This is a genomic window from Streptosporangium sp. NPDC004379 (assembly GCF_042873875.1).
GTDB lineage: Bacteria > Actinomycetota > Actinomycetes > Streptosporangiales > Streptosporangiaceae > Streptosporangium.
In genome coordinates this window covers 397,786-455,456 of record NZ_JBIAMC010000002.1, presented here as the reverse complement: position 1 = coordinate 455,456, position 57,671 = coordinate 397,786, and the positions used below count along the sequence as shown (strand labels likewise).

Below are 57,671 nucleotides of genomic sequence, written 5' to 3'. Positions count from 1 at the left end.
GACGGTCCTGCCCGGCGCTGACGAGTCCACCGGCGGCGTCGGCGGTGACGGCCGTGGACAGCGCGATGTCGTTCAGGGTCCGCTCGCCGATGTGCGCGACGGTCAGCCGGGCGAGCCGCAGCCGGGCGGAGGCGAGCGCCAGGGTCGAGGTGTCGCCGGTCATGGTGGCGGCCAGCAGATGGCCCAGCTGCGCGATCGTGAGCCGTACGGTGGCCTCGATCGTGTGCTTGGTGTTCCGGACGCGCACCCCGGCGTCGTTGATCGCTATGGCGGTGCCGACCAGCCGGGTGACCAGCTCGGCCTCACGCCCGCCCACCACCCTGGCGACGTGTTCGGCGAAGGCGGCGTGGGCCGCGCCGTCCCACGTCCGTTCGCTCTTCCCGCCGCTCCGGAGGGGGCCGGACCCGCTCCCGGCGGCGGTTCCAGGACCGGCTCCGGCCTCCGCGTCGATCTGACGGCCGGGCCCGGTGCCGAGGGTCATCCGGCGGTCGGGTCCGTCGCCCGAGACGATCTGGCGGTCGGGTCCGTCGTCCGGGGTGATCCGGCGGTCGGCTCCCGGTCCCGCGACGATCCGGTGGGCGGCGTCGATGCAGGCGTCGGCGAGGCGGAAGCACCGTTCCTCGTCGCCTTCGGGCCAGTACCGTCCGACCATCCAGCCGACGTAGGGTCCGGCCCAGCCGGGGATCGGTGTTCCGTCGAGCCCCACCGCCGATCACACCCCGGCGCCGGCGCCGCGGCCGGTCCGCGCGGCCCGCCCGGCGCCCCCGGACCACGAGCCCTGCCCGGTACGGCCGGCGCGCTCGGCGCGCTCGGCCCATGCGGCCCATGCGCCGCGCTCGGTCCGCGCGGCCCGCCCGGTGCGCTCGGACCACGCGCCCTGTCCGGCGCGACCGGTCCGTGTGATCCGTACGGCATGATCGGTTCGCGCGGCCCGTCGGGTCCGCTCGTATCCTCCGGCGTCCATGACATCCGCCTCCGGCACATGCTCGTGCGGTCACTCCCCGGCTCCTCAGGTCCCCTGGGACCTTTCAGGGCATCCCAGCTCGGACCGGTACGGAACCGCTCGGGTGATCATGCCATCGGTGAGGGCCCCTGTGTTGACGATTCGCGCATACGTCTCGCCCGATTCCGTCCGGCGCGGTGCGGCCGGCCGCTCGTGGGACCGGTCACAGGAGAGGGCCGACGGTCATGCGCGGCGGAGACCGGCGGGAGGAGATCCCCGAGGGAGCCTCGCATCCGGCACGAGGAGATCGGCACGAGGAGATCGCCACGGGAACCTGTCATCGGGAGATCGTCATGGTGAGACGGTGGGAGGCGGATCCCTCCCGTGGGGGAGGCGGGCGGCCGTACGGGGGCGGATCATGGCGGCAGGAGGTCCCATGATGCGTGATTTCTCGTTGGACTGGCCGTCCCCCCTCGACCCGCCCGCGCTGCTCTCCGAACTGGACGCGGAGAAGCCGGTGTTCCGGGTCCGCATGCCGTCGGGGGACACGGGCTATCTCGTGACCCGCTACGACGACGTCGTCAGGGTGCTGTCGGACCCGGTGTTCAGCCGGGCCTGGATGTTCCGCCCGGGGGCGCCGCGATACTCCGACCGGCCGATCGGCCTGCCGGACAGCCTGCTCAACCTCGACCCCCCCGAGCACGGACGGCTGCGCCGGGCCGTGTCGCGGGCGTTCACGCCGCGGCGGGTCGAGGCGATGCGGGCCGGGGTCGAGGAGGTCGCCGAGGACCTGCTCGACCGGATGGAGGCGGCGGGCGGGCCCACCGACCTGGTCGAGGCGTTCTGCGCGCCGTTGCCGGTCTCGGTGATCTGCCGGCTGTTCGGCGTGCCCGAGGCGGACCGGCCGGGGCTGCGGAAGTGGATCGAGACCGCGCTGTCGCTGACGGCGCACTCCGCGGAGGAGAGTTTCGACGCGCTCATGCGGTTGCACGGCTACTTCACCGACCTGGGCGCCGCCAGGCGCGCGGAGCCGGGGGACGACCTGCTCAGCACGCTCATCACCGCCCCCGACCGGCGGGACGAGCTGACGGACGCCGAACTGGTGGGCGTGGCGGGCACGATCATCGGCGCGGGGTTCGAGACCACCGTCCACCAGCTCGCGATCAGCGCGTACGTGCTGCTGCGTGACCCGGAGCGGTACGCCGGGCTGCGCCGCGAGCCCGGCGGGGTGCCCGCCGCGGTCGAGGAGCTGCTGCGCATGACTCCGGCGGTCCACGGCACCGCGCGGATCGCCACCGAGGACGTGGAGGTCGGCGGGGAACGCGTCCCGGCGGGCTCCATGGTCCTGGCCTGGACCGCCGCCGCCAACCGGGACCCGGGCGCCTTCTCCGGCGCGACCGCCCTGGACCTCGGGCGGTCCCGCAACGACCACCTCACCTTCGGCCACGGGCCGCACTTCTGCCTGGGCGCCGGGCTCGCCCGGGTGGAGTTGCGGGCCGGCCTTGCGGCGCTCCTGCGCCGGTTCCCGGACCTGCGCCTGGCCGCGGACCCGGCGGAGCTGCGCTGGCGCAGCGGCATGGTCGCCTTCGGCCCGCACGAGCTGCCGGTGCGCTGGTGACCTGACCGGACCGAAGAAGTCGTTGTCCGCCCGCGCCGGACCGGCCGATCGCGGAAGCCGTTCTTCCGCGATCGGTCGTACCGTTCCCGATATGAACGACGACCGCGAGATCCGTCCCTTCCGCATCGACATCCCCCAAGCCGACCTGGACGACCTGCGCGACCGGCTCGGCCGTACCCGCTGGCCCGACGAGCTGCCCGGCGTGGGCTGGTCGTACGGCGTGCCGCCCGGCCGGCTGCGAGAGCTGACCGAGTACTGGAGGACGGGCTACGACTGGCGACGGCACGAGGCGAGGCTGAACGCGTTCCCGCAGTACACCACGACCGTCGACGGGCAGAACGTGCACTTCCTGCACGTGCGCTCGCCGGAGCCGGACGCGTTCCCGCTGATCCTCACGCACGGCTGGCCGGGCTCGGGCGCCGATTTCCTGAAGGTGGCCGGGCCGCTCGCCGACCCCCGCGCGCACGGCGGCGACCCGGCGGACGCCTTCCACCTCGTCATCCCGTCTCTCCCCGGATACGGGTTCTCCGGGCCGACGACGGAGACCGGGTGGGACGTGCCGCGGATCGCGCGGGCCTGGGCGGAGCTGATGAGCCGCCTCGGTTACGAACGCTACGGCGCCCAGGGCGGCGACTGGGGCGCGCGGATCTCCCCCGAACTGGCCAGGATCGACGCCGGCCACGTCGCCGGGCTGCACATGAACTCCTTCACGGCCTTCCCGCGCGACCCCGCCGAGGCCGAGAAGCTGGACGAGGCGGAGAAGAAGCGGCTGGCGGGGATCAGCCGGTGGAGAGAGGAGCGGTCCGGATACGCGGAGATCCACTCCACCCGGCCGCAGACGATCGCCTACGCCCTCGTCGACTCGCCGGTCGGCCTGCTCGCCTGGAACACCGAGTGGTTCGACGACTACGGGCACGGCGCCGGCGCGATGGACACCGACGACATCCTCACCAACGTGACATTGACCTGGCTGACCGGCACCGCCGGGTCCGCGGGCCGCCTCTACCGGGAGGCCGCCGCGTCGTGGGGACGGGAGGTGGAGTTCTGCCCGGTGCCGACCGGCCTGGCGGTGTTCCCGGGCGACTCGACCGTCCGGTCGTTCGCCGAGCGGGAGCACCGGGTCGTGCACTGGTCGGAGTTCGACCGCGGCGGCCACTTCGCCGCGCTGCAGGCGCCGGACCTGCTGACGGGTGACGTCCGGGAGTTCTTCCGCCAGGTCCGCTGAGCCGTACCGGGCAGGCGGTGGGCCACCGTAGTGAGGACGGCAAGCATGACCCGCTCTTCGTGATCGAACGGGGAACCTGGCGGGCCAGAGTGGTACAACGGCAGGCTCGCAGACGGGGTGGACCGTCCGGTGCCGTCACCGCCTACCGGGAGGGCGGCTGGATCGATGAGTGGTCGCCAGTCCTGTCCGGGTCCTTGTGAGTCCGGGCCCAGCGCCCGATGGAGAGGTCCTTACGGCCGACGCTTCCAAAAGCGCCGAACAGTGTTTGGAGTGCACCCTTTCATCTACAAAGCAACTTTTATCGGTTAGTGTCTCTGGTGTCACCTTTGGGGTAGATGCAGAAAAATTCTGCGCTGTTTCCATGGGTGGCCATGGGTGTCGTTATGAAAGATATATTTTTTTCCGACCAGCGCTGTGTGACCTTTTCGTACCCTCGTACAGAAGGATTTCAGGGGTGTCCAGGGAATCGGGGTGTCGGTGGTCGCCGGGCGAGGGCGGGAGCAGAACAACCTGCAGGGTGATTTCGGGGAGGCGTGGCTTGAAGTCGTCGCCGCGGGCTGCGGTTTCCTCCATGGGCGACCCGCGACCCTGGATCTCCAGAAAGCCGACGTCCAGCTTTTCCATCGCGGTGCCGAGCGGGGATCGTACAATCCGGCCGTGCTGGTGCAGGTCAAGACCACGGTCGATCTCCGCAGGCTGGACAACGGTGACTACAGTTACGACCTGGACATCGATACCTATGACGTGCTAAGACGAAATGATCATGTGATCCGGCGGATACTTGCCGTCATCGGCGTATCGAAGGACGGTGAGAACGTGCGGTTGCACACGGATGGAACGCTTCTCCTGGGGCATGGAGCATGGATCTCACTTGAGGGGTTTCCCCCCTCCGAAAACGCTAAGACTCAGGCGATCCGCCTCCCTGCTGCCCATACCCTGGACCGCGGTGGTCTGCGTCTGATGCTGAGCACCTACGGAGTCCGTAGGTCCACTCCCGTACCGAGCGTGGACGCATGGGAAGCGTCGTGACCTACGCGGGTGGTCCCCCTGAGGGCGGGAGTCCTGCCGCTCCCTCACTGTCCTCATTCGTCGGCTACCTGCGAGGCGCCGGGTGGACCCTTGCCGACGACGACGGCCGAACCACGCTGTGGCGTCCAGGATCACCCGATTCGGAGGCGGGCATGCAGGTCATCCTCCCGGTGAGCCAGGAGGTCCGCGATTACGCGGATCGCATCCACGAGGCTCTGCGGACATTGGCCTACGTGGAGCGACGTCTCCCGCAGGAGATCTCGGCGGATATGAGCTTCGGTGGCGCCGACAACGTCTCCGTACGGTTGAGTCCCAATGCTCCGCCTGGGGAGGCGCCCCTCTCCGTTGCACATTCTGCGATCTCCGCATTGCGAAATTATGTGCTCGCCTCGGCGACGGCTCTGGACGTCGATTCCCTGGTTCTGCCGTCTCGGCGTCCGCAGCGGGTCGAGTCCTATGCGGCTCAGGCCAGGATCTCCACGCAGCCGGGAAGCTTCATCCTGTCCTTGGCCCTTCCGTTGGAAGACGCCTATATGGAAGCCCCGGTGGCATCGACGGCCGGTCAGGATCCCCTGCTGAACATCCGTCCTCTGCCCTTCGGTCGCCGGGTGACGAGCAGAATGCTCGCCGCTGCGAGAAGAGCTCAGCGCCTCGCAAAAGAAGTGGGCGATGGAGAAAGGCCGCTTGCCTCATTCGGAGAGCCGGTGCAGAGCGCCCCCAACGCGACCGAACTGGAGGCGTTGAGCTCCTTGGGAGGTCCGGATCACGAGGTGTATCAGATCCGTTTCTCGCAGTCTCCGCTGGCACCGGGATCCCATGAGCCCACACGACTGAGAATCACTCCCGGCGAGCAGAGAATCCTGGGAGAGGCCGCGGAGTTCCTGCGAACGAGACAGCCGAGAGTAGGTGTCACGGTTTCCGGACTGGTGGTGCGCCTTTTCCGGGAGAGAAAGGCCGGAAAGGGCGAGGTGGTCGTACAGGGTGTCGGCGACGACACAGCCAACGCACGAAGATTCCGCGTCGAGCTGGACGAGTCCGACTACAGACTGGCGGTGCGGGCACACGAGACCGGTCTTCAGGTCACCGTGACCGGTGACCTCGACGTTCGTGGCACGCGCCGCTCACTGCGTCGCCTGACCTCCTTCTCTGTGCTGCCGGGAATCGAAGACGACTAGAAACGGCCGGCCGCATGCTTCCGGCTGTGATCGGGCCGACCGTCGTGTGGTGGCGCACTGCGGAAGGCCGCGGTGGAGAGCCGCGGCCCGGTGAAGGCGCTTCACGATCGGCAGAGCCATTTCGGGAACGGAACGGAAGACGGCCCGCCCACCGAGGCGCGAGTGCCGATGCCCCGCCGGGAGTCCCTCGTGGCAGGGCATCGGCGTCTGTGACCGGAGCGAGCAGCCGAGTCCTCCCGGAGGTCATCCCGGGAGGACTCGGTCGGTCACAGGCCGCTCAGCCGACGGCGGCCTCCTCCTCGTCCGGGATCGCCGCGCCGGTGAACTGGGCGGAGTACAGCCGGTGGTAGGCGCCCCGCGCGGCGAGCAGCTCGGCGTGCGGGCCGTGCTCGACGATGCGGCCCTCCTCCATCACCAGGATGAGGTCCGCGTCGCGGATGGTGGACAGCCGGTGGGCGATGACGAAGCTGGTCCGGTCGGCGCGCAGCGCGGCCATCGCCTGCTGCACCAGCAGCTCGGTGCGGGTGTCGACCGAGCTGGTCGCCTCGTCGAGGATCAGCAGGGACGGTTCGGAGAGGAAGGCGCGGGCGATGGTGATCAGCTGCTTCTCACCGGCGCTGATGTTGCCGCCCTCCTCGTCGATGACGGTGTCGTAGCCGTCCGGCAGGGTGCGCACGAACCGGTCGACGAATGCGGCCCGCGCGGCGGCGAGGATCCGCTCCTCGGTGGCCGAGGGGTCGCCGTAGGCGATGTTGTCCCGGATGGTGCCGCCGAACAGCCACGTGTCCTGCAGGACCATGCCGATCCGCGAACGCAGGTCCTCACGGCGCATCGCGGTGACGTCGACGCCGTCGAGGGTGATGCGCCCGCCGTCCAGCTCGTAGAAGCGCATGATGAGGTTGACCAGGGTGGTCTTGCCCGCGCCGGTCGGGCCGACGATCGCGACGGTCTGCCCGGGTTCGGCGACCAGCGACAGGTCCTCGATGAGGGGCCGGTCGGGGTCGTAGCGGAAGGACACGTGCTCGAACTCGACCCGGCCGCGCCGGTCCCCGGGCAGGGCGGGCTCGGCCGGGTCGGGGGTCTGCTCGTCGGCGTCGAGCAGCTCGAAGACCCGCTCGGCCGACGCCACCCCCGACTGCAGGAGGTTGGCCATCGAGGCGACCTGGGTCAGCGGCTGGGTGAACTGCCGGGAGTACTGGATGAACGCCTGCACGTCGCCCAGGCTCATCGAGCCGGTGGCCACCCGCACGCCGCCGACGACGGCGATCGCGACGTAGTTGAGGTTCCCGATGAACATCATCGCCGGCATGATGATCCCGGAGACGAACTGGGCGCCGAAGCTCGCCTTGAACAGCTCCTCGTTGCGCTCCCGGAAGACCTCCTCGACCTCCGGCTGCCGCCCGAAGACCTTCACCAGCTCGTGACCGGTGAACGCCTCCTCGATGTGGGCGTTCAGCGAGCCGGTATGGGCCCACTGGGCGACGAACAGCTTCTGCGAACGCTTGGCGACCTGCCCGGTGACGACCGTCGACAGCGGGATGGTCACCAGCGCGATCAGCGCGAGCAGCGGTGAGATCACGAACATCATCGCCAGCACGCCGACCACGGTCAGCAGGGACGTCAGCAGCTGGCTCAGCGTCTGCTGCAGGGTCTGCGAGACGTTGTCGATGTCGTTGGTGACGCGGCTGAGCAGCTCGCCGCGCGGCTGAGCGTCGAAGAACCGCAGGGGGAGCCGGTTCAGCTTGTCCTCGACGTCGGACCGCAGCCGGAACACGGTGCGCTGCACCACGTCGTTGAGGAGGTGGCCCTGCAGCCAGGCGAACGCCGACGCCGCGAGGTAGAGGGCCAGCGCCCAGGCCAGGACCGTGCCGAGCGCGGAGAAGTCGATGCCGCGGCCGGGGACGACGTCCATCTTCGCGAGCAGCGCGGCGAAGTCGCCGTGACCGGACGCGCGGGCCGCCTCGGCGGCCTGCTGGACGGTCGTCCCGGCGGGCAGCCGGCCGCCGATGACGCCGCTGAAGATGAGGTCGGTGGCGCGGCCGAGGATCTTCGGGCCGATGACGGAGAACACCACGCTGGCCACGGCGAGCAGGATCACCGCGATGATCCGGGGCCGCTCGGGGGCCAGGCGCCGGACCAGCCGCCGCGCGGACGGCCCGAAGTCCATCGACTTCTCGGCGGGCATCCCGCCGAACGGGCCGCGCCCGAAGGGCCCGCCGCCCATCGGGGGGCGGGGACGGGCGGCCGCGGGAGAGGCTGCCGCGGCGGGGGCCGCCGGGGCGGCGGTGGGGGCGGCTCCCAGCGGGGCCGGCGCGGCCGGGGAGGCGGGGGATGCGGGGGATGCGGACCGGTCGCTCATGCGGGGCTCTCCACGGCTCGCTGGGACTCGACGATCTCGACGTATGTCGGGCAGGAGGCCAGCAGTTCCTCGTGGGTGCCGATGCCGGCGATCACGCCGTCGTCGAGGACGACGATCTGGTCGGCGTCGGCGACGGTGGAGATGCGCTGGGCGACGATGACGACGGCCGCGTCCGCGGTGCGCGGACGCAGGGCCGCGCGCAGCCGGGCGTCGGTGGCCAGATCGAGGGCCGAGAACGAGTCGTCGAACAGGTAGATCTCCGGCTGCCGGACAAGCGCCCTGGCGATGGCGAGGCGCTGCCGCTGCCCGCCGGAGACGTTCGTGCCGCCCTGGGCGACGGGGGCGTCGAGGCCCTCGGGCATCGCCTCGACGAAGTCGCGCGCCTGGGCGACCTCCAGGGCGTCCCACAGCTCCTCGTCGGTGGCGTCGGGGTTGCCGTACCGGAGGTTGCTCGCGATGGTGCCGGTGAACAGGTACGGCTTCTGCGGCACCAGGCCGATACGCCGCCAGAGGACCTGTGGGTCGAGGTCGCGCACGTCGACGCCGTCGACCGACACCGTGCCGGAGGTGGCGTCGAAGAGCCGGGGGACCAGCGACAGCAGGGTCGTCTTGCCCGAGCCGGTGCTGCCGATGACGGCGAGGGTGCGGCCCGCCTCGACGCGGAAGGAGATGCCGGACAGCACCGGGGACGCGGCGCCCGGGTAGCGGAACCCGACGTCGCGCATCTCCAGCTCGCCATGGCCGCGCACCTGCCGTACCGGGTCGGCGGGCGGGACGACCGAGGACTCGGTGTCCAGCACCTCGGTGATGCGCTCGGCGCAGACCGAGGCCCGCGGGATCATCATCGAGATGAAGGTGGCCATCATCATCGAGGTCAGGATCTGCATCAGGTACATCAGGAACGCGGTCAGCTCGCCGACCTGCATCTCGCCGGTGTCCACCCGCGCGGCGCCGAACCACAGCACGGCGACGCTGGAGGCGTTGAGGATCAGCATCACGGTCGGGAAGATGAGCGCGGTCAGCCGCCCGACGCGCAGCGCGGTGGCGGTCAGCGCCTCGTTGGCCCCGGCGAACCGCCGGGTCTCCTCCCGCTCGCGCACGAAGGCGCGCACGACGCGGATGCCGGTGAGCTGCTCGCGCAGCACCTGGTTGACCGTGTCGATGCGGTCCTGCATGGCGCGGAACTGGGGGACCATCCGGGAGATGATCAGCCCGATCGACACCAGCAGGGCCGGGACGCACACCAGCATGAGCCACGACAGGCCGATGTCCTGGCGCAGCGCCATGACGATGCCGCCGACGCCCATGATCGGCGCGGCGACCAGCATCGTGCAGGACATCACCACGAGCATCTGGACCTGCTGCACGTCGTTGGTGCTGCGGGTGATCAACGACGGCGCGCCGAACTGGGAGACCTCCCGGGCGGAGAACGAACCCACCCGGTGGAAGACGGCCGCGCGGACGTCGCGGCCGAAGCCCATCGCCGAGCGGGAGCCGTAGTAGACCGCCGCGATGGAGCAGGCGATCTGCACGAGGGAGACGGCCAGCATCCAGCCGCCGGTGGTGAGGATGTAGCCGGTGTCGCCGGTGGCGACGCCCCGGTCGATGATGTCGGCGTTCAGGCTCGGCAGGTAGAGCGAGGCGATGGTGCCGAGGAGCTGCAGCGCCACGACGGCGGCCAGGGAGCCGGTGTAGGGGCGGAGACGGGTGCGGAGCAGCCGGATCAGCACGGGCCCTCCCCGGTGGAGGCGCCGTCCGGTGCCGCACTCGGCATGGCGCCGACGGCGTGGCGCGCGGTCTCGCCGGCGTCGCCCGCCCCCGCCGGGCGGGCGGCGCGCTCCGTGACGAGGGCGGCGTGCTCCGAGACGAGGACGCCGTGCAGGAGCAGGTGGGCGATCTCCTCGGGCGGCAGCGGGTCGCCCTCGGTGAGCAGGGGATGGCTGCACGCGACGGTCAGCAGTTGCAGCCGCCGCGCCGTCTCGTACGGCTCGTGGCGCAGCAGGACGCGGTCGGGGGAGATCAGGTCGGCGAGCGCCCGCTGGACGGTGACGCCCTCCTCGGTGCAGGCCTGGCGGTGGTGGTGGGCGGCGGCCGGGCCCGCCGCTCCCAGCGCGTCGGCCAGCCGGAAGATGCGTGCCGCACGGCGCTGCAGGATCCGGACCGCCGCGGCGAGCCGGGCCTCCAGCGGGGAGGACCGGTCGATGGCGTCGAGATCGCGCACCAGCGGGGCGGGGTCGAAGGCGCTGGCCACGGCGGCGTCGACGAGTTCGTCCTTGGTGGCGAAGACCCGGAAGATCGTGCCCTCGGCCACGCCGGCCGCCTGGGCGATCTGCCGGGTGTTCACCCCGGGGCCGTGGTCGAGGATCAGGGAGAGGGTGGACTCGATGAGGGAGGCCCGCCGTTCCCCTGGGGGGAGGGGTGCGGCGCGCTGTGAGGAGGAGATCACGCGGCCACCATAGCGAATGAGTGAGTGACTCACTCACTTGTTTTCCGAACTCCTGTCGGTGATCTCTTACGGCGAACGGTGAACGGCGGGGGTCGTGAGTCGGATGCGGCGGCTTGACCCGGACGGTCGTTAGGCGGGGGAGAAGCCCGGGTACGGCCAGGTCACCGGCGAGGGGAGGTGGCTCATGGCGCTCGTCGACCGCGAGTGCGTCCGGCAGCTGCTGGAGGCCGAGGACCCCGACACGGCCCTGGTGTTCGTCCGCGGCGAGTGCCTGGTCCTCGTGAGCGGGCAGATCGACGACGACCACCGGCCGCTGGTCGTCGCGCGCCGCCGGGACCTGCCGGAGTCGCTCTCCGGCGACACCGTCACCGGAGAGCAGCTCGACGCCCTGGCGAACTGCCTGGACAACGCCGCCCGCGACCTGGGCGAGTGAGGGGTCAGGAACGCGAACGCCACCTGGCCAGCAGCTCCGCCTCCCGCTCGGGGGTGATCTCGTTGCCCGTGGCGTACCCCGCCTCGGACTCGCGGATCTCGCGCACCGACCTGGCCAGGGGGCGGGGCGCCAGCCCGGCGGCGTTGGCGGCGGCCGGGTCGGCCGTGTTGAGCGCGCCCCGGTCACCGCCGCCCGACCACAGCGGCAGCGACCGGCCGTTCTCGCCCTCGGCCAGCAGGAAATCCTCCCCGACCCAGGTCAGCGTGGTACCGGGCGGGGCGACCTCGTCCGCGATCGCCTGGAGCATGTCGCCGAAGGTGAACGGCGGAGCCGGGCTGACCGCGTGGAAGACGCCCGTGCCGTCCAGCGGGTCCGTTCCGGCGGCCTGCCCCTCCTCCCCGGCGGCGGTCCTGGGAGCGGTCCCGGTGGCGGCTCCGGCGGCGGCCCGGGCGGCGGCGGCCCGCTCGGTCATCGAGATGATCCAGGCGGCCATGTCGCGCCCGTCGATCACCTGGATCGGGTCGGAGGGGTCGCCCGGGGCCAGGACCTCGCCGCCGCGGGCGATCCGGTTCACCCAGTAGGTGAACCGGCCGGTGTGGTCGTGGGGGCCGATGACGTACGTCGGGCGGACGATCAGCGTGGCCGGACCGAACAGCTCGATCGCTGCCCGCTCGCACAGCACCTTCAGCGGGCCGTACGACGCGGGGGTCACCTCCTCCGAGGTCAGGCCGTCGGTCTCGGCCAGCGGCGCGTCCTCGGCGTATCCGGGCGCCTTCGGCACGGCGTAGACCGCGCAGGTCGAGACGAAGACGTACTGGCCGGTGGTCAGGACCGACGCGAGGGATTCGACCTGCGACGGCGCGTACGCGGTGACGTCGATCGTGACGTCCCACCCGCGGTCCCGCAGGAGCGACAGGTCACCGTCGCGGTCGGCGACGAGGTGCTCGGCCTCGGGGAAGAGGTCCGCTCCGGTCCTGCCGCGGTGCAGAAGGGAGACCTCGTGCCCGGCCGAGATCGCGGCCTCGGTGATGTGCCGGCCGACGAACCGGGTTCCGCCGATGATCAGAATTCGCATGCGTCCCATCTTTTCGCATAGGGGAAATCATTCGCATAGCGGGCAGCGGGCTGGGTAATCATCGGTATGGCCTGCAGCTCCTCCCCGATACCGCTGAAAAGGATCATTTGTTCGCCCATGCTGGAGGGGCCGCCGGTGGCGAAGAGGGACGAAGCGGGATCGATCCATTTCGGTGACACTCCGCGTTCCAGCCCTTCGACCTCATACCGGATAGCGGGTACGTTGGAGGTGCCCATCATCAACCTCAGGGTGGTCATCATGTCGATCTGGCCGGGTGCGAGACCGCGTGGACAACCCCCATCCGGTGGAGCCGTCCTTCCTCCGCACGACGCACGTGAGCAGTCCTTCCACGGGCTGCGGATCAGCGTGCTCACCGCGCCGATCCGCCTGAAGGTGAGCGGTGAGATCGACCGGACGACCAGGGAACCCTGGGCGGACGCCCTGGGCGGCCTGACCCTCGGCGGCGACGACATGCACCTCGACCTCTCCGAGCTGACGTTCATCGACGTCCGGGGAGTCTGGCTGCTGACGGAGGCCGCCCGCAGCCTTCCTTCGGGGAAGAAGGTGTACCTGCATCACTCCCCCTACTGCCTGCGATCCGTACTCACCCTGATCGGGCCGGACCCCTCCCCGATCCAAGTGGAGACCCCATGAGCACCACCACCGCGACGACCGAGGCGGACCCGTTCGTCCACCCGGCGTTGTTCTACCGGGGCAGCGGGCAGTATCTCCAGGGGACCGTGCCGTTCGTGCTCGGGGGCCTGGAGGCGGGCGAGCCCGTCGCGGTGGCCGTGCCGGAGCGGAACCTCCGGCTGATCCGCGACGAGCTGGGCGAGTCGGCCTCCCAGGTGCGTCTCATCGACATGAACGAGGCCGGCCGCAACCCCGGGCGCATCATCCCCGCCATCCTGACCGCCTTCGCCGACCTTCACCCCGGCCGCCGCGTGCGCATCATCGGCGAGCCGATCTGGGCGGGGCGGTCCGCCGCGGAGTATCCCGCGTGCGTCCAGCACGAGGCGCTGATCAACCTCGCCTTCGTGGGCCGGGACGTGACCATCCTGTGCCCGTACGACCTCGACGGGCTCGATCCCGAGGTCATCCGCGACGCCGGGATGACCCATCCCGCCATCATGGACGCCTCCGGGCTGCGCATCAGCGAGGAGTACGCGCCCGAGTACGCCGTCCAGGCGTACAACCGGCCGCTGCCCGCTCCCGGGAACGCCGCCGAACTCGCCTTCGACGAGACCGGCCTGTCCGGGGTGCGGGCCTTCGCCGTCGAGCACGCCTCCCGCATGGGGCTCTCCGGGACGCGCCTCCAGGACCTCAGACTGATCGCCAGCGAGCTCGCCTCCAACAGCCTCGACCACGGCGGAGGATCGGGGACCCTGCGCCTCTGGTCCGAGGACGGCCGGGCGGTCGTCGAGGTCAGCGACGCCGGTCACATCGTCGACCTCCTCGCGGGCCGCAGACCCGCCGCCGCCAGGCAGCAGGGCTCCCGCGGCCTGCTCATGACCAACCTGCTCAGCGACCTCGTTCGCATCCGCACCGGCGCGGACGGCACCACCGTCCGCGCGTACTTCACCGTCTGACATCCCTGTGCGGGCCTCGCCGCCGCCCGGATCGTTCCGGGCCGACGCCTGACCGTATGGAAGGACGCCACCCTGAAATCCGTCAACGAACGCCGCCTGCTGCTCCCCGGCGGGCCGGACGTCATCGAAACGGCCCCCGGGGCCGGACCGGCCACGACGGCCGATCCGGTCTCCAGGGCCGCAACGGCCGATCCGGTTCCCAAGGCCGCAACGGCCGATCCGGTCTCCAGGGCCGCAACGGCCGTCGGGAGCGAGCCGGGCTCCAGGGCCCGGCCGGCCGTCGGGAGCGAGCCGGGCTCCAAGGCCCGGCCGGTCGCCGACGCCGCGCCGGCCCCTGAGCCCGCCGGAGCCGCCGGAGCCGCCCAGGCGGGAGGACCCGCCGCCGGGCCGTCCGGAGGCGGGGACGGCGGCGCCTGGCGGGCGAAGGAGAACCAGCTCACCGCCAGTCTCCACGAACTCATCATGCCCGCCTCCGACGAGCCCCGGGTCCTGCCCGGAATGCGGGTGGCCGCCCGCTACCAGCCCGCCGTCGCCGAGGCGTACCTGGGCGGCGACTGGTACCAGGCGATCCCCCTGGACGACGGCGAGGTGCTGCTCGCCGTGGGAGACGTGGCCGGTCACGGGCTGCCCGCGGCCTCGGCCATGGCGAAACTGCGCCACGCGATCACCGGCCTGGCCTTCGCCGGCCACGACCCGGCGGAGATCCTCGGCGTGCTGAACCGCATGCTGTGCAGGCTGCGCCCCGACGTGCTCGCGACCGCGCTCGTGGCCCGCTACCGCCCGGCCGACCGGACCCTGCGCTGGACCCACGCCGGCCACCCCCCGATGCTCCTCGCCCGGGGCACCCGGGTGGAGCGCCTGCTGCACCCGGGCGTCCTGCTCGGCGTCTCGGAGGACGCCGCCTACACCTGCGGATCCGTACGGCTGCACCCCGACGACCTGCTGGTGATGTTCACCGACGGGCTCATCGAGAAGCGCGGCGGCGACCTGTACGAGGGCCTGGACATGCTGAGCCGCGCGGTGGCCGGCGTGATCGGCCCGGCTCCGGCGGCCTCGTCACCGCTCCCGCCGGCGCTTCCGTCCGCGGTCGCCGCGCTCCTCCCGCCCGTGGTCCCGGCCCTCGGCGCGACGCCGCCCCCGGCCACGCCGCGGGTTTTCCGCGACCGGCTCACGGCCGTCATGGACGCCATGGTGCCCAGCAACGAGGCCGACGACACGTGCGTCCTGATCGCCCAGGTGACCGGCGACCCGGCGTAGCCCCGGAGAGGACGGCGGGCGTCGTGTCAGCGGAGGCTCGCGAACCACCGTCCCGCCTCCTTCCACGCCTCCACGCGGGTGAAGCCGGTGCGCCCGGCCAGGGAGCCCAGGTCGGACACGGAGACGGTGGCCCACGCGAACCACGTGCCGGTGAGCTCGCGTCCGCGCAGCCGTACCCGCTCGACCCGGCCCGCCGTACCGGGTGGCCGGACCTCGGCGATCACCTCGCCGCCCGGCCTGATCAGTTCGCGGACCCTGCGGAGCAGGGCGTCCGGGTCGCCGCCGATGCCGATGTTGCCGTCGGCCAGCAACGCGGTCGCCCAGCGGCCCGCCCCGGGCAGCGGCTCGAAGACGTTCCGGCAGATCGCCCGGCCGCCCGCCCGCCGGGTGAGGTGGACGGCGTAGGGAGTGACATCGACGCCCAGGGCCGCGATCCCGCGTCGGGCGAGCGCGACGGTGAGCCGCCCGGGCCCGGAACCGACGTCCAGGGTCGGGCCGTGGCAGCGGGACAGCATCGCCTCGTCGCCGTCGATGGGGGCGAGCCAGCGGGTGGCGTCGAGCGGCGCGGTACGGCCGTCGGCGTACTCCACCTCCACCTCGGCCCCGGCCAGTGACCGTTCGTAGAGCCCTCCGATCACCGTGACCCTCCGATCGCCGGGCCGCTCCCGTGCGGAACCGGGCCGGGGCCGCGGGTCATCAGGTCGTTGCCGTGCGGAACCGGGCCGGGGCCGCGGGTCATCAGGTCGTTGCCGTGCGGAACACGGCCGGGGCGACGGGTCATCGGGTCGCTCCCATACGGATTCCGGCCAAGGCGGCGGCGAAGCGGGACGACGGGGCCTCCGCCGCCACGGCCGCCGCGTCCTCCGCGGTGTCCACGTCCCGCAACGAGGGCAGCAGACCCACCGAAAGCCCCGCCGCCCGCAGCCGCCGCAACTGCTCGGCTCCGGTGACGGGCAGGGACATCGGGACGCCGAGCAGCAACGCGGGGTCGGGCCTGCGCAGGCCGAGCAGCCAGAACCCGCCGTCGGCCGCCGGGCCGAACACCGCGTCACACCTGACCAGCTCGTCCATCGCCGACATCAGGAGCGACGAGGTGACCTGCGGGGTGTCCATGCCGATGAGGACGACGGGCTCCGGGTGAGCGCGGTGGGCGTCGTCGAAGGCGGCCGCCAGCCGTTCGTCCAGCCCGTCGCCCCGCTGCGGCAGCACGGTGAACCCCGGCGGCAGCCACGGCCCGGTACGGCCCCGCAGCGCGAGCACCCGGTGACGCACCGGGACGCGTGCCACCGCGTCCAGAGTGTCCGCGAGGGCGGCGGAGGCCAGGGCGGCGGCCTCCGCCGGGGTGAACGGCGGGGTGAGCCTGGTCTTCACCCGGCCGGGCAGCGGTTCCTTGGCGATGACGACGATCTGACCTCCGCCCCCGCTGGGGATCGCATCGTCCGGCACGCCGTTCCACCGAGGGCTCGCGTCCCGCCGCACGCCGTTCCGCCCGGGGTCCGCCTCCTGCCGCGCGTCGTTCCGCCCGGGGTCCGCGTCGTTCCGCCCGGGGTTCACGCCCCTTCCCCCGCCCCGCTCGCCACCTTCCGCGCGGCCTCCTCCGAAGCCGGGGACGCGCCCTGCTTCCGTACCAGGGCCACGACCCTGACCGGCCCGTCGTCCCGGGCGTCGTGCGCGTCGCCGCGCAGGACCTTCCGCATGTCGGCGACCGCACGCGCCGTACCGCGCACCGTGCCGGTCACCTTGGACCGCCCGGTGCGGGGCAGGTAGTCCACCCCCGTCTCGCTGATCCGCCAGCCCTGGTCCGCCGCCCGCAGGACCATCTCCAGCGGGTAACCGAAACGGCGGTCGGTCAGCCCGAGCCCCAGCAGGTCGGCACGCCGGCAGGCCCGCATCGGGCCGATGTCGCGCAGCCGGACGCCGGTACGGCGTGCCAGCCGCCACCCCAGAAAGGCGTTGCCCAGCCGCGCGTGCAGCGGCCAGGCGGCCCCCGGACCCGGAACCCGCCTGCCGAGCACCAGTTCGGCGTCGCCCGAGACGACGGGCCCGGCCACCCTCGGCAGCTGGCGGGGATCCAGCGAGGCGTCGGCGTCCATGAAGCACACCACCTTGGCCGTGGCGGCCAGCAACCCGGCGTGACACGCCGCCCCGAAACCACGCCGAGGCTCGGTGACCACGAGCGCGCCCAGCTCGGCGGCGACCCGCGCTGACCCGTCGGTGGAGCCGTTGTCCACCACGATCGGGCGGTAGCCGTACGGCATGCGCTCCAGCACCCAGGGCAGGGCCGCCGCCTCGTTCAGGCAGGGGAGCACCACATCGATCTTCATGCCTGCGACGTTAGGTCCGCCGGAGGCCGCCAACTCTTACGGTGTGATGACGTGTCCCGGGCGGAGGACCGGTCCGCGCCTACGCTGAAAAAATGATCATCGACTTTCCGGGGCGACGCGGGAACGCGCGTGGCGAACGCGACCCCTCACGCGCGGGGACCGCCTCGGGACGTGGCCCGTCCCAGCCGGGAACCGCCTCGGGACGTGGTTCGGGAGGCAGCTCGGGATCCGGCCTCGAAGACCGTCCGGGCGGAGGTTCTCCCGGTGCGCCGGTTCCCGATCCGGGCGTCCGTCCGGGGAGCGGCTCGGCGGGCGGGCCGGGCTCGGGTTCCGGTTCCGGTTCCGGTTCCGCCGGTAAGGCTCTCGCCGTATGGGCGGTGCTCATCGTCGCGGCGTTCGCGGCGGGGGCCGTGCTGCACGCCGCCGGAGTGCTGCGCATCGACCACCTGCCGCCGCTGCACGGGCACTTCCGCGTACCGTCTGCCGCGCTGCTGCCGCCGCTGGCCTTCGCCGTCCTCGCGGTCGCCGTGCTCCCGGTCCTCGTCACGCGGCTGCGTTTCGGCGCGGCCCTCCTCGTCGCGTACGGCGCGGCCCTCGCCTGGGCGGTGCTGCTGGCGTCCTCCGGGGAGGGGATCGCCTGGCCGTTCACCCACCGGCAGGAGTATCTCGCCGTGCTGCCCGTCGTGGGCGACGACCCGCTCGGCTGGCTGGCGTCCTTCACCGAGCGGCTGCCCGCCTATCCCACCCATGTACGGGGGCACCCGCCGCTGCCCGTGCTGGTGCTGTGGGCGCTGGCCCGGGCAGGACTGCCGGGCCCGCTCCCGGCGGCGCTGCTGGCCGTCGCGACCGGCTGTTCGGCGACCGTGGCCGTCGCGCTGGCCGTCCGGCGGCTCGCCGGGGAGGAGACGGCCCGCCGTGCCCTGCCGTACCTCGCGCTGACCCCGGGCGCCGTCTGGATCGCCACGACCATGGACGCCTTCTTCGCCGGGGTGGGCGCCTGGGGCGTGGCGCTGCTGGTGTACGGCGGGGCCCGGGGAACCGCGGGGACGCGGCGCGGCGAGACCGTGACCGCGGGGACCGAGGCCGCGGGGACGCGGCGCGACGGGAACCGGGAGACCGCGGGGACGTCCCCCGATGAGGTCCGGAGGGCGTCGGGGGCGGCGGGGGCGTCGCGCGGCGGGACGCGGGCCGTCACCGGAGCGTTGTGCGGCGGGGCGGCGGGCGTGCTGCTCGGGGCCCTGCCGTACCTCAGTTACGGGCTCGTGCCGTACCTGCTGGTCCCGGTGGCCGCCGCCGTCGCCGTACGGATCACCCGCGGGGTCGCGGTCGCCTGCCTGGCGGGAGCGGCGGCGGTGACGGCCGCCTTCGCCGCCGGGGGTTTCCTGTGGCCCGCCGGTGTGGCGGCCACCCACGCGGAGTGGGCCGCCGATCCCGGGGCCGCCCGCCCCTACCTGTACTTCCTCGTCGCGAACCTCGCGGTGCTCGCCCTGCTGACCGGACCTGCGACCGCCGCCGGGCTGGCCGTCCTGGCGGGCCGGGCGGCCACCGGGCCGGCCACCGTCACGACTCCGGTGGCCGGCGCGACTCCGGTGACCGGCGAGGGGCGGTTCCCGCGCGGTCTCATCTCCATGACGGGTCCCGCACGGCGGTCGCGTGACCGGATCGGCGTGCCGGTCGCGGCGGCGGCGGTGGCCGTGCTCGCCCTCGACGTCAGCGGGGTGACCAGGGGAGAGGTCGAGCGCATCTGGGTCCCCTACGCGATCTGGATCTCCCTGGCCGCCGCCGTCGTCCCCGGACGCCGTTGGCTCGCCGCCCAGGCCGCCGCCGGGCTCCTGCTGCAGGGACTCGTCCTGTCACCGTGGTGAGAGCGGCGAGTCCGGGGCGCCCTTCGCCTGCGGAGAGCGGTGGCCGCCGGGTCACCCTTCATCGCGCGGGGGCGGATACCGCCGAGGCGCCTCACTCCGCGGGGAGAGGCGACGCCGGGTCACCCGTCATCGTGCGGAGAGCGGTGGCGGCCGGGGCCCCTCACCGTGCGGAGATGAGCGACGCCGGGTCGCCCAGTGGGGCGGTGCGGAACTCGCGCATGCCGTCCGCGAACCGGATCGAGGCGCGGAAGCCCAGCTCCGCCTCGGCCCGCAGCGGACTGGCGACGATGTGCCGCACGTCGCCCAGGCGGTACTCACCGGTGACCACGGGCGCGGGCCCGTCCCCCTCCCCGGCGAGGGCCAGGGCCATCTCGCCCACCGTGTGCGGCTCCCCGCTGGCGATGTTGTAGGCGGCCGGCGTGCCCGGGACGCCCCCGCCGAGCGCCGCGAGCGCTGCGAGCGCTGCGAGGTTGGCCGCGGCCACGTCCCGCACGTGGACGAAGTCCCGGCGCTGACCGCCGTCCTCGAACACGCGCGGAGCACGGCCCGCCTCCAGCGCCGAACGGAAGATCGCCGCGACCCCGGAGTAGGGGGTGTCCTTCGGCATCCCGGGGCCGTAGACGTTGTGGTAGCGCAGCGCGACGGCGGTGCCGCCCGTCTCGCGGGCCCAGTTCGCGGCCAGGTGCTCCTGGGCGAGCTTGGTGGTGGCGTAGGCGTTGCGCGGGTCCACCGGGCCGTCCTCCCCGATCTCGGCCGGGTCCAGCGGCAGGTCGCAGCGCGGGCACCGCGGTTCGAAGCGTCCTTGGGCGAGGTCCTCCTCCCTGCGGGGGCCGGGCCGTACCCGCCCGTGTGACGCGCAGTCGTAGGCGCCCTCGCCGTACACCACCATCGACGAGGCGAGCACCAGCCGCCGCACGCCGTGCCGCGCCATGGCGGCCAGCAGTACGGCGGTGCCGAGGGCGTTGACCGAGGTGTAGTCCGGGAGGTCGGACACGTCCACGCCGAGGCCCACCTTCGCGGCCTGGTGCACCACGGCGTCGATCCCGTCCAGCGCCTCCCCGACCGCGTCGGCGTCCCTGACGTCGCGCCCGCCGTCCCGCAGGTCGAAGCCCCGGACCTCGTGCCCGGCCGCCCGCAGCGCCTCGACGACGTGGCTTCCGATGAACCCGGCGGAGCCGGTGACCAGTGTTCTCATGCGGGGACGGTAACCGCGTCACGGCGGGTCGGAGGAGGGGCTCCGCGATGACGTTCGCACCTCGTAAGGAAACGGCCCGGCGGAGGACACGGGCCGCTCTCCGCACACGGGCCGCTCTCCGCACACGGGCCGGTCTCCGCACACGGGCCGGTCACCGTACGGGGGCCGGTCGCCGGTGTCAGGACGGCCCCGGCTCCCGCAGTCCCCGCAGGAGCGGTTCGACCAGCCGGCGGGGGTCGTAGCGCGGGTCGCCGTCGTGTCCGGCGCAGAGGTTGCCGATGCCGCGCATCAGCTCGTAGGCCCGGGTGCCGGGGCCGATCTCGCCGGCGTCGGCCGCGGCGTCGAGCAGCTGCGCGCAGACGGGCACCAGGCGGTCCAGGAAGTACGCGTGCAGCGCCTCGAAGCCGCCGCTGTCCGACCGCATCGCGTTGGCCAGCCCGTGTTTCGTGACCAGGAAGTCGACGAAGAGGTCCACCCACCGGCGGAGCGCCTCGAAGGGAGAGCCGGTGCCGGCCAGCAGGGCCGGACCGGCCTCGGCGCACGCCTCGACCTGGTGGCGGTAGACGGCGACGACGAGGTCCGCCCGCGTCGGGAAGTGGCGGTAGATCGTCCCGATCCCGACCCCGGCCCTGGCCGCGATCTCACGTATCGGCGCGTCGACGCCGGAGGTGACGAACACCTCGGCGGCGGCGGCGAGCAGCGCCCGCTGGTTGCGCAGCGCGTCGGACCGCTTGCTCCGGGCCGGCGCCCGGTCTGGCGCCTGACCTCCATCGGACACCGGGTTCTCCTTCCGGTCATGAGTTGACTAAACGGAACCGTGTTCCGTATCGTTCTGGAACGACGTTCCGCTTCGGGTTCGAGCGTAGCCGAAGCGCGGCGTCGTCCGTCCGGCTCATCCGCCGCCGGCCGTACGGCCCCGGCGGCGAAGCCGCTGAGACTCCGAAAACCGAAATCCCGGAAAGGGAGACCACCCCATGAACGAATCGACCCGCGCGGCCACCGCCACCGGCGCGCCCACCCCTGTCCTCTCGGTCGGCCCGGTGACGCTGCCGGCTCCGGACCGCGCCGTGGACCTGCGGCTGCGCGTCTCCGCGCCCCTGACCGGAGACGAGCTGCCGATCATCCTCCTCTCGCACGGCCAGGGCCCCTCGAACAACCTCTCCTCGCTGAACGGCTACGCCCCCCTCGTCGATCACTGGGCGGCGAACGGCTTCGTGGTGATCCAGCCCACCCACCTGAGTTCCAGGACGCTGAGCCTGGATCCCGGCCACCCCGAGGCGCCGCTGTACTGGCGGTCGCGGGCCGAGGACATGAAGCGGATCCTCGACCGGCTCGACGAGATCGAGGCGGCCGTCCCGCACCTCTCCGGGCGCCTGGACCGCGGCAGGGTCGCCGTGGCCGGGCACTCGATGGGCGCGCACACCGCGAGCCTGCTGCTGGGCATGCGGCTCACCGACCCGCTGGACGGGACGGAGGCGGACCTCGCCGAGCCCAGGATCGGAGCGGGTGTGCTGCTCGCCGGGCCCGGCAGGGGCGGCGACGCCCTCAGCGACGTCGCGGCCGCGAACTACCCGGTCTTCCTGAACCCGGACTTCTCCACGATGACGACGCCCACGCTCGTCGTGGCCGGCGACAGGGACGCCTCCCCCCACCTGACGGTCCTGGGCCCGGAATGGCACACCGATCCCTACCACCTGTCCCCGGGCCCGAAGTCGCTGCTCACCGTGTTCGGCGCGGAGCACGGGCTCGGCGGGATCTCCGGATACGACGTCGCCGAGACCACGGACGAGAATCCCGGGCGGGTGGCGGCGGTCGCCGGGCTCACCGCGGCCTACCTCCGCAGCCGGCTCCACCCCGGGGACCCCGCCTGGCAGGCGGCGTGCGACGCGCTGGCGGCCGGGCCCGAGCCGGTCGGGCGCGTCGAGTCCAAATGAGCCGGGGGAGAGGGCCGGACAGGTGAGCCGGGGGAAGCGGGCCGAGCGGGTGAGCCGGGAGAGGGGGCCGGACAGGTGGGCCGGGGGAAGCGGGCCGGGCGGGTGAGCCGGGGAGGCGCCGTCTCCGTGACGGCCCGGCGGGTCATCCGCCGCGGATGCCGGTGATGATCCGGATCAGCTCGGCCCGCAGGGCCTCGGGGTCCTCCACCCGGTCGGTGATGATCCGCTCGGCCAGGTCCCCCGTCACGACCGCCGCGTGGGCCCGCCCTCCCCGCTCGGTACGGGACACCATCACGCGGCGGCGGTCGGCCGGGTCGCGCCTCCGGGTGACGTGCCCGTCGCGTTCGAGCCGGTCGAGCACCGGCCGGATCGTCTGCTCCTCGACGTAGGTGCCGGCGGCCAGCTCCCGCTGGGTACGGGGACCGTCGTCGAGGACGTGCAGGACGAGGAAGCCCGCGTGGGTCAGGCCGCGCTCGGCGAGCAGGGCGTTCCACTCGCGCTCCACCAGGCGCGCGGCGACCAGGAGCAGGCGGCCGAGCGCCCAGGACTCGTGGCCGTCCACCGCATCTTCCCCCTCGACCTGGAATCCGGAGCCCGGAGCCACGTTATCCGATCGACACCGGGGGCACCTGTCGTGAAAACTAAGGGTGCTTAGTGATTCGACCGGAAGGGGTGACCCGGGTGGACGCGTCGGCGGCGCCGGAGACCGAGGGCGGAAGAAGAGGCGCCACGGAACGGGGACGATGGGCGGGCCTCTCGTTCATCGCCCTGGCCGTGGCGATGATCATTTCCAGTGCGACGATCACGAACGTGGCCGTCCCGCAGATCATCGGCGATCTCGGGCTCAGCTCGACGGGGGCGCAGTGGGTCCAGGAGTCCTACGCGCTGGTGTTCGCCGCGCTCCTGCTCACCTTCGGCCGCCTGGCCGACCGGCTGGGGCGGCGACGCCTGCTCCTGATCGGCGCCGTCCTGTTCGGCGCGACGTCACTGCTGGCCTCGGCGGCCACCAGCGGGCCGATGCTCGTCGGGGCCCGGATCATCCAGGGCGTCGGCGGCGCGATGATCTTCCCCACGACCCTGTCGCTGCTGAACGCGGGCTTCCGGGGCAAGGACCGCGCCACCGCGTTCGCCGTCTGGGGCGCCACGATCGGCGGGATGGCCGCGGTGGGCCCGCTGGTCGGCGGCTGGCTCACCACCGACCTGTCCTGGCGCTGGGCGTTCGGCATCAACATCCCCATCGCCGCCGCCGTGGTGGCCGGCGTGCTGGCGTTCGTCCCGGAGTCGCGCGAGCCGGCCGACCGGCGCGGAGCCGACGTGACCGGAGCCGTGCTCTCCGCGCTGGGCTTCGGGCTGCTGGTGTTCGGGCTGGTCGAGGGCAGGGTCTACGGCTGGTGGCGGTCCACCGAGCCCTTCGTCGCCGGGAGCTGGACCTGGCCGTTCCCGATCTCACCGGTGCCGGTCGCCTTCGCCGCCTCCGCCCTCGCCCTGACCGTCTTCGTGCTGGTGGAGCGGGCCCGCAACCGGCGCGGCCGGGTGGCGCTGCTGGACCTGTCGCTGTTCGCCATCCCCTCCTTCCGCAACGGCAACGTCGCCGCCCTGATCGTCAGCCTCGGCGAGTTCGGCGTGCTGTTCGCGCTCCCGCTGTGGATGCAGTTCGTCCTCGGCTACTCCCCGCTGCAGACCGGCTTCGCCCTGCTCCCGCTCGCCGCCGGCTCCTTCGCGGCCAGCGCCTTCGCCTCCCGCCTGGCTTCATCGCGCGGCCCGGCGTTCGTCGTGCGGACCGGCCTCGCCCTGGAGATCGCCGGCATCGCCGGGCTCGGCCTCGTGGTGTCCGCAGCCACCCCGTGGGCGCTGCCGGTGCCGTTCCTGTTCTGCTACGGCATGGGCATCGGCCTGGCCACCGCCCAGCTCACCGGCGTGATCCTCGCCGAGGTGCCGGTCGGGCGCAGCGGCCAGGGCTCCGGCACCCAGAGCACGGTCCGTCAGATCGGCTCCGCCCTCGGCATCGCCGTACTCGGCACGCTGCTGTTCGCCGGGCTCGGCGCGGACCTCGCCGGGCGGCTCGACCGGATGGGCGGCGTCGCGCCGGCCCAGCGCGACGGGATCGTCTCGGCGGTGCAGCGCAGCGCCGGAGGGGCCATCGCCGGCCTGTCCCGGACCCCCGGGATCGCCGCCGCCGCGCGGGAGTCCTTCGCGGCAGGAACCCGCTACGCGGCGTTCGGCGCGGCGGGGTTCCTCGCCCTCGGCCTGCTGGCCAGCGCCTCGCTGGGCGCCCGGCACATCAGGGAGCAGTGGTCCGGAGAGGAGCCCGGCGGGGAGGCGGAGCGGGCCGTACCGGCCGGCCCCGGAGACCCGGGAAGCCCGGGGGACGGTCCCGGAGGCGCCGGGACCGGTCCGGAGGTCACCGGGAACGGCCGCGGTCGCTGATCCACGTGTCGGTCCGCCGGCCCGTTCCCGGATCGGCGGCCGGCAACGGCGCCACCCTGATCTCGGTCGCGGTGAACCCGTCCACCGTGTACCGCTCGTGCAGCAGGAAGCCGAGGACGCTCGCGACCGCCTGGACGCTGTCGCGGGCGGAGGTGCGGCCGGTCAGCAGGTAGACCAGCGGAGTGGACGGCTGGTCGATGGAGAACTGGCGGCCGTGGTGGTGGACGTCCTGCAGCGTTCTGATGGGCAGGGGCTGCTCGGTGGTGAACCAGGCCACGACCTCCCACACCGGCGGTCCGGCGCCGGGGGTCGCCGACTCCGCGTAGCAGGCCGCGCAGCCCTGGCGCGCGTCCTGCCCGTGGGGGCACGACCAGGAGGCGAAGTCGTGCGGCATGCTGTGTTCGGCCATGTTCCGACCGTACCCGTCCGCACGTCCGCCCGTCCTCGACCGGCGCCCCGCGGCGGCCACGGCGAGGCGGCCGGCTCGCCGCCGATCCCCGCCGATAACCGCCGATCACCGGACCGCCGTGCCCCGGTCCCGGTCCCGGTCCGCGCCGGCACGCCGTGATCGCCGCACGTTCGGAGACGACAGGGAAGCCTGAGGCCCGTGACCATGAAGGTGCTCCCGACACCCGAGGATCCGCCATGACGCTCACCGGCCCCGCCGAAGGCCGCCGCCGGGTCACCGGCCAGGTCCCCACTCCCGACCCCGCCGCCCCCGCACCGCGTCGCCGGGCGCGGCTGGTCCTGCTCAGCGTGCTGGCCGGGGCGGTGATCGCCTCCCTGTGGTCCTTCCACTTCGTGGACAGCGTGATCGGCGACAACGTCGCCAACACGCTGCTCGGCCACGACGCCAAGGGCACCGCGATCACCGGCGCCGCGGCCGGGGCGGTCTTCGCGTTCGTGTCCGGGCTGGCCGGCACGTTCACCGCCTGCAACGTGGCCGCGTTCGGCGCGGTCGTCCCCCTCGTCCGGCAGGGCGACTCCTGGCGCGTCAGGCTCCGGGAGACGCTGCGCCCGCTCGGCCGGCTCGCCATCGGCATGATCACGGTCAGCGGCGTGTACGGAGCGGTCGGCGCCCTGCTCGGCGACCGGCTGCCCCAGCTCTCGACCGCGACCGTGGGCGACGGGATGCCCGTGCGGCTGCTCCAGGCGTCGGTGGTGTTCGGGATCATCGGGGTGGCGTTCATCTGGCTCGGCCTGGCCGCCCTGCGTCTCGTGCCCGACCCGCTGGCGCGCCTGGAGCGCCGCTTCCCGAACGTCCGTCTCGTCGTCCTGGGCGCGTTCGTCGGCGGCTTCCTCATCGGCCGGCCGTTCCCGCTCTTCCACAAGCTGTTCACCTACGCCGCCCAGACCCGCAACCCCCTGTACGGCGCCGCCGTGTTCATCCTGCAGTCGGTGGGCAACATCGCGGTGATGGCGGTGCTGTTCGCCGTGCTCATGCTCGCGGCCCGGGGCCGGTTCGCGCGGTGGCTGGCGGCGAGGCCGGCCCGCCTGGTGACCGTGACCGCCGTCGCGTTCCTCGTCGCGGGCTCGTTCACGCTGCTGTACTGGGACCTGCGGCTGCCGTCGATGTTCGGCTACGGCTGGTACCCGGTCGTCCCCTGGTAGCGGCCGGCCCGGCGGAGCGCCGATCCTCCGGACGTCACCGGGCGGCGGTTCCGGACAGGGCCGGACCTCGTGCGGAGCCACCGTCCGCAACCGTCATCGTCACCGATCAGGGCATCAGACCTGTTCCCGTCCGGCGACGGCGGTGCTGCCAGGATGTGCCGGTGACACTGCTGATGCTCAAGCTCGTCCTCGCTCCGGCACTGGTCGTCGGATCCTCCCTGGCAGGGCGTCGCTGGGGGCCGCGGGTGACGGGCACACTGGTGACGTTCCCCATCGTGGCCGGGCCGATCCTGCTCATCACCCACCTTGAGCACGGAGCGCGGTTTCTGACCGCCGCCGCGTCGGCGTCCCTGCTCGGGCTGGTCTCGCTCGCGCTGTTCGCCGCCGTCTTCGCGGTGCTGTCGCGTACCCGCTCCTGGCCGGTCGCGCTGCTGGTCGGCTGGTCGGCGTGCCTGGCGGCCGACCTGCCTCTGTCCGCGTTCACCCTCCACCCCGCCGCCGGACTGTGTCTGGCGCTGGCGGCCATCGGCGTCACCGTCGCGACGCTGCCCAGGGCGGAGGGCCCGGCCGGCGGCGTCACGGAAGTGTCCCCGCCATGGTGGGACCTGCCCGCCCGTGCCGTGGCGACCGCCGTGCTCGTGCTCATCCTCACCTCTGCCGCCGCGCGGCTCGGCCCCGGTCTCACCGGCGTCCTGGCGCCGTTTCCCATCGCCACCAGCGTGGTGGCCGCGTTCGCGCTGGCCCAGGGCGGCCCGGCGGCGACGATCGCGACCGTGCGGGGCGTGCTCCACGGGCTGGTGGGGTTCGCCGTGTTCTGCTTCCTGGTCGCGGTGACGGCCGAGCAGCTGGGCGGCATCGCGTTCGCCATCGCCACAGCCGGGGCTCTGGGGGCGCAACTCGTCGTCGAGCGGGTGCGTGCCGTCCGCCGCGGGCGTGTTCCGGGCGGCGGCACCCCGCACGGCGCCGTGTCCTCCGTCATGCGCCGGGAAGCAGGAAACGATCATTGAGTAAGCCGTGCGCGCCGGGAGCCGGTGGTATGCGCCGTCGTCGTCATGATGTCCGGGAGGCGCCCCGTCCCGCGCCTCGGAGATCCCATCACACGGCTCGCGCCATCGATCGTACGGAGGTCGGAGTGGCCGGAGGAAACGCTGTTTCCCGCGCCCGCGCGGTACTCGCCGGCGCCGGGATGACCGCCGGGCTGGTGGTCGCCGGACCATCGGCCGGGGGACCCGCCGTGGCCGCCGCCGCGGACCGCCCGGTGGCGGTGACCGCGGACGACACGGCGACGCTCACCACGGATCGCCGGGTGGCGGCGCCGGCACCGGGACGCCCCCGGGTGGCGGCGCCGGCACCCGGGCGTCAGCCCTACCCGCCCAGCCCGGCGCCCGTCGAGCGGGTCTTCGGCGACATCGTCCAGGTCGGACGCGACACGATCAAGCTTCTCGACGACGCGGGCAGGCTGGCGCGGGACGCCCGCGACCTCCTGAGGCTCATCTTCGGCAGGGGCGCCCGGTCCGGTTCCGCCGCCGACCGGATCTCCTCCGACGCGGAGAGGCTTGAGTCGCAGGCCACCGAGCTCAGCCGCATGCCGCTGCAGAACGGCCGCGACGCCGAGAGGGTCGCCGCCGAGGCCAGACGGATCGCCGTCCGGGCCGACCGGGCCGCCTCCTTCGCGGCGCGGTTCGGTCCCGTGGCCGACTCCGTGGTCACCGACGCGAGGAACGTCGCCGCGCGGGCCCGGCGGATCATCGCCGGTGCGGACCGGATCGCCGCGGCGCGGCCCCGCCCCGTCACGCGCCCGGGGACAGGGGCGCGCCCGGGGGCGGGGACGGGGCAGGGGACCGGGACGGAGACGGCGGCGGGGCGACCGAGGAGCGGGTGACGAGGCGCGAGCGGAGGGTGTGCATCTCGCGCCGGGGCTCGGCCCCCTCGACGATGTCGAGCAGCGTCCGGGCGGCCATCGCGCCGAGCTCGTGCACCGGCTGCTCGATCATCGTCAGGGGCGGCTCCATGACCGCCGCCCAGGCGCTGTCGTCGAAGCCGATCAGCGACACGTCGCGCGGGCAGGACAGCCCCGACGTCCGCAGGGCGCGCAGCGCCCCCGTCACCGCCTCGGTCTCGGTGCAGAACAGCGCGGTGACGCGGTCGGGGAGGGAGAGCATGCGGGCGACCTCCCGGGTCACCCGCTCCTCGGTCTTGCGTCCCACCATCACCAGCTCGGGATCGAAGGGGATGCGCGCGTCGTCGAGCGCGTCGAGGTAGCCGCGCAGCCGTTCCCCGTCGGTCCACAGGTTGCGGGACGCCGCCGCCAGCAGCGCCCGCCGGGTCGCGGGCGGCTCCGCCACCGGCGGGCCCCACACGAACCCGATGCGGCGGTGCCCGGCCGTGACGAGCGTCTCGACCGCCTGGCGCGCCGCGTCCCGGTTGTCGATGACGACCGCGTCGAGGTCGACCGACGCCACCGCCCGGTCGACGAGCACGACGGGGATGCCCCGGTCCAGCGCGGCCCTGATGTGCGCCACGTCGCCTCGGCCGACCGCGGCCGAGGCGAGGATGACGCCGTCGACGCGCTTGTCGATGAGCACGTTCGCCGCCGCGACCTCCGCCTCCAGGTTCTCGTACGTGCTCAGCACGAGCGTGTCGAAGCCGCGGGCGCGGGAGGCGTCGGAGACGCCGCGCATCACCCCCGCGAAGAAGGGGTTGCCGATGTCGGCGACGATCACGCCCAGCGTGTGGCTCACGCCCGTCGACATGCTGCGCGCCAGCGCGTTCGTGCGGTAGCCGAGCTTCTCGGCCGCCGCGAGCACCCGCTCGCGCAGCTCGGGGCTGACGTATCCGTACCCGCCGAGCGTGCGGGCGGCGGTCGCCCGGCCGACACCGGCCTCGGCGGCCACCTCGGAGATCGTCGGCCGCCCCGCCTGGCTCCGCTCACCTGGCATGGATCGCGTCCCTCGTTTCTCGCGTTCGGATCTCGCGTTCGGAGGCTCGCCACATGCTAGATCCTGTTCCGCCGCCCGTCCCGCTCAGCGCGGCGACGCGGCGGGACGGCCGCGGCCGAACGCGCCCTCGACGAGGCACTGCTCGCAGGCCGCCTCCGCGCCGTCGCGCAGCGCCCGCTCGATCATGTCATGCCGCGGCCGGACCCCGGCCGACCAGCCGCCGCGCAGCAGCGAGACGGCGAACCCGGCGAGGAAGGCGTCGCCGCAGCCCATCGTGTCGACGATCCGCCCGGGGTCGGTCACCGGGTGCGCCGGGGCGGCGACGGTGACGTCGCCGTCGCAGGCGATCGCCCCGTCCACGCCGCGGGTGCCGAGCGCCAGCCGCGCGCCCCGCCGTACGGCGTCGGCGAGGAGGTCGCGCGTGGCGGCCTCGTCCAGGTGCGAGCACGACAGCAGGACGAGGTCGGCGTGCGGGCAGACGCGGTCGAGGTAGGCGGGGGAGCGGAACTCCTCCTCGCTGGACAGGTCGAAGCTCACCAGCGGGCCGAGCCCGGCGAGCTTCGGCAGCTCGTCCTCGCTGCCGGAGTAGACGCTGGAGTGCACCAGGCCGAAGCCCGACACGTAGCCGAGCAGCTCCTCGTCGAGCACGAGCGGCTCCCGCACCGTCACCCCGCCGCCGTTCCAGCCGAGGAAGACGCGGTCGCCGTCGTCGACGCGCAGGGTGGAGACGCCGCTCTCACCGGCCCGCACCACGCACCGGTCGACGGCGATCCCCTGGGCGGCGATCGCCTCCCGCAGGAACAGGCCGAGGTCGTCGTCGCCGAAGACCCCCAGGTAGGCGGCGTCGAGGCCGAGCCGGCGGGCGTAGACGGCGACGTTCACGCTGTTGCCGCCCGGATAGTCGACGCCGCGGTCGACGAACCGGTCGACGATGTTGTCGCCGAAACCGAGGACTCTCATGGGTTCTCCTGTGCGCGGGTTCCGCGCCCCGCGGCGCGGGACCCGGGGAGGGCATGCGTACGGCGGGCACGGCGCCGGCCCGCGCGTGCGGTCGGGGAGCGGTCATCCGGGGGTCGCCCCGGAAGGGAGCGTCCGGGAAGGTCACCCCTGGAAGGGGGACGGTCGCCCCGGGAGGGGGCGGGGAGGAGGCGGTCACCGGTGGGGCCGCGCCCGGGCGGCCGCGCGCCCGGGCGGCCACCGGTGCGGCGGCGGAGGGCTCAGTAGTCCATGACGCGGTAGTAGCGGCGCAGGTCGAGCGAGTGGTCGCGGACCCGCTCCAGGTGCTTGCTGACCCGGCTCAGCACGGTGTCGAGCACGAGCGGCGCGAGCAGGCCGCGGAACTCCGGGCTGATCCCGTCGAGGGGGTAGTCGCGCGTGTCGAAGACGGTGACGTCCTTGGAGACGCGCTTGGCGAACGCCTCGGCCCGGTCGGTGAGGGCGCGGGTCTCGTCCTCACCCTGGAAGATGACGACGCTCGTGTCCTCCTCCAGCAGTTCGAGCGAGCCGTGGAAGAACTCGGCGCTGTGCACCCTGGTGGTGCGCAGCCACTGCATCTCCTCCAGGATGCACATGGAGTACAGGTAGGTGAAGCCCCACAGGTTCCCGCCGCCGATGAGGAAGTGGTAGTCGGTGTCCTTGTGAGCCTCGGCGAAGGCGGCGGCGACCGGCTCGGCCTGCCTGGCCACGTCCACGAGGATCCGCGGGATGCCGGCCAGCTCGCCGGCGAGCCGGTCGTAGCCGTCGAACTCGCCGCGGCGGGAGAGCAGCCGGCCCATGAAGAACAGCATCTGGACGTCGAAGGGCCAGGTCTTCGGCTCCGAGAGGAGGGCGGCGTCCACCAGCTCGGCGATGGGCGAGTCGGGGTGGCCGGTGAAGCCGATCGTGTAGGCGCCCCTGGCCTTGCAGTACTCGATGGCGCGGACGCTGTCCTCGGTGGTGCCCGAGACCGAGGTGAAGATCACGACCGAGCGCTCGCCGAGCCGCGCGTCACCCGAGACGACCAGCTCGGCCGCGATCGCGGCGCGCACGTCGAGGGTGGAGGAGCGCCGGGCCAGGTGCTCGTACGGCCACATCTGGGCGTACGTGCCTCCGGCGCCGACGAGGAGGAGGTTGTCGAACCCCTCGTCCACCAGACGGTCGACGAGCTCCTCGATCTGCGGGCGGAGCGCCACCGCGCTCGCCGTCTGGGAGAGGAACTCGGGCTCGTTGAAGCGGAGCATCTACGCGTCCTTTCGGGAATGCCACGACCGGCGTCGCCCTGCGACCTGATACCGGTATCACGCAGGGGTCACGCTGGCACAGTGAAGTGTGAGCCGTCAACACCATGCCTTTGATCGGTTGATTTACCTGGTCAGATCGCGCAAATGTCACGGCTATGTCTCGTCGGGCACTCTCGAAAAATAAGATCTTGGTTTAGGTCTGGTACCGGTATCAGAATATCTGTACAGTCAGCCGACAACCGGGCGGGCCAGGTCGCACCACACCCCCACGGCGCGGACCCGAGGTGCCACGGCACCGGCGGTCCCTCTCCTCTCACGGGATCTCACGAGAGAAAGGAAGCCCATGCGCTCTCGCGTACTGACGACGTTCGCGGCTATCGCCGGGACCTCGGTGCTCACGCTCACCGGCTGCACCGGCGGCGGCACCCCGGCCAAGGCCCCCGCGGCCGACGCCGCCGCGAAGCCGGACTACTCCGGCACGCTGAGCGTCCTCACCAAGTTCGCCGGCGAGCCGCTGGAGCCGTACTTCGAGAAGGTCGCCGCCGACTACGAGAAGGCGCACCCCGGGGTGAAGGTCGAGCTCATCCAGGAGACCGACCAGAGCGTCAAGGACAAGACCAAGACCCTGACGGCCTCCAACGCCCTGCCGGACATCTACTTCACCTGGACCGGCAACTGGGCGGAGAACTTCATCCGCGGCGGGCGCGCCGCCGACCTCACCGACGTGATCGGCCCCGGAACCCCCTGGGGCAAGACCTTCGGCGAGGGGTCGCTGTCGGCCTTCGCCTACGACGGCAAGTACTACGGCATCCCGCTCTACAACAACGGCAAGTTCATGGGGTACAACAAGGCCGCCTTCGACAAGGCCGGCGTCAAGGTGCCCACCACCTTCGACGAGCTGCTGAAGAGCTGCGGCCCGCTGCGCGAGGCCGGCTACGAGCCCATCGCCTTCGGCAACAAGGACGGCTGGCCCGCCCTGCACTACCTGCAGCAGCTCTTCGCCTACAACGTGCCGCCCGCCGCCCTCCAGGCCGACCTCAAGCCCGAGACGGCCAAGCTCGACGACCCCGGCTACGTCACCGCGCTCAAGCAGTTCAAGTCGCTCGTCACCCAGTGCACCGACACCGGGACCGGCACCAACGGCGTCCTCTACACCTCCGCGCAGGAGGCGTTCGCCGACACCAAGGCCGCGATGTACTACCAGGAGATCCTGGAGTTCAACAACGCCACCGCCGACCACAAGCTCGACCCCGCCGACTTCGGCATCTTCCCGCTGCCCGTCCCCCAGGGCGCCGCGGGCGACCCGGCGACGCTGGAGGGCGCGCCCGAGGGATACCTCATCAACGCCGCCTCACCGCGCGTGCCGCTCGCCGTCGACTTCATGAAGTTCGCCACGAGCCAGGAGAACGCCAAAACGCTCTCCGCCCCGCCCTACGGCCAGCCCAGCACGGTCATCGGCGCCGTCACCACCGACACCTCCAGCAAGGCCGTGTACGAGGGCATCGAGGCGGTCAACAAGGCCCCGAGGCTCGCCGCCTGGCTCGACACCGTGACCGTGCCCGACGTCGCCGACGCGTGGCTGGCCGGCGGCGAGGCGCTCATCACCGGCGGCAAGACCCCCGAGCAGGTGCTCGAAAGCGTGCGCAAGGCATCGGCGTCGGCCAAGTGACCCGCCCGTCCACGACGCGCCCGCGACGGCTCCGGTCGCGGGCGGCCCGCCCGTCCGCGGCCCACTCGGAACCGGCCCGCCCGTCCGAGCCCCGCCTGTCCGAGGCCCGCCCTTCCGCGGTCCGCTCGCACACGACCCGCTCGGCGTAAGGAGAGCATGCCGGTGCCCACCATCGTCAAACGAGCGCTCGGGCTCGCGTGGGTCCTCCCCGCGCTCGCGCTGGTCGGGGTGTTCGTCTACTTCCCGCTGGCGGAGAACCTCGGGTTCAGCACCCTCGAATGGGACATCTACAGCGGAAGCCAGGAGTTCGTCGGCCTGGAGAACTACCGCAAGCTCGTCGACGACCCGGTCTTCTGGAGGTCGCTCGGCAACAACGTGATGTACGCGGTGGTCTCGATCGCCTTCCAGGTGTGCGGCGCGCTCGTGCTCGCCGCGCTCATCGAGGGCGTCCGCAGCCAGAGGTGGCAGCGGATCCTGCGGTCGATCTACTTCATCCCCTGCGCCATCTCGCTGACCGTGGCGGGCCTGCTGTTCTACTTCATCTACGAGCCCAACCTCGGCCCGCTCAACCACCTGCTGGAGGCGGTGGGACTCGGCGACCTCACCCGCTCCTGGCTCGGCCAGGAGAGCACCGCGATGCCCGCGATCATCGCGATGAGCCAGTGGCAGGGCTTCGGATACTCCACCCTGCTGTTCGCCGTCGCCATCCAGCGCATCCCCTCGGAGATCTACCACGCCGCCGCCCTCGACGGCACCGGTCCCCTCCGCCGCTTCTTCCACGTGACGGTCCCCCTGGTGCGCGAGATGACCGGCCTGATGATGATGGTCACCATCTCCGGCGCGTTCCAGGTGTTCAACGAGGTCATGGTGATGACCGGCGGCGGCCCCGACAACTCCAGCCAGGTGCTCGGGACCTGGCTCTACCGGAGCGGCTTCGTCCGCAACGACTTCGGCTACGCCGCCGCCATCGCGACGGTGATCTTCGTGATCACGCTCGCCATCGCCGTGGCGCAGCTGTGGGTCGCCAACCGGAGAAGGGTGGAATGGTGAGCCGCACCGGCTTCCTCAGCGTGATCGCACGCGTCTTCCTGTGGGTGTTCCTGCTCGGCCTCGCCGTGGTCGTGGTCTACCCGCTGCTGTGGATGCTGCTCAACGGGTTCAAGACCAACGCCCAGCTCTTCGGGAACCCCTTCGCCCTCCCCGTCGACTGGAGCTTCGAGAACTACCGCAAGGCGTGGAACCGGGGGGTGAGCGACTACCTCACCACCAGCGTGCTCGTCACGGTGACCTCGACGATCGCCACCGTGTTCGTCAGCGCCTGGGCCGCCTACGGCCTCACCCGGGTGAAGCTCCCGTTCAACGGGTTCGTCACCGGGACGATCCTCGGCGGCCTCATGCTCTCCCCCAGCGTGGCGCTCGTCCCGCTGGTGAAGATGTTCCAGTCGATGGGCCTGTACAACAGCTTCTGGGCGCTGCTCATCCTCTACACCGCCTTTCGGGTGCCCTTCACCACCTTCCTCATCCGCGCCTACATGCTCGACCTCCCCCGCGAGGTCGACGAGGCGGCCGAGATGGACGGCTGCGGCCGGTGGAAGGCGTTCTGGCACGTCATCCTGCCGATGTGCAAGCCGATCATCACCTCGACGGTCCTGCTACACATCCTCTTCGCCTGGAACGAGTACCTCTTCGCGATGATCTTCACCAGCGGCAGCGGCGTGCAGACCCTCCCGGTCGGGCTGATGAGCCTGATGAGCAAGCACGGCACCGAGTTCCCCGTCGTCTTCGCCGCCATGACCATCGCGGCGGTCCCGGTCATGCTGCTGTTCTTCTTCGGCCAGCGTTACATCGTCAAGGGCATGGCCGACGGCATCGGCAAGTGAACGGCCCCGCCGTACCCCGCACCCGGAGGTACGGCGTCCGCACCGCCGGACCCCGTGCCGCGGTCCCGGGACCTCGGACCCAGGACGGCGGACCCAGGACGGCGGACCCAGGACGGCGACGCGCGACCAGAGGACGATGGCGAACGCACCCGGTCCGCGTCGCGCCCCACACGACAGGAGCCCCGATGACCCTCTCCCTCGACCAGATCACCGCCGCCAACTTCGCCTACCAGCACCAGCCGTTCGAGCGGTTCCTCGACGACGCGGCGGCCCTCGGCCGGGAACACGTCGAACTGTGGGGCATCGCGCCGCAGTTCCACGTGCCGCAGGTGAGCGACGCCGAGGCTCGCGCCGTACGCCGCCGCCTGGAGTCGCGCGGTCTCACGGTCCGCTGCCTGACCCCCGAGCAGGTGATGTACCCGGTCAACGTGGCCTCGCCCGTCACCTGGCTGCGCGCCGCGAGCATCGGCGTGTTCCGCCGCGCGGCCGAGCTGTGCGCCGAGCTCGGAGCCGAGCTGCTCCTGCTGACCCCGGGCCGCGGCTTCGAGAACGAGCCGGTGGAGGCGGCCTGGCGCCGTTCGGCGGACGCGATCGGCGAGATCGCCGCCTACGCCGCCGCCCTCGGCGTGACCTGCGTGCTCGAACCGCTGCAGCGTGTGGAGTCGAACCTCCTCAACGACTCCCGGGCGCTCGCCAGGATGATCGGCGAGGTGGACGCGGCGAACCTCGGCGCGGTGCTCGACACGGTGGGCATGGCCGTCGCGGGCGAGACCGTGGACGACTACTTCGACGTGCTCGGCGACCGCGTCCGCCACGTCCACCTGATCGACGGCCGGCCCGCGGGGCACCTGGCGTGGGGCGACGGCGAACTGCCGCTGGCCGAGTACCTCGCCGCCCTGGACCGCCGGGGGTACCGGGGCGCCATGACCTTCGAGCTCTTCGGCGACGGCGCCTACGCGTTCGACCCGCGCCCGGTGGTGGAGCGCTGCCTGGAGGCCGTGCGCGCCGCCCTCCCCGCCTCGGGCACCGCCTCCGCCCGCCCCTGAGCCGGGCCCGTCTCCCAGACGGGGGAGCGACCTGGGAGGGCGGCGGTCCGGCGGACGAGGCGGCTCAGCGATTCGGCGATTCGGTGGTCCGGCGGGAGGGCGGTCCGGCGGGCGAGCCGGCCCCGCGGCTGCGCGAGGCCCGGGGGGAGCGCGAGGCCGTTCAGCAGGAGAGCGGGGAGGAGCTCAGGGCCACGTCGTCGTACCAGATCGTGTCCTGGTCGCCGCTGTAGCTCTCCCAGCCCAGCCGCAGCGTGGTCGGACGCGGCGCGGTCGTACGGCGAAGCCACTGGGAGTCGACGTCCTGCGTGGGAACCCCGTCCACGCGCAGCCCGGCGACCTCCCGGTCGTCCAGCAGGGTGCGGATCGACTGCCGGGTGGTGTCGATCTCGTACCGCAGGCAGACCCAGCGGCCGACCGGCAGCGGGGTGCTGAGCGAGACCCCCGTGGGGCTCTGCTCGGGAAGCGTGGCGTCGTCGGACTCGCGGTTCCACTGCAGCGCGCCGTTCTGGCCGCCGACGCGCAGGTCCCGGCCGCCGTCCCGGGAGTCCGCCATGGTGATCATGCTGATGTGGCCGGTGGGCAGGGCCGTCGTGTGCCGGACCCACATCCGCCCGTAGACCACGGGGCCGACGGCGGAGACGTCCCGGGTCGTCCCGGCGAAGACGTGGTTGCAGTACCCGCCGCCGCCGTTGATCCGCAGCGACCTGCTTCCGCTGTGCGCGACCGAGGTGTCGACCACCGCGGTGCCGGAGCCCGAGCAGTTGGGCGTCACGACCTGCCAGTCACCGGCGGGGACACCCGTCTGGTCCTCGAACCCCGAACAGACCGCCGCCCCCGCGCACCCCGGCTCGCCGGTCGGCGTCACCGTGGGCGTCGCGGTGGGTGTCACAGTCGGGGTCACGGTGGGTGTCGCGGTGGGGGTGGCCGTGGGTGTGACGGTCGGTGTCGCGGTGGGGGTGGCCGTCGGGGTGACGCTCGGACTCGGGGAACCGGCGCCGTTGCAGGCCACGTCGTTGAGGGTGAAGTCGGCGGGCACCGGGTCGGCCGCCGTCCAGGTGCCCTGCAGGCCGAAGTCGGCGGTCCCGCCGGTGGGCAGGGAGGCGTTCCACGAGACGTTCGTCGCGGTCACCGTCGTGCCGCTCTGCCCGACCTGCGCGCTCCAGGCGCTCGTCACCCGCTGGTCGCCGCCGAAGGTCCACCGCAGTCGCCAGCCGTTGACCGCCGGCCCCAGGTTGGTCACCTTCACCTGGGCGGTGAACCCGCCCTGCCACTGGTTCAGGGTGTAGTCCACCCGGCAGCCGGTGTCCGGCAGGGCCGCCGCCGGGACGGCCGCCGTCGCGGCGAGACCTCCCAGCACCAGCGCCGCCGAGACGGCGACGGCCCGGAACCGGGCGGCGAACGAAGCGGGGAGCGCCATGGCATCGCACCTTCGGATTCGGCGAAGCGGGACGACGACGATGTTTCGTACCGCACCGCCCACCCGTCAACGCCCGCCCCCCGGCCCCGCGCCCCGCCGCCTCTCACCCGGTTCGGGGACCAGGGGTTTCTCCCGGCGGGCGAGCCTTCCGGCCCTCCCGCCCGGTGAATCTTTCAGCGGGGCCCGTCACGCGGACCGTACCCGCACCCGCGGCCGGGGCTCCTCGTACCCACAGCCGGCGGGGCGGTTCCGTACCCGCGCCGGTGGCCGGCCGCGGTGGTCCCCGTACCCGTGCCGGAAGGTCAGGCGGGGCAGTTGTGGTAGGCGTCGATGACCCACCCGCCGTCCCGCCGGGAGCACATCCAGGTGGCCATCACCTGGCGTCCGCCGGGCGCCTCGCTCTCCCCGGCCATCAGGACGACGCTCCGGCTGACCACCACGGCCGCGTCCGCGCCGGGGAACCGTACGCTCTGCACCTCGTCGACGACCCGCGACCCCTTGAGCGGGCCGGCGAAGCCCGCCGCCATCCGGGCCCGGATCTCCTCCCTGTCCCGCCGGTACGAACCCGGCAGGATCGAGGTGGCGTCCTCGGCGTACGGCGCGACGAAGGCGTCGGCGTCGTTGTCGGCCCAGGCGGCGTAGACCGCGTGGAGCAGGCCGAGTACGGCCTCGCGGTCCTCCTCCCGGGTGGTCGCGGAGCGGTCCTCGATGATCGTGCCGGAGTGGTTCTCTACGGTCATGTCCGTCCTCGTCATGTCCCGGTCGCGGCCCATCGGCCGTGCCGGCGCCTCGCGAGCTCTTGTGAGCTCACCGGTACATACCGGGGACACCATCCGCACTCATCGGCCTGAGGCGACGAATCGGAGAACAACGGAAAGCCCCGAACCCACGGCGCTCGCGGCGCTCGGAAGCCATGGCGGACGGCTCGGCGTCCCGGCCGGGACGAGCCGCCGGACCGCTGTGGCGCCTGACGCCGTCTCAGCCCCGCCGCAGACGTTCGATGACGAACCGGACGCGCTCCTCGACCGGCGCGAGAGGGAGCGGCACCGGCTCGTAGCCGTACTCGGTGTAGGTCGCGACCATGGACTCGTAGGTCAGTTCGGCCTCCTCGTAGGACTGCCTGCGCTCGGCGTCCCGGCGGTAGATCTCCGGCCAGGGAGGCGCGACGAACACGATCCGGTGGTAGCGGAACCTGAGCGCCGCCGCGTGGACGTGCTCGGGGACGGGCAGCCCCTCCAGGCGCAGGTAGCCGACGATGTCGGGGATCCCGCGATCGAAGAAGACCGGCGTCGCCACCGGCGTGCGCGTCGCCCCCTCCTCGTTCACCGCGTCCGCCGTCCCCTCCGCGCTCGCCGCAGGCGGCGCCGCCGGGGCCGTCCGGTAGGAGCGCAGCTCCCAGCCGAGCATCAGCTCGGCGAACAGCTCCCGGTCGGCCCAGGGCAGCGCGCGCCCGCCGATCGCCATCTGGTCCCGGATGACGCCGCGCCCCGCCTCGTGCGACCGCGCGAACCCGGCTTCCTGCAACCGGTCGATCAACGTGCTCTTCCCGGCCCCGGGACCCCCGGTCACCACGACCCGGGGCGCGGCCCCGGTATGGCTCCTGCCCATGTGCGCTCCTTCCGTCTTCTGAGTTCGACGCGTTCGTCAACGGAAATACGTTTCGAATTCAAAGTAAGGTCGGTTGTGTGAGTGACCCGGCACCCGGCCTGAACATCGAGCAACTCGGCGCGTACTTCGCCCTGATGGAGGTCAGCAGCCTTCTTCAGCACGCCGTCGACGAGCATCTGCGCGCCGACGGCGACCTGAGCTACGTGCAGTTCCAGATCCTCGCCCGCCTGACCGACGCGCCGGAGAGCAGGCTCCGGATGACCGATCTGGCCGACGGCGTCGTCTACAGCCGCAGCGGACTCACCTACCAGGCCGGTCTGCTCGACAAGCGCGGCCTCATCACCCGCTCGCCGTGTCCCGACGACGAGCGCAGCGTCATCGTGACCGTCACCGACGCCGGGCGCGACCTGGTCGCCCAGGTGCTGCCCGGCCACGTGGACAGCGTCCGGCGTCTGCTGTTCGACCCGATGACCGACGGCGACCTCGCCCGGCTCGGCGACATCCTCGGCCGCGTCCGCGACCACATGCGCGCCATCCCGCCACGATCGGCCAGACCCCGCGCCGGCCGCAACCGGGCCGGCTGACCCACCGGTACCGGCCGCGCCGCGCGTTCACCGGTGACGCCGCGTCGTGAGCGGGCGCCTGCCGGGCGATGACGCTTGCCGGGGTGAGGCCCTGCCGGGCGGCGACGCCGTCGCCCGCGCGTGACCGAGGGTGGGATCACCGATCCCTGTTCACGGGGCCCGGCTGCCGCAGGATGGCGGCATGGAGACACCGCTTCTCATCGGCTCCGCCATGCTCCGGGTGAACGGGGACGCGCGGCGCCGGTGGGTTCATGATGTCGCCGGAATGCCGTCCGGTGTCGCGACGGTGCACGCCTGCGGCGCCCGCGCCTCCGTAGTGTCGATGTACGCCCGGTGTGGAAACCGTGTGGCGTGGGCACGGAGACGAGCGGGGCCGGAGGCGATCGCCTGCCGCCTTCGAAGGACGCGCTCGCCGTGCTCGACCGGTCGTACACGGGGGGCTCAGCGGGTTCGACCGCTACCTGGTCCACCGCTGGTTCACCGACCCGGCGGCCCGTGACCTGTACCCCGTTGAGGATCACCCGGAGTGCGGGCGGGTCTTCACCGCGGAGATCCGGGCGGCGTACACGGCGGAGGCAGGGGCGGGAGCCGGCTCGCCGAGATGACCGGCCTGATCGGACCGGCCGGTCCCCCGTCGAATCACCCGTACTAAGGGAACCTGGGGCAAATGTGACCCCAGTGTCATAAAGATCGGCCATGGTGGAAGGGTGTGGACGTGGCTCGGTGATCAAGTCAGGAAGCGGCTGAGCACGTTCGGCCCGATCATGCCCTCCATCGCGCAGTGCGCCGTGGGCTCCGCGCTGGCCTGGATCGTCGCCGTCCACCTGCTCGGCCATCCCCGGCCCCTCTTCGCGCCCATCTCCGTGATGATCTGCGTGGGCGTGGGACACGGGCGGAGGCTGCGCCGGCTGGTCGAGCTGGTGGTCGGCGTCAGCCTGGGTGTGGGGATCGGCGACCTGCTGGGGTCCTGGATCGGCTCGGGGCCCTGGCAGATGGCGCTCGTGATCGCGCTGTCCATGACCGTCGCGGGGCTGGTGAGCAGCGGTGAGCTGTTCGTGTCGCAGGTCGGCTCGTCCGCGGTGCTGGTCGCCATGCTGGTGCCGGGCGAGGACGTCGGCGGGCTGGACCGGATGGCCGACGCGCTCACCGGCGGCGTCGTCGGCATCGTCGCGGTCGCGTTGCTGCCCGCCAGCCCGCTCGCCATCGCGGGCCGGCACCTGTCCGGCGTGCTCGACGCCCTCTCCACCGTGCTGGAGCAGTCCGCGGAGGCGATCGAGAAGAAGGACATGGACCTGGCCGCCGAGGCCCTGGAGTGCGGGCGCAGGACCCAGGACGTGGTCGAGGAGTTCGAGGCGGCGCTGGAGAACAGCAAGGAGATCATCATGATCTCGCCGCTGCGCCGGCACCACCGGGCCCAGCTGACCCGGTACGAGACCGCCGCCATGCCGGTGGACCTCGCGCTGCGCAACGCCCGCGTGCTGGCCCGCCGTACACTCGCGGCGCTGGGGGAGGCCGGTCCGCCGCCGGTCGTGCTGGCCGACTCGCTGCGCGAGGTCTCGGAGGCGGCGCTGCTGCTCCAGCTCGAACTGGGGGCCGGACGCGAGCCGATGCTGGCCCGGCAGGCGCTGATCGCCGTCGCCGAGCGGGAACGACCCACGAACCTGGGCTTCTCGGCGAACGTCACCCTCGCACAGCTGCGTTCCATCGCCGTCGATCTGCTGGAGGCGACCGGGATGGACCACGACGAGGCGTCGGCCATGCTCCGCCCGCTGAACGCGCCGGACGACGAGGGCGACGAGGGCGCCGACGGGCCGGACGAGCCGGACGGTGGGAGCTCCGGCGGGCCGAACGCGCCGGGTGAGCCGAGAGCCGGGCGGTGAGAGCGCCGGCGGACGGCGCCCCCGGGTTCCGTTCCGTCATCGGATGGCAGGCCGGGCTCACCCGGGATCCTCCAGCTTGATCATCAGGTGTGTCACCAGCCGGTCCGGTGACGTGGTCCTGGGGTCGGAGACGTACACCTCGCGCAGCGGGCCGTCGGGCGTGTGGCCGCGCTCGCCCAGCCAGGCGAGCAGCGCGTGCGTGGTGAGGGAGATCTGGTCGTACGGCCCGACATGGGTGGCCGAGGCGTACAGGCCGCCCGGCAGGACGTCCGGGGACGTCCCCGGGACGTCCGCGGACGTCTCCACCGCGATGGTCACGGCGAGCTCCCCGGTGAGGTCGAGCGGGAACAATCCGATCGGCGACCCCGTCGGCCCGCCCGCGCCGCTCACCGGCCCACCCGTGTCACCCGCGGTTCCCTCCGGCCCGCCGGCGACGCCCGCGGAGGCCACGGCGCCCGCGGTTCTCAGGGCGTCCACGGCGTTCACGGCCGTCATCAGCCGGGCCACGCCCGCCGACGTGACGGCGCCGATCCGCTCCAGCGTCGCGGTGTCCCGTACGGTGGCCACCCGCCGGGCGGGTTCGCGCACGACGGTCACCTCCGCGTGGGGCAGGCCGCTGGAGAGGATGCGTTCCAGCGCGGCGAAGTTGCGCTCGCGGCGCGCCAGGTCGGCCTCCATGCGGTCGCGCACGCCGCCGAGCGCGCCCGTCCCGTCGGACAGCACCCGCCCGATCGACGGCAGGGGCACGTCGAGGGAGCGCAGCAGACCGATCAGCAGTGCGGCGCGCGCCTGGTCGGGCCGGTAGTAGCGGTAGCCGCTGTCCGGGTCGACGTGGGCGGGGGCCAGCAGCCCCAGTTCGTCGTAGTGGCGCAGTTGCTTGACGCTGAGCCGGCAGAGCCGGGCGAACCGTCCGATCGGCAGATATCCCTCGTTCACGCTCCCAGCATGGACGCTCCGAGGGCGCGGGGGTCCATCCCGGTCCGAGCGTCCACGAGGGCGGCCCCAGGCGTTCCCCGCCATGCCGACAATGTGCCTAAAAATCTATATAAGTAGACAAAAGCGGAAAAAGACTAGATAGCCTAACGATTTAATGAAGGGTCTTACTGTTATCCGTATCGCCCCATAACGTCTCCTCGGCGAGCCTGTGCGAAAAGGCGTGGACATCAAATACCACGCTGCACACGCGAGCACCTATGGCACAAAAAGCTCATAGTGAGCACGGAACGGTCGGGGGCGATCGAGACGTTTGAGGGATACGGGCGCGTCCACAAGGCGATAGAGGCCCAAAGTAGACAAACTCCGCAACGCGTCGCCGTCGTGGCGGGAACCACCCGGCTCAGCTACGCCGAGCTGGACCGCAGAGCGGACGGCGTCGCACGCGCCCTCGCCGCCGAGGGCATCGGGCGCGGCCACCTGGTCGGCGTCTGCCTGGAGCGCGACGAGTGGCTGGTCCCCGCACTGGTGGGGGTGTGGAAGGCGGGGGCGGCCTACGTGCCGCTGGACCCCGCCTACCCGGCCGAGCGGCTGCGGTTCATGGCCGGGGACTCCGCGGTGACCGCGGTGCTCACCTCCGCCGCGCTGCGCCGGACCGCCGCCCTCACCGGCGCCCGGCCCGTTCTCGTGGACGACGTGGCGCCGGGCGGCGAAGCATCCGACGATGTGGCACCGGACGGCGAAGCACCTGGCGCACCTGGCGCACCTGGCGCGCCCGGCGCGCCCGGGGCGACCGGGGCGACCGGCGCGACCGGTCATCCGGGCGACGGGACATCCCGGGCGTCCGGCGGTGGGGAGCCGGACGGGGACCCCGGCGACGCGGCGTACGTCATCTACACCTCCGGCTCCACCGGAACGCCCAAAGGCGTGGTCGTGGAGCACCGCAACACCCTCAACCTGCTGAGCTGGGAGGCGTCGGCGTACACCGCCGAGGAACTGGGCGGCATGCTGGCCACCGCCTCGATCTGCTTCGACCCGTCGATCAGCCAGCTCTTCCTGCCGCTGGTCGCCGGTGGGACGGTGATCCTGGCCGACAACCTGCTGGCGCTGCCGGACCTGCCCGCCCGCGACGAGGTGACCACGGTCTACGGGGTCCCCTCCGCGCTGACGGCGCTGCTGCGCGAGCCGCTGCCGAGCGGGGTGCGCGCGGTGTTCTCCGGCGGCGAGCCGCTGACCGCCGCCCTGGTGCGGCGGATCTACGCCAACCCCGGGGTGCGCCGGGTGCTGAACCTCTACGGCCCGACCGAGTGCACCACCACCTGCGCCGTCGCCGAGGTGCGCCGGGACCACGAGGGCGAGCCGTCCCTGGGCGAACCGATCGCCGGAGCCGTGTTCTCGGTCCGCGACGCGGCCGGAGACCCCGTCCCGGACGGGGAGGCGGGCGAGCTGTGGATCGGCGGGCCGGTGGTGACCCGCGGCTACCTGCGGGGCGACTCGTCCGCGTTCCGCACCGATCCGGACGGCGGCCGGGTCTACCGCAGCGGGGACCTGGTCCGCCGGGCGGACGGCGAGCTGCGCTTCGCCGGGCGGGCCGACGACCAGGTCAAGATCCGCGGCTACCGGGTGGAACCGGGCGAGGTGGAGGCCGTGCTGTCGCGCCACCCCGCGGTACGGCGGGCCGTCGTGCTGGCCGCGGCCGACGACGACGGGATCGCCTACCTCGCCGGCCACGCGGCGGCCTCCGGGGTGGGCGAGCCGGAGCTGCGCGACTGGCTGCGCGCCCGGCTGCCCGCCCACCTGGTGCCGACCCGCATCGGCGTGGCCGATGAGCTCCCGCTCGGCCCCAACGGCAAGGTGGACCGCGCGGCCCTGCCCCGGCTCGGCGCCGCCCGGCCGGCCGGCCCGGCGCCGGTGGCTCCGCGCACCGACGACGAGCGCCTGACGGCGGAGGTGATCGCCGGCGTCCTCGGCCTGCCCGAGGTCGGCGTGCACGACCGGTTCGCCGACCTGGGCGGGCACTCCCTGGCCGCCGCCAGGGTCGTCACCGAACTGTCCCGCCGGCTGGGGCACACCGTGCCGCTGGCGGCCTTCCTGACCGAGCCGACCGCCGCGGGCCTGGCCACCCGGCTGCGCCAGGCCGGCTCCGGACCGGTACGGCGGGCCGGCCGGACCCGGCACCCGCTCACCGGCACGCAGCGCCAGTTCTGGACCCTGCGGCAGTTCCACCCCGGAAGCCCGGTCACCACGCTGGGGATCCGGCTGCGCGTGCGCGGCCTGCCGGGTGTCGCGCCGCTGCGCGCGGCCCTGGACGCGGTCGTGCGCCGGCACGAGGTGCTGCGCAGCACGGTCGCCGTCGACGGGGACGGCACGCCGTACGCCGTGGTGCGTCCTCCGGCGCCGGTGCCGCTGACCGAGCACGCGGCGGGCGAGGATCCCGAGACCGTGGCCAGGACCGCGGCGTCGTACGTGTTCGACGTGACGAGCGAGGTGCCGCTGATGCGGGCCTCCCTGTGCCCGGTCGGCGGCGCGGAGGCCGAACTGGTGGTCGTGGTGGACCACATCGCCTTCGACGGCGGCTCCGTCGGGGTGCTGATGGGCGAACTGGCCGCCGGACTGGCCGGCGAGGTCGTCCCCGAACCGGCGGTCCAGGTCGGCGACGTGGCCGTGTGGCAGGAGGAACAGCCGGACCTGGAGCGGCTGCGGGAGTTCTGGCGGGCCGAGCTGGACGGCGCGCCCCCCGGGCCCCCCGCGCCCGCGGACCTGACGGCGGGCCGGGTGATCCGGCCGCTGCCCGGGGAGTTCACGGCGGATGTGGACGCGCTGGCCCGGGAGTGCGGCGCCACCCCGTTCGCGGTGTACCTGGCGGCCCTCGCCCTGGCGAGCGGTGAGCCCGACACGCTGGTCGGGGTGGCCGCGGCCCGGCGTGCCCGGCCGGAGCTGACCGGCGTCATCGGCCCGCTGATCGACATGGTGCCGGCACGGCTGCGGCCGGCCGATGAGCCGACCTTCCGGGACCTGGTCCGGCAGGCCGCCGCCGCGACCACCAGGGCCCTGGTCCACCAGGAGATCCCGCCCGCCGAGCTGCCCCGCGTTCCGGTGCTGCTGGCCATGCAGCACGCCGAGGTGCCGGTGCGCCTGGGCGGCCTGGAGCTGCTCACCGACCTGGGCTCGGGCGCCGCGGTCCACGAGCTCAGCGTGCTCGTCAACCGGACCGTGGACGGCACCGAACTGCAACTGGAGTACGGCCGCGCCCACCTCGACCCGCCGCGCGCCGAGGCGTACCTGGACCGGCTGACCTGGCTGCTGCGGTGCGCGCTGGCCGACCCGGACCGGCCCCCGGCGGCGTTCGAGCGGGTCACCCCGGACGAACGCGCCGCCCTGCTGGCCGCCGCGGCCGGTCCGGAGCTGCCGGAGACCCTCCCGACGGTCCCGGAGGCGCTGGCGGCCCACACCGGCGGGACGGCCGTCATCGGCCCGGACGGGACCTCGCTCGGCCACGCCGAGCTGCATGACTGGTCCGGGCGGGCGGCGGCGGCGCTGCTGGAGAACGGGATCGCACCGGGGGAGGTGGTCGGGGTCTGCCTGCCGCGCGACCACCTGATGCCGGCGGTCCTGCTGGCGGTGTGGCGGGCCGGCGCGGCGTACCTGCCGCTGGACCCGGAGCATCCCGCCGAACGGCTGCGCCGGCTGGCCCGGGACGCCGGGGTGCGGACGGTGCTCACCCGGGGAGGGGTGAGCGTTCCGGGCCTCGACACCCTCGACGTGGACCACCTGGTGGCCGCCCACCCCGGGCGGGCGGAGCTGCCGGTCGTGCGACCCGGGGATCTGGCGTACGTGCTCCACACCTCCGGTTCCACCGGGGAGCCCAAGGGGGTGGAGATCACCCACGGCGGCCTGGCCGCCTACGTGGCCGGGATCGCCGCCGCGCTGCGGCTGGGCCCCGGCGACGTCCAGCCGGCCGTGGCGCCGCTCACCTTCGACATCTCCGCCTCCGAGCTGTGGAGCGTCCTGGCGCGCGGCGGCACCTGCGTGGTGGTGGACCGGGCCACGGCCGTGGACGGGCACGCGCTGGCCGGACTGATCGCCTCCTGCGGGGCGACGGTGATCGACCTGGTGCCCACCGCGTACCGCCTGCTGCTGGCCGCCGGCTGGACCGGTGACCCGGCGCTGCGGGCCGTCGCAGGCGGGGAGAGCCTGGACGCGGCCCTGGCCGAGCGGATCCTGGAGCGGGTCGGCGAGCTGTGGAACGCCTACGGCCCCACCGAGACCACGGTCACCTCGACCCTGCACCGGGTCCGGGCGCCCGCGTCCGAGGGGGTGCCGATCGGGCCGCCGATGCCGGGGGAGCGGGCCTACGTGGTCGACGCCGGGCTGCGCCTGGTGCCGCCGGGCGCGGTGGGCGAGCTGCTGCTCGGCGGCGCCGGGGTGGCCCGGGGCTACCGGGGCCGGCCCGGGCAGACCGCGGACGCGTTCGTCGACGACCCGTTCACACCCGGCGGGCGGTGCTACCGGACCGGGGACCTGGTGCGGTGGCGGCCGGACGGGACGCTGGAGTTCCACGGCCGCACCGACCACCAGGTGAAGGTCCGCGGCTACCGGATCGAACTGGGCGAGATCGAGGCGGTGCTGCGGGAGGTGGCCGACGGGACGGTGACCGTGGCCGGCTCGGAGGCGCACGCCCACCTGGTCGGCTACGTCGCGCCGGAGACGGCCGACCTGGCCGCGGTCGAGAGCCACGTCCGGTCGCGGTTGCCCGGCCACATGGTGCCCCGGCGGTGGGTCGCGTTGCCGGCCCTGCCCACGTTGCCCAGCGGCAAGATCGACCGGAAGGCGCTGCCCGAGCCGGCCGACGTCCCGGAGGCGCGACGGGTCGCACCCGCCACCGACGCCGAACGCCTGGCGGCCACCATCTGGGCGGCCGTCCTGGAACGCCCCGCGATCTGGGCCGACGACGACTTCTTCGCCCTGGGCGGGCACTCCTTCGCCGCGACCCGCGTGGCCGTCCGGATCAGGGAGACGCTGGGGCTGGCCGTCCCCGTACGGATGCTGTTCGAGCGGCCGGTGCTCGCCGACTTCGCCGCCGGACTCGAAGAACTGCTGGTCGCCGAACTGACGGATGGGAGCCACGCATGACCGAGCTCGCTCAGGACCGGCTCGCAGAACTGCTCCGGTCCCGGTTCGCCGCCGCCCAGGCGGCGGCCGAGGCCCCCGGCGTCACGAGCATCCCGGCACGTTCCGAGACGGACATGCCGCTGTCGCCCGCCCAGGAACGGCTGTGGTTCCTGGCCCAGCTGGAGCCGGACTCCCCCGCGTACAACGTGCCGCTGGCGCTGCGGCTGAGCGGACCGGTGGACGTCGGCGCGCTCACCGCCGCGGTGGCCGACCTGGCCGACCGGCACTGGATCCTGCGCGGCGTCATCGACGGCACGAGGGTACGGCCGGCCGACGGCGTCCCCGTCTCCGTGGTGGACACCGACCCCGCGGAGCTGGAGCGGGAGCTGGCCGCCCAGGCGTGGCGCCCGTTCCGGCTGGACGCCGAGCCGCCCCTGCGGGCCACGGTGTTCCGGCTGGGCGGCCACGAGTGCGTGCTCGCGCTGACCCTGCACCACATCGCCACCGACGCCTGGTCGGAGAAGCTGCTGCTGGAGGACCTCTCGGCGCTGTACGCGGCCCGGCTCGGCCTGGCGCCGCGACCGGAGCCCCCGGCCCTGCAGTACGCGGACGTGGCCGCGTGGGAGGCCGGGCGGCCCGAGGACGACGTGGACTGGTGGACCGGGCGTCTGGCCGGCCTGCCGCCGGTGCTGGACCTGCCGGTCGCCCGGCCGCGCCCGGCCGTCTCCGCCTGGCAGGGTGCCGCGATCGAGGTCGAGGTGCCCGAGTCCCTGTCCGCGAAGGTGCGCGCGGTGACGGGCGCGACGCCGTTCATGGTGTTCCTGGCCGGCCTGCAGGCGCTGCTGGCCCGCCTGTCCGGCGGCGACGACATCGCCGTCGGGGTGCCGCACGCCGGACGGCACCACCCCGACGCCGAGAAGGTGGTGGGCTGCTTCATCAACACCCTGGTGATCCGCACCGACACCTCCGGCGATCCCACCGGCGCCGAACTGCTGGACCGGGCCCGTACGGCAGCGCTGGACGCGTTCGCCCACTCCCGCACGCCGTTCGAGCGGATCGTGGAGCGGCTGCGGCCGGAGCGGAACCTGTCGGTGACCCCGCTGTTCCAGGTGATGCTGAACGTCTACGACACCGGCGCGCCGGTGACCCTGCCCGGCCTGGACGTCCGTGCCGAACCGGTGCCCGCGCCGAACGCCAAGTTCGACCTGAACCTGGCGCTCGGCGACGACGGGAGCCGGTTCACCGGCGAGCTGCGCTACCGGACCGACCTGTTCGACGAGACCGCCGTCCGGCGGCTGGTGGAGTGGTACCTGGCGCTGCTGGACGGGATGCTCACCGACACCGGCGCGCCGGTCCGCCTCCCCGAGGGCCCCGACCTGCTCGGACCGGTCGCGGACCTGCCGACGGACGTGCCGCTGCACACACTGGTCGAGCGGATGGCCGACGCACATCCTGACGCGCTCGCGGTCGTCTCGTCCGCTACCTCGCGGCTCACGATGCCCCCGGAGTCCCCGGAGTCCCCGGAGTCCGCGGGCGCCGCGGGGCTCGCGGGGCTCGCGGAGCTCGGCTACGCGGAGCTGGACCGGCGGGCCAACCAGGTGGCGCACCGGCTGCTGGCCCTCGGGGTGCGGCCGCAGGAACCGGTCGCCGTGCTGATGGAACGGCGGCCCGAACTGGTGGTCGCCCTGCTGGGAGTGCTCAAGGCCGGCGCGGCCTACCTGCCGCTCGACCCGGTCTACCCGGCGCGGCGGACCGAGGCCGTCCTGGCCGCGTCGGGGGCCCGGATCGTGCTCACCGAGGCCGAGGTCGCCGCCGCCGGGGACGAGCCGGAGCACCGCCCGGACGTGGCGGTGCCGTCCGACCACCTGGCGTACGTGATCTACACCTCCGGCTCCACCGGGGAGCCCAAGGGCGTCGCGGTGGAACACCGGCAGATCACCCACTACCTGGGCGCGGTGGCCGGCCGGATCCCCGCGGGGACGTCCTCCTTCGCCCTGGTGTCCACCGCCGCGGCCGACCTGGGGCTGACCAACGTGCTGTGCGCGCTGACCTCCGGCGCCACCCTGCACCTGATCGACCACGAGACGGCCACCGACCCGGCCGCCTACGCCGCCTACCTGGCCGCGCGTCCGGTGGACGCGGTCAAGATGGTGCCCAGCCAGCTGGAACCGCTGGGGATGGACGCCCTGCCCGCGAAACTGCTGATCCTCGCCGGTGAGGCCGTGCCGCCCGACCTGCTGGAGCGGATACGGCGGGCACGGCCCGACCTGGCGGTGCAGATCCACTACGGCCCCACCGAGACGACGGTGTCGGTGCTGGCCTGCGACGCGGACGAGGTGCCTCCCGGCGTGGCGCCGCTGGGCCGGCCGCTGGCCGACGTGGCGTGCCGGGTGGCCGACCCCGGAGGGCGGGCCGTGCCGTACGGCGTGCCGGGGGAGCTGTGGATCGGCGGGCCCAGCCTGGCCCGCGGCTACCTGGGCCGGCCCGACCTGACGGCGCAGCGGTTCACCGGCGGCTGGTACCGCACGGGGGACCGGGTGCGGGTGAACGAGTCCGGCCTGGTGGAGTTCCTGGGGCGGATCGACGACCAGGTGAAGGTACGCGGCTTCCGGGTCGAGCTCGGCGAGGTCACCGCGGCGCTGCGGGCCCTGCCGCAGGTGGCGGAGGCGTTCGTGCAGCCGGTCGGCGCCGGGGCGGAGCGGCGCCTGACCGCCTGGGTGACCCCCGCGACCGTGGACGTCGCGCGGGTGCGGGCCGAGCTGCGGGAACGGCTGCCCGACTACATGGTGCCGGCCGCGATCGGCGCGCTGGACGCGCTGCCGCTCACCCCGAACGGCAAGGTGGACCGGGCGGCGCTGCCGGTCCCCGAGGCCGGTCCGGCGGTGCGGGTGCCGCCGGGCACACCGCAGGAGCACCTCGTCGCCGGGATCTGGGCGGAGGTGCTGGACCTGCCGCGGGTGTGGGCGGACGACGACTTCTTCGCCCTCGGCGGGCACTCCTTCGCCGCGACCCGGGTGGCCGGGCGGCTGCGGGAACGGCTGGGCGCGCCGGTCGCGGTGCGGCTGCTGTTCGAACACCCGGTGCTCGCCGACCTGGCCGCCCGCCTGCCCCGCCCGGCCACGGAGACCAGGGCGCGACGGCAGCGGGCGGACGGCCCGGCCCCGCTGTCGGGGGCGCAGGCCAGGCTGTGGTTCCTGGCGCAGCTGGAGCCGGAGAGCACGGCCTACAACGTGCCGCTGGCGCTGCGGCTGCGCGGGCCGCTCCAGGTGGAGGCGCTGCTGGGCGCCGTCCGCGACCTGGCCGAGCGGCACCGGGTGCTGCGCGGCGTGATCGACGACTCCGGCGCCGAACCGGTCCTGGTGACACGGCCCGCCGAGGACGTGCCGGTGTCGACCGCGGACGTCGACGCCTCCGAGGTGGAGGCGACGGTCGCCGCCCACCTGGCCACGCCGTTCGCGCTGGACCGGGAGCCGCCGATGCGGGCGGTGCTCCTCACGGTCGGCGACGCCGAGCACGTGCTCTCGCTCACCTTCCACCACATCGCCACCGACGCGTGGACCCGCGGGCTGCTGCTGTCGGAGCTGTCCGACCTGTACGCGGCCCGGCTCGGGCTGCGCCCGCCGCCGGAGGCGCCGCCGGCCCAGTATGCCGAGGTGGCGCCGGTCCCCGACACGGCGGACCTGGAGTGGTGGGCCGAGCGGCTGCGCGGCCTGCCGCCGGTGCTCGACCTGCCCACCGACCGGCCGCGTCCGGCGGTGCCCGACCCGGGCGGCGCCTCGGTGGAGCTCGAACTGCCGGTGGAGCTGGGCGAGCGGGTCAGGACGGTGGCCGCCACCTACCGGGCGACGCCGTTCATCGTGCTGCTGGCCGCGCTGCAGGCGCTGCTGGCGCGGCTGTCGGCCGGTACCGACATCGCGGTGGGTGTGCCGGTCTCCGGCAGGGACCACCCCGACACCGAGGGCGTGGTGGGCTGCTTCCTCAACACCGTGGTCGTGCGGACCGAGGTCGGCGGCGAACCGACCGGTCACGAGCTGCTGGCCCGGGTCAGGGAGGGCGCGCTGGGCGCCCTGGCGCACGCGGGCACGCCGTTCGACCGGGTGGTCGACCTGCTGCGGCCGGAGCGGAACCTGGCCGCGACCCCGCTGTTCCAGGTGATGCTGAACCACGTCACCGCCGTGGGACGGCCGCGGCTGCCCGGCCTGGAGGCGACCGAGATCCACCTGCCGGAGCTGACGGCGAAGTTCGACCTGAACTGGCACGTCGTCGACGCGGGGCCCGGCACGCCGCTGCGCGGCGGCCTCGGCTACCGCACCGACCTGTTCGACGCGGACACCGCGGCCCGGTTCACCCGGTGGTACGTGGCCCTGCTGGACGGGATGCTGGCCGACCTGGACGCGCCCGTGGGCGCGGTGCCGCTGGAGCCGGTGACCGGCCCGGTCCTGGCCGGCGAACCGCTGCCGCCCCCGGCCGGCCCTGCGTCCCAGACCGGTACGGCGGACGCGGCAGGTCCGGCCGGTACAGCGAGCCTGGCGTCCCCGGCCGGTCCGGCGGGCACGGCCGACGCGGCGGGTCCGGTGGGGGCGGTGGGCTCAATGTCCCCGGCCACCACGGTCGGCACGCCGGCGCCGCTGGACACGCCGGTGCACCGGCTGATCGAACGCTGGGTGGACGCCCGCCCCGACGCGCCGGCCGTGGTGGGCGCGGACCGCGCCCTGACCTACGCCGAGCTGGAGACGGACGCCAACCGGATCGCCCACTGGCTGCTGGCCGCGGAGGTGGGCGCCGACGAGCCGGTCGGCGTCCTGCTGGAGCCGGGAGCCGACCTGGCCTGCGCCCTGTTCGGGATCCAGAAGTCGGGCGGCGGTTACCTGCCGCTGGACCCGGCGTACCCGGCCGCGCGGATCACCGCCATGCTCGACGCCGCCGGCGTGCGGGCGGTGGTCACCACGGCCGAGTTCTCCGGCCTGGCCGGCGCCGGCCGCCGCGTGCTGGCACTCGACCGGCTCCCGTCCCTGGAGGCGACCCGGCCGCGGGTCGACGTGCGGCCGGAGCACCTGCACCACGTGATCTTCACCTCCGGCTCCACCGGCACTCCCAAGGCCGTGGCCGCCGAGCACCGCGGCGTGGTGAACTACCTGAACGGCATGCTGCCCCGGATCGACGTGCCGGGCGGTTCGTACGCGGTGGTGTCCACCCCCGCCGCCGACTTCGGCCTCACCTGCGTGTTCGGCGCCCTGACCACGGGCGGCACGGTGCACCTGGTGCCCCGGGAGACCGCGATGGACCCCGGCGCGTTCGCCGGCTACCTCGGCGCGCACCACATCGACGTGGTCAAGTGCGTGCCCAGCCACCTGGAGCTGCTGGCCTCCGGCGGCGACCTGGCCGCCGTCCTGCCGGGCAGACTGCTGATCCTGGCGGGGGAGGCGTGCCCGTGGGACCTCGTGGAGCGGGCCAGGGCCGCGCGGCCGGGCCTGCGGATCCAGAGCCACTACGGGCACACCGAGTCCACGATGATCTGCCTGGTCTGCGACACCGAGGAGATCCCGGTCGCGCACCGGACCGGGATCGTGCCGCTGGGCCGGCCCCTGCCGGGCGTGTACGGGCACCTGGTGGACGCGGGCATGCGGCCGGTTCCGGTCGGGGTGCCCGGCGAGCTGGTGGTCGGCGGACCGGGCGTGACCCGCGGCTACATCGGCCTGCCCGAGCTGACCGCGGAACGCTTCGTGCCCGACCCGCTGACCGGGCAGGGACGCTGCTACCGCAGCGGCGACCTGCTGCGCGTCACGGCCGACGGCCGGGTGGAGTTCCGCGGCCGGGTGGACGACCAGGTCAAGGTGCGCGGCTACCGGGTCGAGCTGGGTGAGATCATCACCGCGTTGCGCGCCCTGCCCCAGATCGCGGAGGCCGTGGTGCTGCCGGTGGGCGAGGGGAAGGCCAGGCAGCTCGCCGCCTGGGTGACACCGTCCGCCGGGAGATCCGGGGAGACCGGGGACGCAGGGGAGACCCGGAAGACCGGGGGAGCCGGGGAGACCGGGAGAGCCGGGGAGACCGGGGAGACCGGGGAGACCGGGAGGACGGTCGACACCGCGGCGGTCAGGGCCGCGCTCCGGGAGCGGTTGCCCGACTACATGGTCCCGGCCCGGTTCGTCGTCCTCGACCGGCTTCCGCTCAACCCGAACGGCAAGGTGGACCGGGCCGCCCTGCCCGCGCCGCAGGCGGAGACCGCCGTGTTCGTGCCGCCGTCCACGGCCGCCGAGGAACTGGTCGCCCTGGCCTGGGCGCGGGTGCTCGACGTGGCCGAGGTCGGGGCGCACGACGACTTCTTCGCCCTGGGTGGAGACTCCTTCGCCGCGGTCCGCGCGGTCAAGGAGATCGGCTCCGGCCTGCGGGTGATCGACCTGTTCACCCGGCCCACCGTCGCCGAACTGGCCGCGTTCCTGGACCACCGCGACGGCGGCGGGCTGCTGCACCGGCTGGGCGGCGGCCGTACCAGCGAGTTCACCCTGGTGTGCGTGCCGTACGGCGGCGGGTCGGCGGCCGTGTACCAGCCGCTCGCCTGGGCGCTGGGCGAGGGGGTGGAGGTGCTCGCGGCGGAGCTGCCCGGCCACGACCCGGCCCGGCCGGAGGAGTCGCCGCTGCCGCTGGACGAGCTGGTCGAGGCACTGGCCGCGGAAGTGGCCACGACCGCGTCCGCCCCGATCGCGATCTACGGTCACTGCGTGGGATCCGCGCCCGCGGTGGCCCTCGCCCGACGGCTGGAGGCGGACGGGATCCCCGTACTGGGCGTGATCGCGGGCGGCAGCTTCCCCAGCGCCCGGCTGCCCGGCCTGGCCCAGCGGCTGTTCCGCGGCGACCGATGGGTCTCCGACCGGATGTTCCGGGACGCGCTGCGCGCCACGGGCGGCCTGCTGGACGACATGGACGAGGCCGCCAAGGAGGTCGCGGTGCGGGCGATGCGCCACGACGCCGACCAGGCGCGGGAGTGGTTCGGCCGTGAGCTGGCCGCCCCGGGGACGCCGCTGCGCGCCCCCCTCCTGTGCGTGGTGGGCGAACGGGACCGCGCCACCGAGCTGTACCAGGAGCGGTACGCGGAGTGGGCGGCCTTCGCGCCCCGGGCGGACGTGGCCGTGCTGCCCCGCGCCGGTCACTACTTCCTGCGGCACCAGGCGGAGCCGCTGGCCGCCCTGGTGGCCGAGCACCTGCGGAACTGGGCGTCGGACCGGCTGCCCGCCCCGGTGCGTCCACCCGACCGCGCAGGCCGCACCGGCCTGCGCCCCTTCTACACCGTCGCGGCCGGGCAGTTCGCCTCGGCGGTGGGAACGGCGCTGAGCTCGTTCGCCCTCGGTGTCTGGGCCTACCAGCAGAGCGGCGAGATCCTGGACCTGGCCCTGATCGTGATGCTGGCGCAGATCCCGACCGTGCTGCTCACCCCGCTGGGCGGCGCGCTGGCCGACCGGTGGGACCGCCGCCGGATCATGCTGGCCTGCGACGCGATCTCCGGTCTCGCCATGGCGGCGCTGGTGCTGCTGATGGTCACCGGCCGGCTGGAACTGTGGAACGTGTGCCTCATCGTCGGCGCGACGTCGGTGGTCACCGCGTTCCAGATGCCCGCCTACCTGGCCGCGATCGCGCAACTGGTGCCCAAGCCGTACCTGCCGCAGGCCAACGCCGTGGCGAACCTGGGCTTCGGCGTCGGCAACGTGGTGGCCCCGCTCGCCGGGGGCGCGCTGATCGGCCTGTTCGGGCTGTCGTCGGTGGTGGCCATCGACGTGGTCTCGTTCGGGCTGGGGGTGGTGACCCTGCTGGCGGTCCGGTTCCCCAACCGGCTGTTCCACCGGCGGGAGGAGACGTTCCGGGCGGCGCTGACCGGCGGCTGGCGGTTCCTCATCCGCCGCCGTCCGCTGCTGGTGATGGCGCTCTACTTCGCGGTGGTCAACTTCTGCACCGCGCTGATGTGGGTGCTCGTCACCCCGGTCGTCCTGGCCATCGGCTCCCCGGCGTCCCTGGGCGCGGTGACCGCGGCCGGCGGCCTCGGCGCGGCCGTGGGCACCGCGGTGGTGCTGGTGTGGGGCGGGACCCGGCGCAGGACCGTCGGCATGATCGGCTTCGTGGCCGGGTCGGGGCTCGGCGTGGTGCTGATGGGCGTGTGGCCGGCGGTGTGGCTGGTCGCGGCCGGCCTGTTCCTCCGGCTGGCCTGCATGAGCATCGGCAACGCGCACTGGCTGTCCATCATCCAGGTGAAGGTGGGACCCGAGCTGCAGGGCCGGGTGCTGGCCGTCAACGTCATGCTCGCCACGGCCATGCAGCCGCTGGGCTTCCTGTCGGCCGGCCCGCTGGCCGACTGGGTTCAGCCGCACACCTCGGGGCCCGGCCGGGGGGCGGCGGCGGTGCTGCTGGTCAGCGGCGTGTTCCTGGTCGTCTGGGGACTGCTCGGACTGCGCCACCGCCCGCTGTACCGCCTGGAGGACCTGGTCCCCGACGCCGCACCGCCACCGGAGGCCGAGGCCGACCTGGACGCCATCCAGGACGGGGTGCTGAGCAGGGACGAGGCACTGAGCCGATGAACCGGACGACCGGAGAGACCGGCCCGGACGTCGCCGGAGACCGGGGAGCCGAGCGGACGCGCCGGGCGACGGAGCCTGACGTGGCGGGCCGGGACACAGAGCCCGGCGTGGCGAGCCCGGTGACGGCGGCCGGCACGATGCGCCTGGTGACGGAGGCCGACGTGGCCGCGGCCACGACCAGGATCGCGGCGTCCGTACGGCGCACACCGCTGCTGCGCCTGCCCGGGGAACGGCTCTGGATCAAACCGGAGAACCGGCAGCCCACCCGCTCGTTCAAGGTGAGGGGCGCGCTGAACGCCGTGGGACGGCTGGCCGAACGGGGTGTCGGGCACGTCATCGCCCAGTCCTCCGGCAACCACGCCCAGGCCGTCGCGTACGCCGCTGACAGGCACGGCCTGCGGGTCACCGTGGTCCTGCCCGACACCGCGCCGGCGCTGAAGGTCGAGGCGGCCCGCCGGCTCGGCGCGGAGGTGGTGATCGTGCCGCCCGCTCTGCGGGAGGTCACCTGCCTGGCCCTCGCCGACCGGCTCGCGGCCACGGTGGTCGGCTCCGACGACTCCGACGTCATCGCCGGGCACGGCAGCGTCGGGGACGAGATCGCCCGGGACCAGTCCCGCGCCGGCGTGATCCTGGTGCCCGTCTGCAACGGCGGCCTGCTGGCCGGGGTCGCGGTCGCCGCCAAGGCCGTCGACCCGGCGATCAGGGTCATCGGCGTCGAGCCCGAGCTGGCCGCCGACGGCGCGGACAGCTTCCGCGCGGGCCGCAGGATCGCGTGGCCGGTGGGACGGACCTACCGCACCGTGGCCGACGGCCTGCGCGGCCCGGTCCTGGGCGCTCTGGCGTGGGAGCACATCCACCGGTACGTGGACGACATGCTGACCGTGAGCGAGGAGAGCATCGGGGCCGCCGCCGACCTCCTCCGGCGGGAGCTGGGGGAGCGCGCCGAACCCAGCGGCGCGGTGACCACCGCGGCCTACCTCACCCACCGGGCCACGTTGCCGCCCGGACCCGTGACGGCCGTCCTCTCGGGCGGAAACGTGGCGGTCCACGTCGGCACCGGCACCGGCACCGGCACTGACACCGGCACCGCCGAAGCCACGGCCGGCACCGCGGCCGACCGATCCGGCGGGGGCGAGCGGCCCGAGGCCGCCCCGGGACGCCTCAGAGGAGCTGGGTCAGGTTGACCATGTTGCCGTCGGGGTCGTGGACGTGGGCGACCCGCTCGCCCCATGGCATGTCGTTCGGCGGGCCGAGCACGCGCCCGCCGGCCGCCTCGACCCGCTCCAGCAGCCCGTCGACGTCGTCGACCCGCACG

General features: G+C 73.5%; 44 protein-coding genes (2 of these 44 only partly in view). 23 read left to right on the top strand and 21 right to left on the bottom strand.

Annotation, left to right across the window (positions count from 1 at the left end; genetic code table 11):
* On the bottom strand, positions 1 to 706 hold the start of the coding sequence (locus ACFYSC_RS06135) for a hypothetical protein (protein WP_389957384.1). 1,061 nt of this gene lie to the left of the window's left edge; only the first 706 of its 1,767 coding nucleotides appear in the window; it begins with the start codon at positions 704 to 706; its stop codon lies beyond the left edge, outside the window.
* A gap of 673 nt (positions 707 to 1,379) precedes the next feature.
* Between ACFYSC_RS06135 and ACFYSC_RS06130 the strand changes: the two genes are divergently transcribed.
* The 4 genes from ACFYSC_RS06130 to ACFYSC_RS06115 all read left to right on the top strand — a co-directional run bounded on the left by ACFYSC_RS06130 (position 1,380) and on the right by ACFYSC_RS06115 (position 5,990).
* Positions 1,380 to 2,561, top strand: a complete 1,182-nt coding sequence (locus ACFYSC_RS06130; protein ID WP_389957381.1) for a cytochrome P450 — start codon at positions 1,380 to 1,382, stop codon at positions 2,559 to 2,561.
* Between the two features lie 91 nt (positions 2,562 to 2,652).
* Complete coding sequence (locus ACFYSC_RS06125; protein ID WP_389957378.1) at positions 2,653 to 3,786, top strand: epoxide hydrolase family protein; 1,134 nt, start codon at positions 2,653 to 2,655, stop codon at positions 3,784 to 3,786.
* 471 nt (positions 3,787 to 4,257) lie between these two features.
* On the top strand, positions 4,258 to 4,815 hold the full coding sequence (locus ACFYSC_RS06120; RefSeq protein ID WP_389957375.1) for a DUF4365 domain-containing protein: 558 nt from the start codon (positions 4,258 to 4,260) through the stop codon (positions 4,813 to 4,815).
* A gap of 152 nt (positions 4,816 to 4,967) precedes the next feature.
* Positions 4,968 to 5,990 (top strand): hypothetical protein, encoded by a 1,023-nt coding sequence (locus tag ACFYSC_RS06115; protein WP_389957372.1) that lies wholly within the window; start codon positions 4,968 to 4,970, stop codon positions 5,988 to 5,990.
* Between the two features lie 277 nt (positions 5,991 to 6,267).
* Here ACFYSC_RS06115 and ACFYSC_RS06110 read toward each other — a convergent pair whose 3' ends face one another.
* The 3 genes from ACFYSC_RS06110 to ACFYSC_RS06100 form a co-directional block, all read right to left on the bottom strand.
* Entirely contained in the window at positions 6,268 to 8,214 is a 1,947-nt protein-coding gene (locus ACFYSC_RS06110; protein WP_389957946.1) for an ABC transporter ATP-binding protein, read from the bottom strand.
* 131 nt (positions 8,215 to 8,345) lie between these two features.
* Positions 8,346 to 10,079 (bottom strand): ABC transporter ATP-binding protein, encoded by a 1,734-nt coding sequence (locus tag ACFYSC_RS06105; protein WP_389957369.1) that lies wholly within the window; start codon positions 10,077 to 10,079, stop codon positions 8,346 to 8,348.
* Positions 10,073 to 10,795: a TetR/AcrR family transcriptional regulator gene (locus tag ACFYSC_RS06100; protein WP_389957366.1), complete on the bottom strand. Its 723-nt coding sequence runs from the start codon at positions 10,793 to 10,795 to the stop codon at positions 10,073 to 10,075. The genes ACFYSC_RS06105 and ACFYSC_RS06100 overlap by 7 nt, the downstream gene beginning before the upstream one ends.
* A 184-nt stretch (positions 10,796 to 10,979) precedes the next feature.
* Between ACFYSC_RS06100 and ACFYSC_RS06095 the strand changes: the two genes are divergently transcribed.
* Entirely contained in the window at positions 10,980 to 11,228 is a 249-nt protein-coding gene (locus ACFYSC_RS06095) for a hypothetical protein (RefSeq protein ID WP_389957363.1), read from the top strand.
* Between the two features lie 4 nt (positions 11,229 to 11,232).
* Here the strand turns inward: ACFYSC_RS06095 and ACFYSC_RS06090 are convergent, their stop codons facing one another.
* A complete protein-coding gene (locus ACFYSC_RS06090; RefSeq protein WP_389957360.1) occupies positions 11,233 to 12,303 on the bottom strand; it encodes an NAD-dependent epimerase/dehydratase family protein in 1,071 nt (356 codons plus the stop codon).
* Complete coding sequence (locus ACFYSC_RS06085; RefSeq protein ID WP_389957357.1) at positions 12,291 to 12,542, bottom strand: hypothetical protein; 252 nt, start codon at positions 12,540 to 12,542, stop codon at positions 12,291 to 12,293. Before ACFYSC_RS06085 ends, ACFYSC_RS06090 begins: the two co-directional genes overlap by 13 nt.
* Here ACFYSC_RS06085 and ACFYSC_RS06080 point away from each other — a divergent pair.
* The 3 genes from ACFYSC_RS06080 to ACFYSC_RS06070 all read left to right on the top strand — a co-directional run bounded on the left by ACFYSC_RS06080 (position 12,532) and on the right by ACFYSC_RS06070 (position 15,149).
* Positions 12,532 to 12,957: an STAS domain-containing protein gene (locus tag ACFYSC_RS06080; protein WP_389957354.1), complete on the top strand. Its 426-nt coding sequence runs from the start codon at positions 12,532 to 12,534 to the stop codon at positions 12,955 to 12,957. The two genes, ACFYSC_RS06085 and ACFYSC_RS06080, sit on opposite strands and share 11 nt — an antisense overlap.
* Positions 12,954 to 13,892 (top strand): anti-sigma factor RsbA family regulatory protein, encoded by a 939-nt coding sequence (locus tag ACFYSC_RS06075; protein ID WP_389957351.1) that lies wholly within the window; start codon positions 12,954 to 12,956, stop codon positions 13,890 to 13,892. The genes ACFYSC_RS06080 and ACFYSC_RS06075 overlap by 4 nt, the downstream gene beginning before the upstream one ends.
* Before the next feature lie 462 nt (positions 13,893 to 14,354).
* Positions 14,355 to 15,149 carry a PP2C family protein-serine/threonine phosphatase gene (locus ACFYSC_RS06070; protein ID WP_389957348.1) on the top strand — a complete coding sequence of 265 codons (795 nt, stop codon included), beginning with the start codon at positions 14,355 to 14,357 and terminating at the stop codon, positions 15,147 to 15,149.
* Positions 15,150 to 15,175: 26 nt separating this feature from the next.
* Here ACFYSC_RS06070 and ACFYSC_RS06065 read toward each other — a convergent pair whose 3' ends face one another.
* The 3 genes from ACFYSC_RS06065 to ACFYSC_RS06055 all read right to left on the bottom strand — a co-directional run bounded on the left by ACFYSC_RS06065 (position 15,176) and on the right by ACFYSC_RS06055 (position 17,473).
* Positions 15,176 to 15,787, bottom strand: coding sequence for a class I SAM-dependent methyltransferase (locus ACFYSC_RS06065; RefSeq protein WP_362945693.1), 612 nt, complete (start codon positions 15,785 to 15,787; stop codon positions 15,176 to 15,178).
* A gap of 139 nt (positions 15,788 to 15,926) precedes the next feature.
* Positions 15,927 to 16,703 carry a TIGR04282 family arsenosugar biosynthesis glycosyltransferase gene (locus ACFYSC_RS06060; protein WP_389957343.1) on the bottom strand — a complete coding sequence of 259 codons (777 nt, stop codon included), beginning with the start codon at positions 16,701 to 16,703 and terminating at the stop codon, positions 15,927 to 15,929.
* Positions 16,700 to 17,473 (bottom strand): glycosyltransferase family 2 protein, encoded by a 774-nt coding sequence (locus ACFYSC_RS06055; protein WP_389957340.1) that lies wholly within the window; start codon positions 17,471 to 17,473, stop codon positions 16,700 to 16,702. The genes ACFYSC_RS06060 and ACFYSC_RS06055 overlap by 4 nt, the downstream gene beginning before the upstream one ends.
* A gap of 377 nt (positions 17,474 to 17,850) precedes the next feature.
* On the opposite strand from ACFYSC_RS06055, the gene ACFYSC_RS06050 reads away from it, so the two are divergent.
* A complete protein-coding gene (locus ACFYSC_RS06050; protein WP_389957337.1) occupies positions 17,851 to 19,338 on the top strand; it encodes a hypothetical protein in 1,488 nt (495 codons plus the stop codon).
* A gap of 160 nt (positions 19,339 to 19,498) precedes the next feature.
* Here ACFYSC_RS06050 and ACFYSC_RS06045 read toward each other — a convergent pair whose 3' ends face one another.
* Entirely contained in the window at positions 19,499 to 20,533 is a 1,035-nt protein-coding gene (locus ACFYSC_RS06045; RefSeq protein WP_389957334.1) for an NAD-dependent epimerase/dehydratase family protein, read from the bottom strand.
* Between the two features lie 178 nt (positions 20,534 to 20,711).
* Positions 20,712 to 21,311, bottom strand: a complete 600-nt coding sequence (locus ACFYSC_RS06040) for a TetR/AcrR family transcriptional regulator (RefSeq protein WP_389957331.1) — start codon at positions 21,309 to 21,311, stop codon at positions 20,712 to 20,714.
* 196 nt (positions 21,312 to 21,507) lie between these two features.
* Between ACFYSC_RS06040 and ACFYSC_RS06035 the strand changes: the two genes are divergently transcribed.
* Complete coding sequence (locus ACFYSC_RS06035) at positions 21,508 to 22,467, top strand: alpha/beta hydrolase family protein (protein ID WP_389957328.1); 960 nt, start codon at positions 21,508 to 21,510, stop codon at positions 22,465 to 22,467.
* 142 nt (positions 22,468 to 22,609) lie between these two features.
* Here ACFYSC_RS06035 and ACFYSC_RS06030 read toward each other — a convergent pair whose 3' ends face one another.
* Positions 22,610 to 23,029, bottom strand: coding sequence for a MarR family winged helix-turn-helix transcriptional regulator (locus ACFYSC_RS06030; RefSeq protein WP_389957325.1), 420 nt, complete (start codon positions 23,027 to 23,029; stop codon positions 22,610 to 22,612).
* 92 nt (positions 23,030 to 23,121) lie between these two features.
* Here ACFYSC_RS06030 and ACFYSC_RS06025 point away from each other — a divergent pair, with 92 nt between their 5' ends.
* Entirely contained in the window at positions 23,122 to 24,894 is a 1,773-nt protein-coding gene (locus tag ACFYSC_RS06025) for an MFS transporter (protein WP_389957322.1), read from the top strand.
* On the opposite strand, the gene ACFYSC_RS06020 is transcribed toward ACFYSC_RS06025, so the two are convergent.
* Complete coding sequence (locus ACFYSC_RS06020) at positions 24,869 to 25,303, bottom strand: hypothetical protein (RefSeq protein ID WP_362945718.1); 435 nt, start codon at positions 25,301 to 25,303, stop codon at positions 24,869 to 24,871. The two genes, ACFYSC_RS06025 and ACFYSC_RS06020, sit on opposite strands and share 26 nt — an antisense overlap.
* A gap of 236 nt (positions 25,304 to 25,539) precedes the next feature.
* On the opposite strand from ACFYSC_RS06020, the gene ACFYSC_RS06015 reads away from it, so the two are divergent.
* The 3 genes from ACFYSC_RS06015 (at position 25,540) to ACFYSC_RS06005 (ending at position 28,387) form a co-directional block, all read left to right on the top strand.
* Entirely contained in the window at positions 25,540 to 26,505 is a 966-nt protein-coding gene (locus ACFYSC_RS06015; RefSeq protein WP_389957320.1) for a hypothetical protein, read from the top strand.
* Between the two features lie 161 nt (positions 26,506 to 26,666).
* Positions 26,667 to 27,512, top strand: a complete 846-nt coding sequence (locus tag ACFYSC_RS06010; RefSeq protein ID WP_389957317.1) for a hypothetical protein — start codon at positions 26,667 to 26,669, stop codon at positions 27,510 to 27,512.
* 125 nt (positions 27,513 to 27,637) lie between these two features.
* The gene (locus tag ACFYSC_RS06005; protein ID WP_389957315.1) at positions 27,638 to 28,387 is read left to right on the top strand and encodes a hypothetical protein; all 750 of its coding nucleotides are present in this window, start codon (positions 27,638 to 27,640) and stop codon (positions 28,385 to 28,387) included.
* Here ACFYSC_RS06005 and ACFYSC_RS06000 read toward each other — a convergent pair.
* The 3 genes from ACFYSC_RS06000 to ACFYSC_RS05990 all read right to left on the bottom strand — a co-directional run bounded on the left by ACFYSC_RS06000 (position 28,296) and on the right by ACFYSC_RS05990 (position 31,663).
* On the bottom strand, positions 28,296 to 29,444 hold the full coding sequence (locus ACFYSC_RS06000; RefSeq protein ID WP_389957312.1) for a LacI family DNA-binding transcriptional regulator: 1,149 nt from the start codon (positions 29,442 to 29,444) through the stop codon (positions 28,296 to 28,298). The two genes, ACFYSC_RS06005 and ACFYSC_RS06000, sit on opposite strands and share 92 nt — an antisense overlap.
* 84 nt (positions 29,445 to 29,528) lie before the next feature.
* On the bottom strand, positions 29,529 to 30,404 hold the full coding sequence (locus tag ACFYSC_RS05995) for a PfkB family carbohydrate kinase (protein ID WP_389957310.1): 876 nt from the start codon (positions 30,402 to 30,404) through the stop codon (positions 29,529 to 29,531).
* A 257-nt stretch (positions 30,405 to 30,661) separates the two neighbouring features.
* Positions 30,662 to 31,663 (bottom strand): SIS domain-containing protein, encoded by a 1,002-nt coding sequence (locus ACFYSC_RS05990; protein ID WP_389957308.1) that lies wholly within the window; start codon positions 31,661 to 31,663, stop codon positions 30,662 to 30,664.
* Positions 31,664 to 32,006: 343 nt separating this feature from the next.
* On the opposite strand from ACFYSC_RS05990, the gene ACFYSC_RS05985 reads away from it, so the two are divergent.
* From ACFYSC_RS05985 to ACFYSC_RS05970, 4 genes are all read left to right on the top strand, one after another.
* Complete coding sequence (locus ACFYSC_RS05985; protein ID WP_389957305.1) at positions 32,007 to 33,332, top strand: ABC transporter substrate-binding protein; 1,326 nt, start codon at positions 32,007 to 32,009, stop codon at positions 33,330 to 33,332.
* A gap of 156 nt (positions 33,333 to 33,488) precedes the next feature.
* On the top strand, positions 33,489 to 34,382 hold the full coding sequence (locus ACFYSC_RS05980; protein ID WP_389957302.1) for a carbohydrate ABC transporter permease: 894 nt from the start codon (positions 33,489 to 33,491) through the stop codon (positions 34,380 to 34,382).
* A complete protein-coding gene (locus tag ACFYSC_RS05975; protein WP_389957300.1) occupies positions 34,376 to 35,212 on the top strand; it encodes a carbohydrate ABC transporter permease in 837 nt (278 codons plus the stop codon). Before ACFYSC_RS05980 ends, ACFYSC_RS05975 begins: the two co-directional genes overlap by 7 nt.
* Before the next feature lie 185 nt (positions 35,213 to 35,397).
* On the top strand, positions 35,398 to 36,258 hold the full coding sequence (locus tag ACFYSC_RS05970; RefSeq protein ID WP_389957297.1) for a sugar phosphate isomerase/epimerase family protein: 861 nt from the start codon (positions 35,398 to 35,400) through the stop codon (positions 36,256 to 36,258).
* A gap of 160 nt (positions 36,259 to 36,418) precedes the next feature.
* On the opposite strand, the gene ACFYSC_RS05965 is transcribed toward ACFYSC_RS05970, so the two are convergent.
* From ACFYSC_RS05965 to ACFYSC_RS05955, 3 genes are all read right to left on the bottom strand, one after another.
* Positions 36,419 to 37,675: a cellulose-binding domain-containing protein gene (locus tag ACFYSC_RS05965; RefSeq protein WP_389957294.1), complete on the bottom strand. Its 1,257-nt coding sequence runs from the start codon at positions 37,673 to 37,675 to the stop codon at positions 36,419 to 36,421.
* A gap of 302 nt (positions 37,676 to 37,977) precedes the next feature.
* Positions 37,978 to 38,415 carry an SgcJ/EcaC family oxidoreductase gene (locus tag ACFYSC_RS05960; RefSeq protein ID WP_389957291.1) on the bottom strand — a complete coding sequence of 146 codons (438 nt, stop codon included), beginning with the start codon at positions 38,413 to 38,415 and terminating at the stop codon, positions 37,978 to 37,980.
* A gap of 238 nt (positions 38,416 to 38,653) precedes the next feature.
* The gene (locus ACFYSC_RS05955; protein ID WP_389957288.1) at positions 38,654 to 39,283 is read right to left on the bottom strand and encodes an AAA family ATPase; all 630 of its coding nucleotides are present in this window, start codon (positions 39,281 to 39,283) and stop codon (positions 38,654 to 38,656) included.
* 77 nt (positions 39,284 to 39,360) lie between these two features.
* Between ACFYSC_RS05955 and ACFYSC_RS05950 the strand changes: the two genes are divergently transcribed.
* The gene (locus ACFYSC_RS05950; protein ID WP_389957285.1) at positions 39,361 to 39,867 is read left to right on the top strand and encodes a MarR family winged helix-turn-helix transcriptional regulator; all 507 of its coding nucleotides are present in this window, start codon (positions 39,361 to 39,363) and stop codon (positions 39,865 to 39,867) included.
* Positions 39,868 to 40,574: 707 nt separating this feature from the next.
* Positions 40,575 to 41,747: an aromatic acid exporter family protein gene (locus ACFYSC_RS05945; protein WP_389957282.1), complete on the top strand. Its 1,173-nt coding sequence runs from the start codon at positions 40,575 to 40,577 to the stop codon at positions 41,745 to 41,747.
* A 57-nt stretch (positions 41,748 to 41,804) separates the two neighbouring features.
* Here ACFYSC_RS05945 and ACFYSC_RS05940 read toward each other — a convergent pair whose 3' ends face one another.
* Positions 41,805 to 42,683 (bottom strand): MerR family transcriptional regulator, encoded by an 879-nt coding sequence (locus ACFYSC_RS05940; protein ID WP_389957280.1) that lies wholly within the window; start codon positions 42,681 to 42,683, stop codon positions 41,805 to 41,807.
* A gap of 276 nt (positions 42,684 to 42,959) precedes the next feature.
* On the opposite strand from ACFYSC_RS05940, the gene ACFYSC_RS05935 reads away from it, so the two are divergent.
* From ACFYSC_RS05935 to ACFYSC_RS05925, 3 genes are all read left to right on the top strand, one after another.
* Complete coding sequence (locus tag ACFYSC_RS05935) at positions 42,960 to 47,813, top strand: amino acid adenylation domain-containing protein (RefSeq protein WP_389957277.1); 4,854 nt, start codon at positions 42,960 to 42,962, stop codon at positions 47,811 to 47,813.
* Positions 47,810 to 56,356: an amino acid adenylation domain-containing protein gene (locus tag ACFYSC_RS05930; protein ID WP_389957275.1), complete on the top strand. Its 8,547-nt coding sequence runs from the start codon at positions 47,810 to 47,812 to the stop codon at positions 56,354 to 56,356. The genes ACFYSC_RS05935 and ACFYSC_RS05930 overlap by 4 nt, the downstream gene beginning before the upstream one ends.
* Positions 56,357 to 56,436: 80 nt before the next feature.
* On the top strand, positions 56,437 to 57,540 hold the full coding sequence (locus tag ACFYSC_RS05925) for a threonine/serine dehydratase (RefSeq protein WP_389957272.1): 1,104 nt from the start codon (positions 56,437 to 56,439) through the stop codon (positions 57,538 to 57,540).
* On the opposite strand, the gene ACFYSC_RS05920 is transcribed toward ACFYSC_RS05925, so the two are convergent.
* Positions 57,518 to 57,671: the 3' portion of a VOC family protein gene (locus ACFYSC_RS05920; protein WP_389957271.1), read on the bottom strand. It continues 203 nt past the right edge of the window; only the last 154 of its 357 coding nucleotides appear in the window; its start codon lies beyond the right edge, outside the window — the gene reads right to left on this strand; the stop codon is at positions 57,518 to 57,520. The genes ACFYSC_RS05925 and ACFYSC_RS05920 overlap by 23 nt on opposite strands.

Excerpts from the sequence above, each read along its gene's own strand:
- ACFYSC_RS06130 (WP_389957381.1), top strand. The coding sequence starts at position 1,380 with ATGATGCGTGATTTCTCGTTGGACTGGCCGTCCCCCCTCGACCCGCCC.
- ACFYSC_RS06125 (WP_389957378.1), top strand. The coding sequence starts at position 2,653 with ATGAACGACGACCGCGAGATCCGTCCCTTCCGCATCGACATCCCCCAA.
- ACFYSC_RS06115 (WP_389957372.1), top strand. The coding sequence starts at position 4,968 with ATGCAGGTCATCCTCCCGGTGAGCCAGGAGGTCCGCGATTACGCGGAT.
- ACFYSC_RS06110 (WP_389957946.1), bottom strand. The coding sequence starts at position 8,214 with ATGGGCGGCGGGCCCTTCGGGCGCGGCCCGTTCGGCGGGATGCCCGCC.
- ACFYSC_RS06095 (WP_389957363.1), top strand. The coding sequence starts at position 10,980 with ATGGCGCTCGTCGACCGCGAGTGCGTCCGGCAGCTGCTGGAGGCCGAG.
- ACFYSC_RS06090 (WP_389957360.1), bottom strand. The coding sequence starts at position 12,303 with ATGCGAATTCTGATCATCGGCGGAACCCGGTTCGTCGGCCGGCACATC.
- ACFYSC_RS06085 (WP_389957357.1), bottom strand. The coding sequence starts at position 12,542 with ATGATGGGCACCTCCAACGTACCCGCTATCCGGTATGAGGTCGAAGGG.
- ACFYSC_RS06075 (WP_389957351.1), top strand. The coding sequence starts at position 12,954 with ATGAGCACCACCACCGCGACGACCGAGGCGGACCCGTTCGTCCACCCG.
- ACFYSC_RS06070 (WP_389957348.1), top strand. The coding sequence starts at position 14,355 with ATGCCCGCCTCCGACGAGCCCCGGGTCCTGCCCGGAATGCGGGTGGCC.
- ACFYSC_RS06055 (WP_389957340.1), bottom strand. The coding sequence starts at position 17,473 with ATGAAGATCGATGTGGTGCTCCCCTGCCTGAACGAGGCGGCGGCCCTG.
- ACFYSC_RS06045 (WP_389957334.1), bottom strand. The coding sequence starts at position 20,533 with ATGAGAACACTGGTCACCGGCTCCGCCGGGTTCATCGGAAGCCACGTC.
- ACFYSC_RS06035 (WP_389957328.1), top strand. The coding sequence starts at position 21,508 with ATGAACGAATCGACCCGCGCGGCCACCGCCACCGGCGCGCCCACCCCT.
- ACFYSC_RS06020 (WP_362945718.1), bottom strand. The coding sequence starts at position 25,303 with ATGGCCGAACACAGCATGCCGCACGACTTCGCCTCCTGGTCGTGCCCC.
- ACFYSC_RS06015 (WP_389957320.1), top strand. The coding sequence starts at position 25,540 with ATGACGCTCACCGGCCCCGCCGAAGGCCGCCGCCGGGTCACCGGCCAG.
- ACFYSC_RS06000 (WP_389957312.1), bottom strand. The coding sequence starts at position 29,444 with ATGCCAGGTGAGCGGAGCCAGGCGGGGCGGCCGACGATCTCCGAGGTG.
- ACFYSC_RS05995 (WP_389957310.1), bottom strand. The coding sequence starts at position 30,404 with ATGAGAGTCCTCGGTTTCGGCGACAACATCGTCGACCGGTTCGTCGAC.
- ACFYSC_RS05990 (WP_389957308.1), bottom strand. The coding sequence starts at position 31,663 with ATGCTCCGCTTCAACGAGCCCGAGTTCCTCTCCCAGACGGCGAGCGCG.
- ACFYSC_RS05985 (WP_389957305.1), top strand. The coding sequence starts at position 32,007 with ATGCGCTCTCGCGTACTGACGACGTTCGCGGCTATCGCCGGGACCTCG.
- ACFYSC_RS05980 (WP_389957302.1), top strand. The coding sequence starts at position 33,489 with ATGCCGGTGCCCACCATCGTCAAACGAGCGCTCGGGCTCGCGTGGGTC.
- ACFYSC_RS05975 (WP_389957300.1), top strand. The coding sequence starts at position 34,376 with ATGGTGAGCCGCACCGGCTTCCTCAGCGTGATCGCACGCGTCTTCCTG.
- ACFYSC_RS05970 (WP_389957297.1), top strand. The coding sequence starts at position 35,398 with ATGACCCTCTCCCTCGACCAGATCACCGCCGCCAACTTCGCCTACCAG.
- ACFYSC_RS05965 (WP_389957294.1), bottom strand. The coding sequence starts at position 37,675 with ATGGCGCTCCCCGCTTCGTTCGCCGCCCGGTTCCGGGCCGTCGCCGTC.
- ACFYSC_RS05960 (WP_389957291.1), bottom strand. The coding sequence starts at position 38,415 with ATGACCGTAGAGAACCACTCCGGCACGATCATCGAGGACCGCTCCGCG.
- ACFYSC_RS05955 (WP_389957288.1), bottom strand. The coding sequence starts at position 39,283 with ATGGGCAGGAGCCATACCGGGGCCGCGCCCCGGGTCGTGGTGACCGGG.
- ACFYSC_RS05930 (WP_389957275.1), top strand. The coding sequence starts at position 47,810 with ATGACCGAGCTCGCTCAGGACCGGCTCGCAGAACTGCTCCGGTCCCGG.